Annotated in this window: 49 protein-coding genes and 1 other RNA gene (1 of these 50 running past the window's edge); 33 read left to right on the top strand and 17 right to left on the bottom strand. The window is 62.3% G+C overall.

Annotated features, from left to right (window positions below):
• Positions 1 to 248, bottom strand: the 5' portion of a protein-coding gene (locus NCR40_RS10105; protein WP_244825961.1) for a GIY-YIG nuclease family protein. The gene continues 82 nt to the left of window position 1, outside the view; only the first 248 of its 330 coding nucleotides appear in the window; its start codon is at positions 246 to 248; its stop codon lies off the left edge, out of view.
• Positions 249 to 377: 129 nt separating this feature from the next.
• Here NCR40_RS10105 and NCR40_RS10100 point away from each other — a divergent pair, with 129 nt between their 5' ends.
• Positions 378 to 1,526 (top strand): GNAT family N-acetyltransferase, encoded by a 1,149-nt coding sequence (locus NCR40_RS10100; RefSeq protein ID WP_250509372.1) that lies wholly within the window; start codon positions 378 to 380, stop codon positions 1,524 to 1,526.
• Positions 1,527 to 1,568: 42 nt separating this feature from the next.
• Positions 1,569 to 3,623, top strand: a complete 2,055-nt coding sequence (locus NCR40_RS10095; RefSeq protein WP_250509371.1) for an NAD(+) synthase — start codon at positions 1,569 to 1,571, stop codon at positions 3,621 to 3,623.
• A 63-nt stretch (positions 3,624 to 3,686) separates the two neighbouring features.
• Here the strand turns inward: NCR40_RS10095 and NCR40_RS10090 are convergent, their stop codons facing one another.
• Entirely contained in the window at positions 3,687 to 4,739 is a 1,053-nt protein-coding gene (locus NCR40_RS10090) for a Gfo/Idh/MocA family protein (RefSeq protein WP_250509370.1), read from the bottom strand.
• A 282-nt stretch (positions 4,740 to 5,021) separates the two neighbouring features.
• On the opposite strand from NCR40_RS10090, the gene glnK reads away from it, so the two are divergent.
• The 3 genes from glnK to NCR40_RS10075 all read left to right on the top strand — a co-directional run bounded on the left by glnK (position 5,022) and on the right by NCR40_RS10075 (position 8,882).
• Positions 5,022 to 5,360: a P-II family nitrogen regulator gene (glnK, locus tag NCR40_RS10085; RefSeq protein WP_086969848.1), complete on the top strand. Its 339-nt coding sequence runs from the start codon at positions 5,022 to 5,024 to the stop codon at positions 5,358 to 5,360.
• 211 nt (positions 5,361 to 5,571) lie between these two features.
• Positions 5,572 to 7,329: a cation:proton antiporter gene (locus NCR40_RS10080; protein ID WP_250465342.1), complete on the top strand. Its 1,758-nt coding sequence runs from the start codon at positions 5,572 to 5,574 to the stop codon at positions 7,327 to 7,329.
• Between the two features lie 131 nt (positions 7,330 to 7,460).
• Complete coding sequence (locus tag NCR40_RS10075) at positions 7,461 to 8,882, top strand: gamma-glutamyl-gamma-aminobutyrate hydrolase family protein (RefSeq protein ID WP_250509369.1); 1,422 nt, start codon at positions 7,461 to 7,463, stop codon at positions 8,880 to 8,882.
• A gap of 207 nt (positions 8,883 to 9,089) precedes the next feature.
• Here NCR40_RS10075 and NCR40_RS10070 read toward each other — a convergent pair whose 3' ends face one another.
• The 3 genes from NCR40_RS10070 to NCR40_RS10060 all read right to left on the bottom strand — a co-directional run bounded on the left by NCR40_RS10070 (position 9,090) and on the right by NCR40_RS10060 (position 11,507).
• The gene (locus tag NCR40_RS10070) at positions 9,090 to 9,800 is read right to left on the bottom strand and encodes a DUF2968 domain-containing protein (protein ID WP_250509368.1); all 711 of its coding nucleotides are present in this window, start codon (positions 9,798 to 9,800) and stop codon (positions 9,090 to 9,092) included.
• A 32-nt stretch (positions 9,801 to 9,832) separates the two neighbouring features.
• Positions 9,833 to 10,777 carry a hypothetical protein gene (locus tag NCR40_RS10065; protein WP_250509367.1) on the bottom strand — a complete coding sequence of 315 codons (945 nt, stop codon included), beginning with the start codon at positions 10,775 to 10,777 and terminating at the stop codon, positions 9,833 to 9,835.
• A gap of 199 nt (positions 10,778 to 10,976) precedes the next feature.
• The gene (locus NCR40_RS10060; RefSeq protein WP_284507744.1) at positions 10,977 to 11,507 is read right to left on the bottom strand and encodes a GNAT family N-acetyltransferase; all 531 of its coding nucleotides are present in this window, start codon (positions 11,505 to 11,507) and stop codon (positions 10,977 to 10,979) included.
• A 201-nt stretch (positions 11,508 to 11,708) separates the two neighbouring features.
• Between NCR40_RS10060 and NCR40_RS10055 the strand changes: the two genes are divergently transcribed.
• On the top strand, positions 11,709 to 13,004 hold the full coding sequence (locus NCR40_RS10055) for an MFS transporter (RefSeq protein WP_244825947.1): 1,296 nt from the start codon (positions 11,709 to 11,711) through the stop codon (positions 13,002 to 13,004).
• Between the two features lie 75 nt (positions 13,005 to 13,079).
• On the opposite strand, the gene NCR40_RS10050 is transcribed toward NCR40_RS10055, so the two are convergent.
• Positions 13,080 to 14,930: a tetratricopeptide repeat protein gene (locus NCR40_RS10050; RefSeq protein WP_250509365.1), complete on the bottom strand. Its 1,851-nt coding sequence runs from the start codon at positions 14,928 to 14,930 to the stop codon at positions 13,080 to 13,082.
• Positions 14,931 to 15,059: 129 nt separating this feature from the next.
• Here NCR40_RS10050 and NCR40_RS10045 point away from each other — a divergent pair, with 129 nt between their 5' ends.
• From NCR40_RS10045 to NCR40_RS10035, 3 genes are all read left to right on the top strand, one after another.
• Positions 15,060 to 15,407: an ArsR/SmtB family transcription factor gene (locus NCR40_RS10045; RefSeq protein ID WP_250509364.1), complete on the top strand. Its 348-nt coding sequence runs from the start codon at positions 15,060 to 15,062 to the stop codon at positions 15,405 to 15,407.
• Between the two features lie 23 nt (positions 15,408 to 15,430).
• Positions 15,431 to 16,480, top strand: coding sequence for a cation diffusion facilitator family transporter (locus NCR40_RS10040; protein WP_250509363.1), 1,050 nt, complete (start codon positions 15,431 to 15,433; stop codon positions 16,478 to 16,480).
• 97 nt (positions 16,481 to 16,577) lie between these two features.
• On the top strand, positions 16,578 to 18,296 hold the full coding sequence (locus NCR40_RS10035; protein WP_250509362.1) for an FAD-dependent monooxygenase: 1,719 nt from the start codon (positions 16,578 to 16,580) through the stop codon (positions 18,294 to 18,296).
• A 63-nt stretch (positions 18,297 to 18,359) separates the two neighbouring features.
• On the opposite strand, the gene NCR40_RS10030 is transcribed toward NCR40_RS10035, so the two are convergent.
• The 4 genes from NCR40_RS10030 to NCR40_RS10015 are packed head-to-tail and all read right to left on the bottom strand — an operon-like array spanning position 18,360 to position 23,602.
• Positions 18,360 to 18,602, bottom strand: a complete 243-nt coding sequence (locus NCR40_RS10030) for a formate dehydrogenase subunit delta (protein ID WP_244825940.1) — start codon at positions 18,600 to 18,602, stop codon at positions 18,360 to 18,362.
• A gap of 3 nt (positions 18,603 to 18,605) precedes the next feature.
• Positions 18,606 to 21,533 (bottom strand): formate dehydrogenase subunit alpha, encoded by a 2,928-nt coding sequence (gene fdhF / locus NCR40_RS10025; protein WP_250509361.1) that lies wholly within the window; start codon positions 21,531 to 21,533, stop codon positions 18,606 to 18,608.
• Positions 21,534 to 21,551: 18 nt separating this feature from the next.
• The gene (locus NCR40_RS10020) at positions 21,552 to 23,108 is read right to left on the bottom strand and encodes a formate dehydrogenase beta subunit (RefSeq protein ID WP_250509360.1); all 1,557 of its coding nucleotides are present in this window, start codon (positions 23,106 to 23,108) and stop codon (positions 21,552 to 21,554) included.
• Positions 23,105 to 23,602 (bottom strand): NAD(P)H-dependent oxidoreductase subunit E, encoded by a 498-nt coding sequence (locus tag NCR40_RS10015; RefSeq protein WP_250465330.1) that lies wholly within the window; start codon positions 23,600 to 23,602, stop codon positions 23,105 to 23,107. The genes NCR40_RS10020 and NCR40_RS10015 overlap by 4 nt, the downstream gene beginning before the upstream one ends.
• A gap of 127 nt (positions 23,603 to 23,729) precedes the next feature.
• Between NCR40_RS10015 and NCR40_RS10010 the strand changes: the two genes are divergently transcribed.
• The 3 genes from NCR40_RS10010 to NCR40_RS10000 all read left to right on the top strand — a co-directional run bounded on the left by NCR40_RS10010 (position 23,730) and on the right by NCR40_RS10000 (position 26,691).
• Positions 23,730 to 24,800 carry a substrate-binding domain-containing protein gene (locus tag NCR40_RS10010; RefSeq protein ID WP_250509442.1) on the top strand — a complete coding sequence of 357 codons (1,071 nt, stop codon included), beginning with the start codon at positions 23,730 to 23,732 and terminating at the stop codon, positions 24,798 to 24,800.
• 148 nt (positions 24,801 to 24,948) lie between these two features.
• A complete protein-coding gene (locus NCR40_RS10005; RefSeq protein WP_244825932.1) occupies positions 24,949 to 25,218 on the top strand; it encodes a hypothetical protein in 270 nt (89 codons plus the stop codon).
• A 396-nt stretch (positions 25,219 to 25,614) separates the two neighbouring features.
• Positions 25,615 to 26,691, top strand: a complete 1,077-nt coding sequence (locus NCR40_RS10000) for a glycosyltransferase family 4 protein (protein ID WP_244825931.1) — start codon at positions 25,615 to 25,617, stop codon at positions 26,689 to 26,691.
• 78 nt (positions 26,692 to 26,769) lie between these two features.
• Here NCR40_RS10000 and NCR40_RS09995 read toward each other — a convergent pair whose 3' ends face one another.
• From NCR40_RS09995 to ompA, 5 genes are all read right to left on the bottom strand, one after another.
• Complete coding sequence (locus NCR40_RS09995) at positions 26,770 to 29,175, bottom strand: FG-GAP repeat domain-containing protein (protein WP_250509359.1); 2,406 nt, start codon at positions 29,173 to 29,175, stop codon at positions 26,770 to 26,772.
• A gap of 412 nt (positions 29,176 to 29,587) precedes the next feature.
• Positions 29,588 to 29,945, bottom strand: a transfer-messenger RNA (tmRNA) gene (gene ssrA, locus NCR40_RS09990).
• A gap of 55 nt (positions 29,946 to 30,000) precedes the next feature.
• The gene (gene gph, locus NCR40_RS09985) at positions 30,001 to 30,759 is read right to left on the bottom strand and encodes a phosphoglycolate phosphatase (RefSeq protein ID WP_250509358.1); all 759 of its coding nucleotides are present in this window, start codon (positions 30,757 to 30,759) and stop codon (positions 30,001 to 30,003) included.
• 4 nt (positions 30,760 to 30,763) lie between these two features.
• The gene (gene ubiG, locus NCR40_RS09980; protein ID WP_244825928.1) at positions 30,764 to 31,462 is read right to left on the bottom strand and encodes a bifunctional 2-polyprenyl-6-hydroxyphenol methylase/3-demethylubiquinol 3-O-methyltransferase UbiG; all 699 of its coding nucleotides are present in this window, start codon (positions 31,460 to 31,462) and stop codon (positions 30,764 to 30,766) included.
• 256 nt (positions 31,463 to 31,718) lie between these two features.
• Positions 31,719 to 32,375, bottom strand: a complete 657-nt coding sequence (gene ompA, locus NCR40_RS09975) for an outer membrane protein OmpA (protein ID WP_244825927.1) — start codon at positions 32,373 to 32,375, stop codon at positions 31,719 to 31,721.
• A 684-nt stretch (positions 32,376 to 33,059) separates the two neighbouring features.
• On the opposite strand from ompA, the gene gyrA reads away from it, so the two are divergent.
• From gyrA to cysM, 16 genes are all read left to right on the top strand, one after another.
• The gene (gene gyrA, locus NCR40_RS09970) at positions 33,060 to 35,723 is read left to right on the top strand and encodes a DNA gyrase subunit A (RefSeq protein WP_244825926.1); all 2,664 of its coding nucleotides are present in this window, start codon (positions 33,060 to 33,062) and stop codon (positions 35,721 to 35,723) included.
• 170 nt (positions 35,724 to 35,893) lie between these two features.
• Positions 35,894 to 36,508, top strand: coding sequence for a DUF2059 domain-containing protein (locus tag NCR40_RS09965; RefSeq protein ID WP_250509441.1), 615 nt, complete (start codon positions 35,894 to 35,896; stop codon positions 36,506 to 36,508).
• A 175-nt stretch (positions 36,509 to 36,683) separates the two neighbouring features.
• Entirely contained in the window at positions 36,684 to 37,766 is a 1,083-nt protein-coding gene (gene serC / locus NCR40_RS09960) for a 3-phosphoserine/phosphohydroxythreonine transaminase (RefSeq protein WP_250509357.1), read from the top strand.
• A 40-nt stretch (positions 37,767 to 37,806) separates the two neighbouring features.
• The gene (pheA, locus tag NCR40_RS09955) at positions 37,807 to 38,889 is read left to right on the top strand and encodes a prephenate dehydratase (RefSeq protein WP_244825924.1); all 1,083 of its coding nucleotides are present in this window, start codon (positions 37,807 to 37,809) and stop codon (positions 38,887 to 38,889) included.
• A gap of 82 nt (positions 38,890 to 38,971) precedes the next feature.
• Positions 38,972 to 39,898: a prephenate dehydrogenase gene (locus NCR40_RS09950; protein WP_250509356.1), complete on the top strand. Its 927-nt coding sequence runs from the start codon at positions 38,972 to 38,974 to the stop codon at positions 39,896 to 39,898.
• A gap of 9 nt (positions 39,899 to 39,907) precedes the next feature.
• Positions 39,908 to 41,212 (top strand): 3-phosphoshikimate 1-carboxyvinyltransferase, encoded by a 1,305-nt coding sequence (gene aroA, locus NCR40_RS09945; RefSeq protein WP_250509355.1) that lies wholly within the window; start codon positions 39,908 to 39,910, stop codon positions 41,210 to 41,212.
• 103 nt (positions 41,213 to 41,315) lie between these two features.
• The gene (gene cmk / locus NCR40_RS09940; RefSeq protein ID WP_244825918.1) at positions 41,316 to 41,996 is read left to right on the top strand and encodes a (d)CMP kinase; all 681 of its coding nucleotides are present in this window, start codon (positions 41,316 to 41,318) and stop codon (positions 41,994 to 41,996) included.
• 165 nt (positions 41,997 to 42,161) lie between these two features.
• On the top strand, positions 42,162 to 43,895 hold the full coding sequence (gene rpsA / locus NCR40_RS09935; protein WP_244825917.1) for a 30S ribosomal protein S1: 1,734 nt from the start codon (positions 42,162 to 42,164) through the stop codon (positions 43,893 to 43,895).
• A 22-nt stretch (positions 43,896 to 43,917) separates the two neighbouring features.
• Positions 43,918 to 44,247 carry an integration host factor subunit beta gene (locus NCR40_RS09930; RefSeq protein ID WP_244825916.1) on the top strand — a complete coding sequence of 110 codons (330 nt, stop codon included), beginning with the start codon at positions 43,918 to 43,920 and terminating at the stop codon, positions 44,245 to 44,247.
• 358 nt (positions 44,248 to 44,605) lie between these two features.
• On the top strand, positions 44,606 to 44,899 hold the full coding sequence (locus NCR40_RS09925) for a LapA family protein (RefSeq protein ID WP_244825914.1): 294 nt from the start codon (positions 44,606 to 44,608) through the stop codon (positions 44,897 to 44,899).
• An 82-nt stretch (positions 44,900 to 44,981) separates the two neighbouring features.
• Complete coding sequence (gene lapB / locus NCR40_RS09920; RefSeq protein ID WP_244825912.1) at positions 44,982 to 46,157, top strand: lipopolysaccharide assembly protein LapB; 1,176 nt, start codon at positions 44,982 to 44,984, stop codon at positions 46,155 to 46,157.
• 69 nt (positions 46,158 to 46,226) lie between these two features.
• A complete protein-coding gene (locus NCR40_RS09915; protein ID WP_250509354.1) occupies positions 46,227 to 47,630 on the top strand; it encodes a UDP-glucose dehydrogenase family protein in 1,404 nt (467 codons plus the stop codon).
• Positions 47,596 to 48,573, top strand: a complete 978-nt coding sequence (gene rfaE1, locus NCR40_RS09910; protein ID WP_244825909.1) for a D-glycero-beta-D-manno-heptose-7-phosphate kinase — start codon at positions 47,596 to 47,598, stop codon at positions 48,571 to 48,573. Before NCR40_RS09915 ends, rfaE1 begins: the two co-directional genes overlap by 35 nt.
• Positions 48,574 to 48,601: 28 nt before the next feature.
• The gene (gene rfaD, locus NCR40_RS09905) at positions 48,602 to 49,594 is read left to right on the top strand and encodes an ADP-glyceromanno-heptose 6-epimerase (RefSeq protein ID WP_250465318.1); all 993 of its coding nucleotides are present in this window, start codon (positions 48,602 to 48,604) and stop codon (positions 49,592 to 49,594) included.
• A 75-nt stretch (positions 49,595 to 49,669) separates the two neighbouring features.
• Entirely contained in the window at positions 49,670 to 50,023 is a 354-nt protein-coding gene (locus tag NCR40_RS09900; RefSeq protein ID WP_244825907.1) for a ComEA family DNA-binding protein, read from the top strand.
• A 242-nt stretch (positions 50,024 to 50,265) separates the two neighbouring features.
• Positions 50,266 to 51,168, top strand: a complete 903-nt coding sequence (gene cysM / locus NCR40_RS09895; RefSeq protein ID WP_250509353.1) for a cysteine synthase CysM — start codon at positions 50,266 to 50,268, stop codon at positions 51,166 to 51,168.
• A gap of 67 nt (positions 51,169 to 51,235) precedes the next feature.
• On the opposite strand, the gene mltB is transcribed toward cysM, so the two are convergent.
• Positions 51,236 to 52,384 (bottom strand): lytic murein transglycosylase B, encoded by a 1,149-nt coding sequence (gene mltB, locus NCR40_RS09890; protein WP_244825905.1) that lies wholly within the window; start codon positions 52,382 to 52,384, stop codon positions 51,236 to 51,238.
• Positions 52,385 to 52,691: 307 nt separating this feature from the next.
• Here mltB and NCR40_RS09885 point away from each other — a divergent pair, with 307 nt between their 5' ends.
• Positions 52,692 to 53,615: a histone deacetylase family protein gene (locus NCR40_RS09885; RefSeq protein WP_250509352.1), complete on the top strand. Its 924-nt coding sequence runs from the start codon at positions 52,692 to 52,694 to the stop codon at positions 53,613 to 53,615.
• Between the two features lie 4 nt (positions 53,616 to 53,619).
• Here the strand turns inward: NCR40_RS09885 and NCR40_RS09880 are convergent, their stop codons facing one another.
• The gene (locus tag NCR40_RS09880; protein ID WP_250509351.1) at positions 53,620 to 54,498 is read right to left on the bottom strand and encodes an alpha/beta hydrolase; all 879 of its coding nucleotides are present in this window, start codon (positions 54,496 to 54,498) and stop codon (positions 53,620 to 53,622) included.
• Positions 54,499 to 54,730: 232 nt separating this feature from the next.
• Between NCR40_RS09880 and NCR40_RS09875 the strand changes: the two genes are divergently transcribed.
• The 4 genes from NCR40_RS09875 to NCR40_RS09860 form a co-directional block, all read left to right on the top strand.
• Positions 54,731 to 55,765 carry a methionine ABC transporter ATP-binding protein gene (locus NCR40_RS09875; RefSeq protein WP_250465313.1) on the top strand — a complete coding sequence of 345 codons (1,035 nt, stop codon included), beginning with the start codon at positions 54,731 to 54,733 and terminating at the stop codon, positions 55,763 to 55,765.
• On the top strand, positions 55,755 to 56,408 hold the full coding sequence (locus NCR40_RS09870; RefSeq protein ID WP_250509350.1) for a methionine ABC transporter permease: 654 nt from the start codon (positions 55,755 to 55,757) through the stop codon (positions 56,406 to 56,408). Before NCR40_RS09875 ends, NCR40_RS09870 begins: the two co-directional genes overlap by 11 nt.
• Before the next feature lie 34 nt (positions 56,409 to 56,442).
• The gene (locus NCR40_RS09865; RefSeq protein WP_250465312.1) at positions 56,443 to 57,237 is read left to right on the top strand and encodes a MetQ/NlpA family ABC transporter substrate-binding protein; all 795 of its coding nucleotides are present in this window, start codon (positions 56,443 to 56,445) and stop codon (positions 57,235 to 57,237) included.
• Positions 57,238 to 57,471: 234 nt separating this feature from the next.
• A partial coding sequence (locus NCR40_RS09860; RefSeq protein ID WP_502800977.1) for an electron transfer flavoprotein subunit beta/FixA family protein occupies positions 57,472 to 57,671 on the top strand: 200 nt, incomplete at its 3' end.

Below are 57,671 nucleotides of genomic sequence, written 5' to 3'. Positions count from 1 at the left end.
GTGCGCTCGCCCGCGATCAACGCGCGCTTTTGCCGCGCGGTGAGCTGCTTCACCCAATATTCGGCGCGCAACGCCTCCGATCTTCCCTGCAGTTCGAACGACGCCACGACGCGCAGCGGCTTGCGCGCGCGGGTATAGCGCGCGCCCTTGCCGGCGGCATGCGCGACGAAGCGCGCTTCTACATCCGTGGCGATGCCCGTGTACAGGCTGCCATCGGCGCATTCGATGAGATAGAGGAACCAGGGCATGGCCGGGATTATCGCCGAATCGGCGCAACCTTCGAGAGCGGCCACGCCCGACTAAACGACGAATTAAAACTTGCGCGAGAATAGCCCTTCATGCCCGCAAGGGCAAAACTCATCATTCGAGGTCTTCCGTTGAATCGCGAAGTCGAAATCCAGGTAGTCGACACGCTAGAGGACATTTCGCCCGAGGAGTGGAACCGCCTCGCGGGCGCGAATCCCTTCGTCAGTCACGGCTTCCTGTCGGCGTTGCAGGACACGCATTGCGCGGTCAAGCGCACCGGCTGGCGGGCGCATCACCTCATTCTAAAGCGCAACGGCGTCTTCGCCGGCGCCATGCCGCTTTATCTCAAGTCGCACTCGCGCGGCGAATATGTCTTCGACCACGCCTGGGCCGATGCCTTCGAACGCCACGGCGTGCGCTATTACCCCAAGGCGCTCTCGGCCGTGCCGTTCTCGCCGGTGACGGGTCCGCGTCTCATCGCGGCCGAACACGCGGATCGCGTGCTGCTCGCGCGCGGTGCGATCGAGCTTACGCGGCAACTCGACATCTCGTCGCTGCACGTGCTGTTTCCGCATGCACAGGACATCGAGGCGCTGAAGGACGCGGGCTACATGTTGAGAGAAGGCGTGCAGTTTCATTGGGAGAATCTGCCGGGCGCGGGCTACGAGAATTTCGACGCGTTTCTCGCCACCATGAGCCACGACAAGCGCAAGAAGGTGAAGCAGGATCGCCGCCGCGTGACCGAAGCGGGCGTGACTTACAAGTGGCTGCGCGGCCGTCAGATCGACAAAAGCGCGCTCGATTTCTTCTATGGCTGCTACGAGAACACGTACAAGGAGCACTGGAACGCGCCGTATCTGACGCGCGAGTTCTTCGGTCAAATTCACGCCGATGCGCCCGACAACATGCTGCTCGTCATCGCCGAAGCGGACGGCGAGCGGCTCGCCTGCGCGCTCAACATGATCGGCGGCGACACCATGTATGGCCGCTACTGGGGCACGCGCGAGTTCGTTTCGGGGCTGCATTTCGAAACCTGCTACATGCAGGGCATCGCGTATTGCATCGAGCACGGGCTGGCGCGCTTCGAAGGCGGCGCGCAGGGCGTGCACAAGATGTCGCGCGGCATGTTGCCCACGCCGACATGGTCCGCGCACTGGATCGCCGACCAGCGCTTTGCTCATGCGATCAGCGAGTTTCTCGATGAAGAAACCGCCGCGATGACGCAGCATATCGAGGAACTCGAAGCGCATACGCCATTCAGGAAGATGGCGACGGATTGAAGCGTGCGGCATGATGACGAGTATCCAAAGGATACGCAAACAATGAAAACCGAATTCCTGAACCTCTACAGCCATGGTTTCGCGCGGGTTGCCGTCGCGGTGCCGGAATGCAAGGTGGCCGATCCATCGTTCAATGCCGGAGAGACCATCGCGCTCGCCCGGCAGGCCGCGCAAAACGGCGCCGTGCTGGTCGCGTTTCCCGAGCTGGGGTTGTCCGCTTATTCGTGCGAAGACCTGTTCCATCAGGACGCGTTGCTCGTCGCGTGCGAGCGCGCGCTGGCCGCGCTGGTCGAAGAATCCCGCTCGCTCGATATCGTCATGGTGGTTGGCTTGCCGTTGCGCGTCGATCACGCGTTGTACAACTGCGCGGCCGTGGTGTCGTCCGGGCGCGTGCAGGGCGTGGTTCCCAAGAGCTTCCTGCCGAATTACGCGGAGTTTTACGAAGCGCGCCAGTTCAGTGCCGCCGATTGCGCGTTGGTCGACGAGATCCATCTGCTCGGCGCGGAGGTTCCCTTCGGTTCATCGCTGCTGTTCGATATTCCGTCGATTCCGTATTTCCGCTTCCACGTGGAAATCTGCGAGGACGTCTGGGTGCCCATTCCGCCATCGTCGTTCGCCGCGCTCGCGGGTGCGACGGTGCTCATCAATCTGTCGGCATCGAATATCGTCGTCGGGAAATCGTCGTACCGGCATCAACTGGTCGGGCAGCAATCGGCGCGATGCATCGCGGCGTATCTCTATTCGTCGGCGGGCAAGGGCGAATCCACCACGGACCTCGCGTGGGACGGGCAGGCGCTCATCTACGAGAACGGCGAGCAGCTCGCCGAGTCGGAGCGCTTCAGCGACGCATCGCACGTCATTTTCGGCGATGTCGATGTCGAGCGGCTGTCGCGCGAACGCATGCATCAGACGACCTTCGCTCAGTCGGCGCGCAGACATCAGGAAGAGGCGCGCAAGTTCCGTATCGTGCGATGTGAAGTGGCCGTGCCTGCGGCGTCCGTGTTGCCCTTGCAACGTGCGGTGCCGCGCTTCCCTTACGTGCCGATCGACGCGAGCAGACGCGACGAGCGCTGCATGGAGGTCTACAACATTCAGGTTCAGGCGCTGGTGCAACGGCTCGCTTCGAGCAATATTTCGAAGGTCGTGATCGGCGTCTCCGGCGGGCTCGATTCGACTCATGCCTTGCTCGTCTGCGCCAAGGCCATGGACCGGCTCGGCCTGCCGCGCACCAACATTCTCGGCGTGACCATGCCCGGTTTTGCGACCAGCGAGCGCACGCTCACCCAGGCGCGCCGGCTGATGGACGTGGTTGGTTGTTCGGCATCCGAAGTGGATATCCGGCCGAGCTGCATCCAGATGCTGAAGGACCTCGGTCATCCGTATTCGACGGGCGAGGAACAGTACGACATCACCTTCGAGAACGTGCAGGCGGGCGAGCGCACGAACCATCTGTTCAGGCTCGCGAACTACAGCAATGGCATTGTGATCGGCACGGGCGACTTGAGCGAACTGGCGCTCGGCTGGTGCACCTACGGCGTCGGCGATCACATGTCGCACTACGGCGTGAACGCCAGCGTGCCGAAGACGCTCATCACGCATCTCGTGCGATGGGTGGCCGAGACGGCGCAGATCGGCAACGACGGCGCCGATGTGCTCAACGATATTCTCGCCACCGAGATCAGCCCCGAGCTCATTCCGGGCAAGGTGAAAGGCGCGCTCGAACAGAAAACCGAGAGCGTGATCGGGCCGTACGAGCTTCAGGACTTCAACCTTTACTACATTCTTCGCTTCGGTTTCCGGCCGTCGAAGGTGGCATTTCTTTCATCGACGGCGTGGGGCGACAAGGACGCGGGCGCGTGGCCTGCCGATGTCGACCTCGTTCATCACGAATACGACCTCACGCAGATCAAGAAGAACCTGCGCATCTTCCTGTATCGCTTCTTCAAGCTGAGTCAGTTCAAGCGGTCGTGTATTCCGAATGCGCCGAAGGTGGGAACGGGCGGTTCGCTCTCGCCGCGTGGAGATTGGCGCGCGCCGAGCGATTCGGAAGCTACGGTCTGGCTCGATGATCTGGAGAATATTCCGGACGCGTCGTGACGTTCGTTGCACGCAGAAAGGGCGTCGTATGCGCGATGAATGCACACGACGCCTTCGAAACCTTCAATCCCGTGGCAACTCGATCACCGCGCCCGACTTCGCCGCGGCCACGATAGCTTCCGTCACGCGCAGGTTCCTGAGCCCGTCGCGGGCCGATACCAGCGGCGCCGCCTCGCCGCGCGTAACCGCGCCGAAGTGCTCCATCTGATGCTTGATGGGGTCGTCCCGCACCATGCCGACGACACCCGCTTCGAACGGCTTCCACCACGAACGGTCTTCATCGCGCGGATAGGTTTTCAGACGCATGGTCGGAATGGCGAGGCTGCCGTTGGTTCCCGCGACGAGATAGCAATCCTCGTCGGCGTAACTCGCGTAAGCCTTGTTCTCTTCGGAGGTCTGCTCCCAACTGCGCGCGCTCGCCGCCGAATCCGAAAGCAGGAACGTGCCGAGCGCGCCGCTTTCGAAGCGCAGATTGATCGCGACCGTATCCTCGACGGCAAAGCCGCGCGCCGCATGCGATAGAAACGCCTGCACCGCGACGATCTCGCCGCAAAGCATGCGCAGGTTGTGAACCTCGTGGATCATGTTGAGCAGGATCGGGCCGCCGCCAGGCTCGCGACGCCAGGGCGCATCCGTGAAGTAATGATCGGGCTTCAGAAACATCGCGCTGCCGGTCACGGCGACAAGGCGCCCCAGCACGCCGGATTCGATCACCTCACGGGCCTTCGCCATGATCGGACTATGCGCGCGATGATGGCCGATGAGAATCGGCACGCCCGCTTCATCCGCTGAGCGCACGAGCGCTTCGGCTTCGGCGACGGTCGGCGCAATCGGCTTTTCGAGCAGCGTCGGTACGCGCGCGTCGAGGCATTGCAGTGCTTGCGGCACATGCAGCTGATTCGGCGTTGCGAGCACCACGCCGTCCGGTTTGTCCTGTGCGAAGAGCTCGTCGAGCGTCGCGTAGATCGGCACGTCCGCCCGTTCCGCGATGGCGCGCGCAGCCGGCGACGGATCGACAATGGCCGACAGCATGCACGTCGCGCTGTTCTCCAGGACGCCGATATGCGCCTGTCCGATATATCCGGCTCCGGCCACGGCGATTCGAGTTCGGGTCATGCTGTGCCTCCTCCTTGGTTTTCGTTCGACGTTGCTCGCGTTCCGCAGCGCCGTCGGGTCGATCCACATCATAAAATCAACCGGCGCGCCTGCAATGCGGACTTGCGATATCGCCGACGTATCGGCCACGACGCAGCCCTTCGCGTTGAATGCACCAAAAACGCCTGAAAAACAGCCGCATAAGCGCTGAATCGATAACCGGCAGCCTGCTAGAATCAAAAGCATCTGTCCTTCGCGGACACGACCCATTCCGAAGATTCTTGAACTCAAGCGAGGCACGCCATGAAACGTATCACCGCCATCATCAAACCGTTCAAGCTCGATGAAGTCCGTGAGGCGCTCGCCGAAGTAGGCCTGACCGGGCTGACGGTTACTGAAGTCAAAGGCTTCGGCCGTCAGAAAGGACATACCGAGCTCTATCGTGGTGCAGAGTACGTCGTCGATTTTCTGCCGAAGGTGAAGATCGAAGTAGTCGTCGCCAACGATCAAACCGATCAGGTCATCGACGCGATCATCGGTGCGGCGCGCACCGGCAAGATCGGCGACGGAAAAATCTTCGTGGCCGAAGTCGAGCGCGTCATTCGCATTCGTACCGGCGAGGAAAACGAAGCGGCGGTCTGAGCGCTTCGAGGTTTTCTCTGTTCCATCGAGCCCGCGTTTCTCACGCGGGCTCGTCTTTTTCCGCATCGCATGCACCAGCACGATGCGCGTCGCTCGTCCGCTTGACTCCTGCTTGATCTCCAATCCGCCTGACTGAGTGCCGAACTCGGCGCGATTTCGTTGCCGTGCGGTAACATCGAATCCCGTTTACCAATTTGTAAGGATTTTTTGGATGCATCACGCGATCGGCTTCATTCAGGATCTCGCGGTAATCATGGCCATCGCGGGCGTCGTGACGGTGTTGTTTCATCGCATGCGTCAGCCGGTCGTGCTCGGGTATATCGTTGCGGGCGTCATCATCGGGCCATATACGCCGCCGTTTCAGCTGATTCACGACGAAGCCACCATCCAGACGCTCGGCGAACTAGGCGTGGTCTTCCTGATGTTCTCGCTCGGCCTCGAATTCAGTCTGCGCAAACTCTTCAAGGTAGGCGCGACGGCGTTCGTCGCGGCGCTGTCCGAGATCGTGCTGATGATCTGGATCGGATACGAGATAGGCCGCTGGTTCGGCTGGAATTCGATGGATTCGCTCTTTCTCGGCGCGGTGCTGGCGATTTCGTCGACGACGATTATCGTGAAAGCGCTGTCCGAACTCAAGATGAAAGGCGAGCCGTTCGCGCAACTCGTGTTCGGCATCTTGATTGTCGAGGACATTCTCGCCATCGCAATGCTCGTGCTGCTTTCCGGCATCGCGCAGACAGGTTCCGTCACAGCGGGCGTCGCGGCCATCACGCTCGGCAAGTTGCTGCTTTTCATGACCGTGTCGCTCGTGGTCGGCATTCTCATCGTGCCGCGCGCGCTGGATTACGTGGCGCGCGCGAAAAGCGACGAGATGCTGCTCGTCACCGTGCTCGGCTTCTGCTTCGGCTTTTGTCTGCTGGTCGTGAAGCTCGATTACAGCATCGCGCTCGGCGCCTTTCTGATCGGCGCGATCATGGCGGAGTCGAAGAATCTCGCGCGCATCGAGCATCTCATCGCGCCGGTACGCGACATGTTTTCGGCCATCTTCTTCGTGACCATCGGCTTGCTGCTGAATCCGTCCGTGCTCGTCGATTACGCGTGGCCGATCGCGGTCATCACCGTGGCGGTCGTGTTCGGCAAGATCGTATCGTGCGGACTCGGCACTTTTCTCGCCGGTAAGGACGGGCGCACGGCGATGCGCGTCGGCATGAGCGTCGCGCAGATCGGCGAGTTCTCGTTCATCATCGCGTCGCTCGGGTTGTCGCTCAAGGTGACAAGCGCGTTTCTCTATCCGATCGCGGTCGCCGTCTCCGCGCTCACCACGCTCTTCACGCCGTATCTGATTCGCGCCGCCGATCCCATCACCATGCGTCTTGCCCGCGCGATGCCCGCGCCGCTCGCCAACACCTTCGGCCTCTACTCGCAATGGCTCGCGAGTCTCACGCCCGCGACCGGCGGCCCGACGCTCTTTTCGATGACCCGGCGCATCGTTCTGCAGATCGCGGTGAACCTGGCGCTCGTGGCTGCGATTTTTCTGGGCGCGTCGTATTCGGCGCCGTTCGCTTCCGGCTACCTCGCGCGCTGGCTCGAATCGGACAATGCGCAGCGCGTCGTGTTGTGGAGCGCGGCCTTGTTGATCGCGCTGCCGTTTCTGGTGGCGGTGTATCGCAAGCTGGATTCGCTTGCGCTCCTGCTCGCCGAAGTCAGCGTGCAACCCGCGAAGGCCGGACGCTTCACGAGCGCGATTCGTTCGGCCATCTCGGGGCTGATTCCCATCGTCGCCATGTTCGGCGTCTTTCTGCTCGTGGCCGCGCTTTCGGGCGGCATCTTGCCGCCTTTCGGATTGATGGTGGCCGTGCTCGTCTGCGCGGCGTTGCTCTTGACGGTACTCTGGCGCTGGTGCGTGAAGATTCACGCGACCATGCAGATCGCGTTGCGCGAAACCTTCGAGGAGCCGCGCGATCACTGAAGGAATCATCCATTCATTACGATTGCCGCGATAATGTGAGTAAATGTGTGCTGGTTTGCCCCGTCTGTTCGAGAGGCGGATAATCGAAACGTGTTGATTCTTTCCCTGGCGTTCGCGCGCCGGACAACGGAATGAGCGAAAACAAAACCTCGAACGACTCAGGCTCCATCGCAAACGGCGCGGCGCCCGACGCCCGCCGAAGTGGGGCGGATGCATCGGCGGCGGGCGTGGCGCGAGATGGCGCACCTCACGCACCGCAAGCACCTCAGGCACCTCAAATTTCAACCACGCCGGGTTCGGACCCGAGCGCGACCGAGCGGGCATCGACGGATGCGCCTTCGAGCGCTTCGACCGTTGAGCCCGTCGATAAGGCTGCGGCGCGACGGGCCGAGGCACTCGAAGCAAACGCCAAGGTCGCGCCGGAACCGGTCGTGCGCGCGAAGCCTCTCGATGCAAAAGCGAACTTGGCCGAGAGTCTCGAAGCCGCGACCGAGGCGCAAGCGGGCAGCGATATCGAAAGCATCATCGCGGGCACGGAAGCCGAACCCGAACCTCAACCGGTGAAGGCCAGCGTTCTGCCGCCCGAGTTCACCGCCGCGCCGGATTTCGGCACGCTCAATCCGCCGCCCTTGCCGCCGCCCGGTCAGCAGACAGCGGGCGCGACGCAAGCGCCGCCTGCATATCTCAAGCAATCGGATTCGGCGTGGTCCGTGTTCGGGCGCGTGATCGCCGCGCGTGCGCGACAAATCTTCGACCGGGCAGGGCAGCGCATCACGCAACGCACGTTGAGGATCGGCGTGTCGGCGCGCATTTTTCATCCGGAGCCGGGCGCTAAGGGTTTGCGTGGCAAGACGCTGCAATATCTGGAGGAATCCATCGCGCATTGGGTCATGTCGCGCGATGTGCTCGTGTTCATGATTCCGACGGTCGGCACGCAAGGCATGCTGCATCCAAGCAATATCCGCCTGCGCGACTATGCGAAGAATCTCGACGGGCTGCTGCTTCAGGGTGGCGCGGACGTGTCGCCGCAATCTTACGAGGAGGTCGTGACGCGCCCCGAATGGCCGGGCGATCGCGTGCGCGACATGTATGAGCTGGAACTGCTGCACGAATTCATCGAGTCAGGCAAGCCGGTGCTCGGCGTGTGTCGCGGCTGTCAGCTCATCAACGTGGCATTCGGCGGCACGCTCTACGGCGATATCGCCACCGAAGTGCCGACTGCGGGCATCCACGTGAACGAGCACTACGATCAGCATCGGCACTCGCTGCGTTTTCCCGATGGCTCGACGCTCGCCAACATGTTTCCGAATCAGCGCGATGCAATCGTCAACTCGATTCACCATCAAGCGGTGAAGTCGCTTGGGCGGGATCTCAACGTCGAGGCGGTCTCGGCGCAGGATGGGATCATCGAAGCGGTGCGGTATCGCAAGGCGCCGTTCGTGGTGGGCGTGCAGTGGCACCCGGAGTTTCATCGCGCGGGCGGATCGGAATTGCTCGATTGCACGCCGCTGCTCGATACGTTTTTGCGCGTGGCGCGGGAGACGCGGTTCTAGGATATTGGTTTGGACATGCGTTGGCATCGAGGCCCGCTTCGTAATGAGCGGGCCTTTTTGTTTTGCATGATTGGGGTTGAAGCGCGGATTTGGGTGATAGTCGTCGACGAGCCGGCTTTGGTTCTAAGCGAAACCGAGAATGCACGTCAGGATGATGTACCGCGACCGTGAAATCCGCTCACGCGCGCAAACTCACCGAATCAAAAGTCACCGCGCCGAACCCACCGGAGCCAGCCCGGCTTCGCTCGCACGCTGCAACTGATCGACCTGCATCTGCAATGCGCGCAGCTTGCGTTCCGATTCGAGCTTGTCGCTCTGCAGCGCCGCCGATTCCGCCTGCAATTGCTGCTGACGTTCCGACACCTGCGTGTCCTGCTGCTGCGCGAGCGCGAGATCGGCGGATAACCGGTTCGCGCGATTCGCCGACACGGCGATCACGCGGTCGAGCAGCGCTTTTTGCGCCTGCAACTGCACACGGCGAATCTCGCCATCGGCAAGATCATGTGTCTTGCGCGCGAACTGCGCGTAGACCGATTCGGCGCGATTCTCCTCCTGCGTCTTCACGACGCGCCACGAATGCGAGTCCTGCGACAACGCCACGTAATAGAGCATCTCTTGCGGCAGAAAATAGAGCCTCGCGCCGTAGCTGCCATTGCGCGTAACGCGCAGCTCGGTCAGTCGGCCCGCCTGCACCATGTCCTGCAGTTCGGCGAGGTTGCTCGCGGAGGGCGACGCGCCATCGCTCTGAAGATCGGAGAGGTCTTCAGGCGGTAGCGCCGGTGCGCTGTTTGTTCGATCGGCTTTTGAAGCCGGAGCCGGGCTCGTGACAGCCGATGCATCGGCGAAAGAAGCTAGCAATCCGGAGAGGAACAAAGCGAGGACAAGTACTGCGTGACGAATGAAACGTAAGTGCATCATGTTGGCTTCATGCCGATAAGTTAAGCGATTCATCACCGGGCCTGATTGGCCGATGCATTGTCGGGACGTGAAGCGACATTGCTGTCGAGCGTGGGCGAATGCTGGAGCATGGAGTAGAGGGCGGCGACGTTCAGCGGCTCAGTGGTGCGCAGCGCCGCAGTGAGTTGCGTGGGCTTCGTGCTCGCGCCGCGATGTGTCGATGCCGCGTATCGAATAACCGGTTTCGTGGCTGCCCGCTTCGCGCGATGTGCGCCCGCGTTCACGTATCGAGGAGTTCGTGTGTGGGACGCTTCGGCATGTACGGAAACTGGCGCTGGTTTTGTCTCACGCGCATGCGCGGGCCGACTTGCCGTGAGAACGCGCGCCGCGACAGGCTGCGTTGGGTCGACCGGGCGCGGGTCCGCCGGTTGACTTACCGTGGGCACGCGCGTCGCATCCGCCGCTCTGTCGCGCGACACCGCTTGTCCAATCTGCATCTGTTCTGCTTCATCAACCGGGGGCTTCGACCCGCTTCGTTCCAGCCACTGTTCATGCGCGAACAGCACCCAGACGAACAACGCCGAAACCGCGATGGCAATAGCGGATTTTTCAAAGCTGCCGATGCGGTAAGGCCGCTTGCGTAACGGCGATGGACTGCGCAGATCGATACGCATGGGCTTTCTTTCCGCAGCCGCATCGACCGGTGCGGCAGGCTCTTTCATACGCGACGTAGAAGGACGCGTGGCGCCCTTGGCGAGCTTTCCCCAGATACTCGTCGCTTGATACGGAGAACGCGCATGCAACGAGTCCGACGAGTCGGACATGCGCGAGTACTTGGTATTGAACCGTGCGCCGTAGAGCGGAATCTCGGAGCGCGACGTACTCGGCCGAGCGCGCGCGGGCGACCACTCGCGGCCGAATTTCAGCGATGGATCGGCGAGCGGGCGCACCGTTGGCAGGCGTAGATTGCCTTCCACGACGATCAGAGGCTCGTTCATGAGTGTTCCAGGTGGATGCGCCGATGCGCGCACGATTGGAACGTGCGGGCATCGGCCCGAGGTCAGCTAGATTGACTCGCGATCATACGAAACAGCACTGAACTAAACGACCAGACTTATCCTAATGATTCGATCTTAAAAGGAATGCTTATTGACAGAAGGCCGCTTCTATGTCGGAAGCATTGCTTGCGAGCCGCATTTAATCCAGAGAGAGCGTGTAGCGCAACGCGAACAGATCGAGGCCCGCCATGTTGTCGGCTTGACGCGAAGTGAGCCTCCATCCGCGCGACTCGTAAAAGCCGATAGCCGCCGCGTTGTCTTCCAGCACGTAAAGATGCAGTTCGCGCGCGCCACGTGTGCGCGCCCAGCGTGCGGCTTCGGCGAGCATCGCGGTCCCGGCGCCAAGGCCTTTGTGCCCCGGCAGCGCATGCAGATTGTCGACGAGCACGCTGCCCGTGTCGTCCGGTTCGACGAGACATACGAAACCCACCGGCTCACCCGCATGTTCGGCGATCAGCACACAACCCGCGCCGGCCTCGATTTCCCGCATACGGGTTTGCCAGTGCGCGGCGCGCTCGGCGTGAATGTCCCGATCGAGATAGACATCTGGCACGATGCCGCGATAGGTGGCCACCCAACTGCGCGTGTGCATCGACACGATCAGAGCGGTGTCGGCCGGCGTTGCGGTCCTGAAAACGATAGCTAAATTTGTAGGCTTGGAGATAGGCATATGTAAGCTATTGTTAATCTTGTTTTGAGTGATGTTGACCGAAGTTGCGTGCAGAGAAACGTCCGCAGGCGTTAAGATTGAGGCACTCGTGAATTTACAAAAGAATTACGGGTAAACCCTAATCAAGCGAAAACCCTTCGCCACCGGCCAGAAGCGGTTCGCGAACCGCGATGCGTCGTTCAGCCTGATTCGAGAAAGTCCATGTCCACGACTCACGTTGCACCCGCCAATGAATCGAAGTTCAAGACGGTTTTCCGCGTCGTCAGCGGCAACTTCCTTGAAATGTACGACTTCATGGTTTATGGCTATTACGCCTCCGCCATCGCCAAAACCTACTTCCCGAGCGGCAACGAGTTCGCCTCGTTGATGCTCGCGCTGTCCGTATTCGGCGCAGGCTTCCTCATGCGTCCGGTCGGGGCGATCGTACTCGGCGCGTACATCGACCATCACGGGCGGCGCAAGGGCCTCATCCTCACGCTGATGCTGATGGCTATCGGCACCGCTTGCGTCGCGCTCGTGCCGGGCTACGCCACCATCGGCGCGATTGCACCGATCATCGTGCTTCTCGGGCGGCTTCTGCAGGGCTTCTCGGCGGGCGTCGAGCTCGGCGGCGTGTCGGTGTATCTGTCCGAGATCGCGACCAAGGGCAACAAGGGCTTCTATTGTTCATGGCAGTCGGGCAGCCAGCAAGTGGCCGTCGTGTTCGCCGCGCTCATCGGCGTGGTCATGAACCAGTTGCTGCCCGCCGATCAAATGACCGCGTGGGGCTGGCGCGTGCCGTTTTTGATCGGCTGCCTGATCGTGCCGTTCCTCTTCATCATCCGCCGTTCGCTGCGTGAGACGGACGAGTTCCTGGCGCGCAAGCATCGTCCCGGCATGGCCGAGATCGCGCGCTCGATCGCAACAAGCTGGCCGATCGTGCTCGCGGGCATGGGCATGGTCATCATGACGACCGTGTCGTTTTACATGATCACCGCCTACACGCCGACCTTCGGCAAGGAAGTGCTGAAGCTGTCTTCCATCGATGCACTCGTCGTCACCGTATGCGTCGGGCTCTCCAACCTCGTCTGGCTGCCTGTCATGGGCGCGTTGTCGGACCGCATCGGGCGTCGTCCGGTGTTGCTGTTCTTCACCATTCTGACCATTCTCACGTCGTATCCGGCCGTGCAATGGCTCGTCGCCGATCCATCGTTCGGGCGGCTCCTGATCGTCGAACTGTGGTTGTCGTTCCTCTACGGTAGCTACAACGGCGCGATGGTCGTGGCGCTCACGGAAGTCATGCCGGTCGACGTGCGCACCACCGGCTTCTCGATGGCCTACAGTCTCGCGACGACCATCGGCGGCTTTACGCCTGCCATCTCGACCTATCTGATTCACTCGACCGGCAACAAGGCCGCGCCGGGCTTGTGGATGGGTCTCGCGGCCATCTGCGGTCTGATCGCCACGCTCGTGCTGTATCGCTCGCCGGAAGCACGCAATCAGTACAAGACAGCCTGACGTCCGTAGCTGGCTGAAATAAAAATCCCTCGTCGCGGCGAGGGATTTTTTTTGCATCGACGAAACCTGCGGGCATCACTCGCGCAGTGCCGCCACGACCTTTTCGACCACGCCGTGCCAGTCGCCGGGCACGTGCTGCCGCACGAGCCGCGCGCGCGGATACCACACGCATGTCGCGCCGCTGATACCCCAGCGCCAGTCGGCCGCGAACGGCAGCATGACGATGACCGGTTTGCCGAGTGCGCCGGCCAGATGCGCGATCGAGGTATCGATCGACACCACGGCGTCGAGTCGGTCGACGATGGCGGCGGTATCCGCGAAATTCTCCAGCTTGCCCTCGAAGCGATGCGCCGACTTTGCGTTCGGATGCTTTTGCAATGTGTCGCGCTCGTGCTCGGTGAGAAACGGCTGCAGCACGACCCAGTCGATGCCTTCGAGCGCCAACAGCGGCGCGAGCGCTTCGACCGGCATGGAGCGCGTTTCGCCCGGCTGCAGCCGTCCCGACCACGCGATGCCGATCTTGCGCTTCGCCTGTCCGCCGATCGACCCGCGCCACTTCCGGCGATAGTTGGCCGGAATCACGAGATAGGGCGTGCGCGCCGGGATCGCCTCGGGCGTCGTCATGCCGAGCGCGAGCGGCAGGCTGAGGAGCGGACAGAATGCATCGGCGACGATGCGCACGCCTTCCGTCCTGCCGACGAGCTCGATGCGCGCCGCGTGTGCCGCCGGCGCGATCAGCGGCACCAGCGACGCTTGTACTTCGAGCACGAGCTTGCCGACGCGCTTGGCCGCAAACGCCACGAGGCGCACGAATTGCAGGGTGTCGCCGAACCCTTGTTCGGAGCGCACGAGCAGGGTCTGCTGCGGCAGCGGCTCGCCGTTCCAGCGCGGCAGCGGCGGGGCGTCGTCGGCGCCCGGCGTCTTGAGCCGCCATTCGTAAGCGGGCAGGCCGCGCTCGTAATCGCCGAGCGCGAGTAGCGCGAGACCACGGTTCAGATGCGCGGCGGGCATGTGCGGGTCGAGCCGCAACGCCTGATCGAATGCGCGGATCGCCGCGGCGGGCGATGCGAGCGCGAGCTGCGAATTACCGAGACACAGCCACGCCACGCCGTACTTCGGGTCCAGCCCGACCGCGCGCTCATAGCTCACGACCGCTTCGTGGTGGCGATTGAGCTTGGCAAGCACGTGGCCAAGTCCGAAGTGCGCCGGGGCAAAGCGCGGCTGCAAGCTGAGCGTCTTGTGCAGCGCGGGAAGCGCTTCTTCGGGGTGCCCGGTCTTGTCGAGCAGATTGCCCAGGTTGAAATGCGCGGCGACATAATTCGGCTCCGCGTCGATGGCCGCGCGAAAATGCGCGACCGCGCCGACCGAGTCGCCGAGTGCGTTGAGCGCCATGCCGAGATTGTTGTGCGCGCCCGCGTGGCGCGGCCGTAAATCGAGCGCGCGGCGAAACGCGCGCGCGGCATCCGCATGACGATCAAGCGACGCCAGCGCGTTGCCGAAGTTGTTCCACGCGGCGGCGTCTCGTGGCTGCAGACGCAGCGCTTTCTCGAAGGCATCGGCGGCGTCTTCATGGCGGCCGACCGCCGTGTACGCGTTGCCGAGGTTGTACTGCGCGAGTGGAAAGCCCGGTTCGAGCGTGAGCGCGTTACGAAAACGCTCGATAGCGTCGTCGATACGGCCGAGCGCCTTGAGCGCGTTGCCCAGGTTGAGTTGCAGACCGGCATCGGTCGGACGCAGGTCTACCGCGCGGCGCACGAGAGAAGCCGCTTCCTCGTGCTGGCCTTGTTGATGGCGCAGCACGCCAAGGTAGTGGAGCGCGTCGACGTGAAGGGGTTCGGCGGCGAGCGCGGCCTGATAGTCGCGCTCCGCCTCGGTCAGGCGGCCGTCACGATGGGCCGCGAAGCCGCGGGCAAATACGGTGTCCATGACGGGAAGTTTGTGCAAAACACACGTATTTTCCCACACTGGCCCGAGCGATTTCCGCCTGTACGGTTGACATGTCGCGTCGATGGTCCTTAACATGTGAACACCTATTCATATGTTGACGATCAAGTCGTGGCTTCGACTCCACTGAATCCTGCTGGCGGCATCACTTCGGATGACCGCGTCGTACCGCTTGCCGACCTGTTTCGCTTGCTTGGCGACCCGACGCGCTTGCGCATCGTGCTCGCGTGTGTCGCTGAAAGGCGCGCGGTGGGCGCGATCGCGGAGGGGCTCGGGTTGTCGGGTTCGCTCGTGAGCCATCACTTGCGGCTCCTGCGCGCGGCGCGGATCGTGCAGGCCGAGCGGCAGGGCAAGCAGGTCTTTTACGTGGCGGCGGATCGCCATATCAGCGGGATGCTCGGCGAATTGCTGGAACACATTGCCGAGCCGCAGCCGCAGGACGCGACGGATATCGACTGATCGAACGAATCACGGGCACCACGATGAACAAGCAAATGCAGCACGACCACGAAGACCACGATCACGCGGGACATGACCACGCCGGTCATGAGCATGCCGGCGACGACCACGCCGGTCACGACCACAAAGGTCACGACCACAAAGGTCACGACCACGGCGCGGGAGGACATCATCACCATCACGCGCCGCAGGCCGGACAAGGGCGCACGTTCGCGTTGGCAGTCGGCCTGAACGTGCTGATCGTGATCGTGCAGGCCGTCTACGGCTTTCTCGCGCATTCCACCGCTCTGCTCGCCGACGCCGGTCACAATCTCTCCGACGTGCTCGGTCTCTTGCTTGCGTGGGGCGCGGTATGGCTCGGCACGCGCCGGCCGAGCGCGCGCTATACCTTCGGCCTCGGAAGTTCGTCGATACTCGCCTCGCTTGCCAATGCCGCGCTTCTGCTTTTCGCGTGCGGCGCGATCGTGCTCGAAGCCGTCCAGCGTCTGTTGAATCCGGCGCCCGTCGCGGGACTCGACGTGTTCATCGTCGCGACGCTCGGCATGGTCGTCAACGGCTTCTCGGCGTGGCTCTTCATGCGCGGCAGCAAGGAGGACCTCAACGTGCGTGGCGCCTTCCTGCACATGGCCGCCGATGCCGCGATCTCCGCCGCCGTCGCCGTGAGCGGCCTCGTCATCCTCTTCACGGGCATGAGCTGGCTCGATCCGGTGATGAGCATCGTCGTGGTCGCGGTGATCGTCTACGGCACGTGGGGCCTCGGGCGCGACGCGATGCGCCTTGCCATGGCAGCCGTGCCGCCGAGCGTGGATCTGGCGCGTATCGAAGGCTATCTGACGCGCTTGCCCGGCGTGCGTAACGTGCACGACCTGCACGTGTGGGCGCTGTCCACCACGGAGAACGCGCTCACCGTGCATCTCGTGATGCCGCAAGGCCATCCCGGCGATGCCTTCGTGCAGGGCGTCGTGACCACCTTGCGAAGCGACTACTCGATGCATCATTCGACCTTGCAAGTGGAACTCGGCATGAGCTGCCACGAGTGCGTACTGCAGCAGGAACGCGCGCACGCGCATTGAAGGCACGGCCGCGCGTGTGCGCCGAGGTCGGCGCCCAGGTCCACCGAGGCGCGGCCACGGCGTACACTCGACAACGTGACGTTTCAGGGAGGACCGCATGTTTGCGCCAAAGCTGAATCCGAACGACAAGCTGGATGTCGCGCCCGTTCTGATCGTCGGTGCCGGTCCCACGGGACTCGCCGCCGCCATGAGCCTTTCGCGTGCGCATATCCCCGTGCGGCTCATCGACCGCGCGCACGAGCGCTCGCCGTATTCACGCGCCATCGGCATTCAGGCGCGCACGCTCGAACTGCTGGAACAGCATCGCGTCGTCGAGCCGTTTCTCGAACTCGGGCACCGCTCGCGGGTGGCGAACCTCTATTCGAACGGTCAGCGCCTCGCGCGGCTCGACTTCGATCCGCTGCAGACGCGCTATCCCTATCTGCTGTTTCTCGATCAATCCGAAACCGAACGCCTGCTTGCCGGGCATCTCGAAAGCCAGGGCGTGACGATCGAGCGCGGCGTCGAACTCGTCGATTTCAATCAGGGCGCGGCGGGCGTGCAAGCCACCTTGCGACACGCCAATGGCCGCGATGAGATCCTGCGCCCGTCCTACATGATCGCTGCCGATGGCGCGCATAGCTTCGTGAGGCATCGCCTGGAAATCGGCTTCGACGGCAAGACGTTCGACCAGACCTTTCTGCTCGCCGACCTGCAGGCCGATTCCGACTGGCCCGACGACGAACTCCATATCTTTGCGTCGGGCGAAGGCCTCGCCGCGCTCTTTCCGATGAGCGATGGCCGCGCGCGTCTCATCGCCGACTTGCCCGCGCCCGTCGACGACAAGGAGAAGGCAGGGCCCACCATCGAGGAATGTCGTGCGATCGTCGAGCGGCGCGTGCATCATCGCGTCACGCTGTCGGATCTCACGTGGTCGGCGTACTTTCATGTCAATAGCCGCATGGTGGATCGTCTGCGCGTGGAGCGCATTTTCCTTGCGGGCGACGCCGCTCACGTTCATAGCCCCGCAGGCGCGCAAGGCATGAACACGGGCATTCAGGAAGCGTTCAATCTCGGCTGGAAACTCGCGCGCATGCTCGCGGGCGGTGCACCCGAACGCCTGCTCGACAGCTATCACGCGGAACGGCATCCGATCGAGCGCGACGTGCTGCGTCAGTCGAACATGCTGTTGCAGATGGCGGGCGCGGAACACGGCCCGATGAAGCTCATGCGCGATCACGTCATGCCGATGCTCGCCGCTATCGGCCCGTTGCGCGATGCCATGCGGCGCACGGTGAGCGAGCTTTCGATCAACTATCGCAAGAGCCCGCTCACGCTGGAGCGTCTGCTCGATGGCGGTCCGCGCGCCGGCGAACGCGCGCCCGATGCACGCGTGCATGTCGTCGATGGCCCGCTCGGCCGCTTGCCGGGCGTCGGCTGTCTCTACGACCTGCACGATCCGGGCTGCTTCTCGCTGTTCCTGCTGCTGAACCCGTCGGGCGAGGACGACATCGCGCTGGCGCCGGCGACCATCACCGTGGCGCACGCGATGCGCGATCCCGATCTCGACGGCCTCGTGCGCTCCATCGAAGCGCTCATGCCGAATGCCGTGCGCGTATGGCGTATCACCGATACGCAAGGCGAAGGTGCGACTTCGCTCACCGACAATTACGGGCGCACGCGTCCCGCGTTCTATCTCGTGCGGCCGGATGGTTATATCGCGGCGCGCGGGCGGACGCCTTCGGACGTCCACTCGTTGCTGCGCCACTGCGAGACGTGGTTCAGCGCACAGGGCGCGGATAACAACGAGCCACCCGCGCACGAGTATCGCGAGTAAAACGAAAAACGCCCTGCCGCTCGTGAAAGCGGGCAGGGCGTCGGTACGACGCCATCGCTTAGGTTAAGCCGCCACTTTCGGCTGAAGATCGTCCTTATGCGCGGTCAATGCCTCGCGCAGAATTGGCAGCATCGACGCGCTCGCCTCCGGATTGTCGAGTGCGGCAAGAATCGCGAGCCGCATGCGCGGTTCCCAGAAGCGGCGTATGTGATCCGCCACGCCATCGACGGCCTCGGGGCGATCCGGCATCGAATCGAAAAACTCGCCGATGCGGTTCGCCATGTCGATCAGGTTATCCACGTCCATGCGTCATTTCCCCGTAGTCGCCGCGACATCGCGCATGTTGAGCAGTTCGAGCTGCTGCGTGTTGAAGCGCGAATATTCCTTTTGCCATTGCGACGGTTGTTCCACCGGCATGACCTGCACCGCCGTGACCTTGTATTCAGGACAGTTGGTGGCCCAGTCCGACGAGTCCGTGGTGATCACGTTCGCGCCGGATTCCGGGAAGTGGAAGGTCGTGTAGACGACGCCCGGCTGCATGCGCTCGGTGATCTTCGCGCGCAGCACGGTTTGTCCCGCACGCGATTCGATACCAACCCAGTCGCCCGTCTTGATGCCGCGATCTTCCGCATCGACCGGATGAATCTCCAGACGGTCCTCGTCGTGCCACTGCGAATTCTCGGTGCGACGCGTCTGCGCGCCGACGTTGTACTGCGACAGAATGCGCCCGGTCGTCAGCAGCAACGGATATTTGCGCGTGACCTTCTCCGGCGTCGCCACGAACTTGGTGATGACGAAGCGTCCCTTGCCGCGCACGAATTCGTCGATATGCATGGTCGGCGTGCCTTCCGGCGCACGCTCGTTGCACGGCCACTGAATGCTGCCGAGCTCGTCGAGCTTCTCGTAGGACACGCCGTGAAACGTGGGCGTGAGTCGCGCGATCTCGTCCATGATCTCGGACGGATGCGTGTAGTTCATCTCGTAGCCAAGTGCGCGCGCGAGCTTGATGGTCACTTCCCAGTCGCCCAGACCAGGCAGCGGCGGCATGACCTTGCGCACGCGCGAGATGCGGCGTTCGGCGTTGGTGAAGGTGCCGTCCTTTTCGAGGAACGTCGAGCCTGGCAGCAGAACGTGCGCGTACTTCGCCGTTTCGTTCAGGAAGATGTCCTGCACGACGATGCATTCCATCGCCGAGAGCGCGTCGGCGACGTGCTGCGTGTTCGGGTCCGACTGGACGATATCCTCGCCCTGACAATAAAGGCCCATGAAGGTGCCGTGCGCGGCGGCATCGAACATGTTCGGAATGCGCAGACCCGGTTCCGGCTGCAGCTTCACATCCCAGGCTTCCTCGAAGAGGGCGCGCGTCGCGGCATCGCTGATATGCCGATAGCCCGGCAACTCGTGCGGGAACGAGCCCATGTCGCACGAACCCTGCACGTTGTTCTGTCCGCGCAACGGATTCACGCCGACGCCTTCGCGGCCCACGTTGCCCGTAACCATCGCCAGGTTGGCGATGCCCATGACCGTGGTCGAGCCTTGCGCGTGTTCGGTCACGCCGAGACCGTAGTAGATCGCGCCGTTGCCGCAGTTCGCGTAGGCGCGCGCGGCTTCGCGCACGAGTTTCGCGGGCACGCCCGTGACGGCCTCCATCGCTTCGGGCGAGTTCTCTTCGAGCGAGACGAAATCGCGCCATTGCTGAAACGCGCGCGTTTCGCAGCGTGCGGCGACGAAGGGTTCATCGACCAGTCCTTCGGTCACGATGGTATGTGCGAGCGAGTTGACCATCGCGACGTTGGTGCCCGGCCGCAATTGCAGATGATGCGATGCCTTCACGTGCGGCGTATCGACGATATCGATGCGGCGCGGGTCGATCACGATCAGTTGCGCGCCTTCACGCACGCGCCGCTTCAGCCGCGAGCCGAAGACCGGATGGCCGTCCGTGGGATTCGCGCCGATCACGACGATGACATCGGATTTCTCGACCGACGCGAACGTCTGCGTACCCGCCGATTCGCCGAGCGTGGACTTGAGGCCGTAGCCGGTCGGCGAATGGCAGACGCGCGCGCAGGTATCGACGTTGTTGTTGCCGAACGCCGCGCGCACGAGCTTCTGCACGAGATAGGTTTCCTCGTTGGTACAGCGCGACGAGGTGATACCGCCGATGGAATCGCGCCCGTACTTGTCCTGAATGCGGCGGAATTCGCTTGCCGCGTAGTTGATCGCTTCGTCCCACGACACTTCGCGCCACGGGTCGGTGATCTTCGCGCGGATCATCGGCTTCTTGATGCGATCCTTGTGCGTGGCATAACCCCACGCGAAGCGGCCCTTCACGCACGCGTGGCCTTCGTTGGCCTGGCCGTTCTTGTTCGGCGTCATGCGCACGACGGTGTTGCCTTTCATCTCGGCCTTGAGCGAGCAGCCGACGCCGCAATACGCACACGTCGTGATGGCCGAATGCTCCGCCTGACCGAGCATGATGACGGTCTTTTCCTGCAAGGTCGCGGTCGGGCACGCGGCGACGCATGCGCCGCACGACACGCACTCCGACTCCATGAACGGCACGTTTTCGCTTGCCGCCACGCGCGATTCGAAACCACGCCCGGCGATGGTCAGCGCGAACGTCCCTTGCGTTTCCTCGCACGCGCGCACGCAGCGATTGCAGACGATGCACTTCGACGGATCGTAAGTGAAGTACGGATTCGATTCGTCCTTCTTGTCCTTCAGATGGTTCGCGCCTTCGTAGCCGTAACGCACTTCGCGCAAGCCGACCACGCCCGCCATGTCCTGCAGTTCGCAATCGCCGTTGGCGGGACAGGTGAGGCAATCGAGCGGGTGATCGGAAATGTAGAGTTCCATCACGTTGCGGCGCAGCGACTGCAGCCGGTCGGTCTGCGTGCGGACCTTCATGCCCGCTTCCACGGGCGTCGTGCACGAAGCCGGATAGCCGCGCTTGCCCTCGATCTCGACGAGACACAGGCGGCACGAACCCCACGGTTCGAGCGAATCCGTGGCGCAGAGCTTGGGCACGTTGATGCCCGCTTCGATGGACGCGCGCATCACCGACGTTCCCGCCGGCACCGTGACCGCCTGGCCATCGATTTCCAGCGTCACGTCGATATCCGCGTGACGCAGCGGCGTGCCGTAATCGGTTTCGTCGAACGGGTCGCGGCGCTGAACCGAGGCCGCGCTCTTGCATGCGCAATTGCCCGAGCCGCAGCCGTTGATGGTGTTGGACATGTTCTTGTCTCCCTTGCTTTAGGCCGCTTTTCGGGCGGGCGTGCGGGGCAGCCCGAAATCTTCGGGAAAGTGATCGAGCGCGGACAGCACCGGGAACGGCGTCATGCCGCCCATTGCGCAGAGCGAGCCGGCGACCATGGTGTCGCACAGTTCGCGCAGCAGCGTGATCTGTTTCACCGACGTATCGCCGTCGCGAATCTTGCCGATGACCTCTTCACCGCGCGTCGAGCCGATGCGGCACGGCGTGCACTTGCCGCACGATTCGAGCGCGCAGAAGTGCATCGCGTATTGCGCCAGTTCGGCGAGGTTCGAGGTGTCGTCGTGGATCACGAGACCGCCGTGGCCGACCACTGCGCCGACCTTTGCGTATTCCTCGTAGTCGAGCGGAATATCCCACTGGCTTTCCGGCAGATACGTGCCGAGCGGACCGCCCACCTGCACCGCGCGCGCCGGACGGCCGCTCGCCGTGCCGCCGCCGTATTCATGTATCAGTTCGCGCAGGCTCACACCGAACGCGAGTTCGACGAGTCCGCCTTGCTTGACGTTGCCCGCGAGCTGGAAGGGTAGCGTGCCGCGCGAGCGTCCCATGCCGAAGTCGCGATAAAACGCCGCGCCTTTCGCAAAGATGATCGGCACGGTGGCGAGCGTGATGACGTTGTTGATGACAGTTGGCCTGCCGTACAAACCGACGAGCGCGGGCACCGGCGGCTTCGCGCGCACGATGCCGCGCTTGCCTTCGAGCGATTCGAGCAACGCCGTTTCCTCGCCGCAGACATACGCGCCCGCGCCTTTCGCCACGTACAGGTCGAACGCATGCGAGGTGCCGAGCACGCTCGCGCCTAGCCAGCCGGCATCGCGCGCGCGCTCGATCGCCCGATTCAGGGTGGCGATGGCATGCGGATACTCGCTGCGCACGTAGATGTAGCCCTTGGTCGCGCCCGTCGCCACGCCCGCGATGATCATGCCTTCGATCAGCATGAACGGATCGCTCTCCATGACGAGGCGGTCGGAGAAGGTGCCGGAGTCGCCTTCATCCGCATTGCAGACGATGTACTTCTGGTCCGCATACGCGCCGCGCACGGTCTTCCATTTGATGCCGGCGGGGAATGCCGCGCCGCCGCGTCCGCGCAGGCCGGAATCGACGAGCGCTTCGCACACCGCGTCGCCGTTCATGTCGAGCACTTGGCGCAGGCCCGCGAGTCCGCCGAGCGCGGTGTAATCGTCGATAGAAAGCGGGTCCGTGATACCGATGCGCGCGAACGTCAGCCGCTGCTGCTTCTTGAGGTACGGAATGTCGTCCACCAGGCCGACGTTCTTCGCGTGGACGCCGCCTTCGTGGAAAGAGGCATCGAAGAGGGCGGCGATATCGTCTTCATCGACATTCGAATAACCGATGCGCCCTTGCGGCGTTTCCACTTCGACGAGCGGTTCGAGATAGAAGAGGCCGCGCGAACCGTTGCGCACGATCTGCACGTCGATGCCGCGCTTGTCCGCTTCGCTTTCGATGGCCTTCGCGATGCCGTCCGCGCCCAATGCGAGCGCGGCGGAATCGCAGGGAACGTAGATGCGCGTCATGCCGTCACCTCTGTCTTCTGGCTTTGTTCGCTCGCTGCCTTGTATAGACGGTCGAACTTCTGCGGCGTGACGCGCGCGTGAATCTCGCCGTTGATCATCATCGACGGCGACAGCGCGCATTGGCCGAGGCAATACACCGATTCGAGCTCGGTGCCTTCGGCATGACCGCTGTCGAAACGGCATCCGGTATGCCCTTCGATGTGATCCTTCAGCGCTTCGGTGCCCATGCTGCGGCACGCTTCCGCGCGGCACAACTGCACGGTCACGCGCGCGGGCGGCGCGCTTCGAAAGTGATGGTAGTACGTGATCGTGCCGTGAACCTCCGCACGCGACAGCGACAGGACGCGCGCCAGCGGCGCGACGATTTCCTCCGGCACGAAGCCGGTTTCGTCCTGGATGGCATGCAGGATGGTCATCAAGGTGGCGTCGTGCACGGCATGGCGGCGCACGAGGTCTTCAGCGGCAGCGGCGGACAACGGCTGCGTGTGTGTCATGGGGCTCCTCCAACGCTCGGTATATGTTTTATTAGTGCATATTTCGATCATATAATCGTAAGCACCGAGCAGGTAGAAGAACAATAGGCGTCGTGATATATCTTGGCAATAGGAAGGGGCAATGCATATGGTCGATGTCGAATGCCGCGCCGAACTCATCCTCCGCGACGCCGATGGCCGGGAGACCAGCCTGAGCGCGGTTGTGCCGCTTTTGAAGCTCGTCTCTCAGACTGGCAGCATCGCGAATGCCGCGAGCGCTAAGGGTTTGTCCTATCGGCATGCGTGGGGTTTGTTGCGCGAAATCGAGGCGCGGCTGGGCGGCGCGCTGATCCAAAAATCGCGCGGACGCGGGTCGGTCTTGTCGGAACTTGGCGAGTCCGTGTTGCGTGCGCAGCGCGTTTGCGGCGACCGGCTCGAAACGCCGTTGCAGTCCGTCGCAAGCGATGTCGCCAATGAACTCAATCGCAAACTCGCCAGTGGTCTCGCGCAAGTGCGCATTCATGCATCGCACGGCTACGCGGTCGCGACGCTCGTGCACGCGCTCGGCGAACAGCGCGTGCCGGTGGACATCAAATACCGCGAAAGTTACGAAGCCGTGAGTGCGCTGGCTCGCGGCGAGTGCGAACTGGCGGGCTTTCATCTGCCGATCGGCCCGTTTCGCGCGACGTGTGCGGAGAGCTATCGTCCTTATCTCGATGCGGGCAAGCATCAACTCATTCGGCTCACGCGGCGCACGCAGGGCCTCTTCGTGCCGAAGGGCAACCCAAAGCGCGTGACGGGACTGCGCGATCTCGCGCGCAGCGACGTGCGCTTCGTGAATCGTCAGCCGGGCTCGGGCACGCGCATGCTGCTCGATTTGTCCTTGCGCGGCGTCGGTGTCGATCCCGATCAGATCAACGGTTACGCGACCACCGAACTCACGCATTCGGCCATCGCCGCGTTCGTCGCAAGCGGCATGGCCGACTTGGGCTTTGGCGTGCAGCCCGCCGCGCAGCACTTCGCGCTCGACTTCATTCCGATCATCGACGAGGACTACTTCTTCGCATGCGAACGCGCGCGGCTCAACGAGGCGCGGCTTGCCACCGTATTGCGCGTGCTACGCAGCGACGCGTTCAACGACAGCGTGGCGCATCTGGAAGGTTACGACCCGGCGCGTTGCGGCTCGCTCGTCGATATCGAAGAAGGCTTGCGCGGTTGAGACACGCGCCGACGCGCGCGGGAGAAACGAACGGTAAGAAGATGCCGGCCCGGAAGAAACTGCTGGCGGCGGTGAATTGGGTTAACCTAACGCTTTGCTGTCGACTCAACCCTGTTCCAGACGCGGCTGTCCCGCGCGAAATTCCGCCATGAAACTTACGTTGCTCGCTTCCACCACCGCTGCGCTCGTCGCCGGTGCGTTCTATCTGATTCCCGTTGCGTTTGCCCAGAATTCGCCTGGCGTGCCGGGCGGCGTGCTGCAAGACCAATTCCGCCTCAACGAGCATCCGCAAATGCAGTTTGCGGCTTCCGCGCCAACCGATAAGTATCAAAAGGGCAGCTCGCCCATGCGCCGTCGCGGCGACCTCGGCGACCCGGACGGCTGCAATCTGAAGTGCCCGAAGGACGGCACCAACTGATCGCCATTTCACTTTTGCGACCGCATTGCCGAATGCCGGACAGCGTGTGCGGTTGCAGCAAAATCTTCCTCTTACTTCGTGCCGAAACCGCTTTGCACTGACGCGACGCGGCAGGACGTGTGCGCGCAGTCACACGTGCACTTTCAACGTCTTACGCATCGACTGAAAAACGCTATGTGATGGCGGGCGTTTGGTATGACCTCCGGAGTACCTTATGACGGCGTGCTCCCGTGTGCTGTTTTGCGTGGGCAAGGCTCATTAGTCATAAAACACAAAAAACAGGAAGTGCGCTGGCCGCCGGATGATGCGAACCGGCGGGCGGCGACGGGGACCACGATACTTTGGGCAAAGCGTGTGGCCACTGAGCGCACTTCGGATCAGCCGAGGGACTGCAAAATGCGTATTCTCCAGGTCATACTGGCGCCCCGACTATCCGGGGCCGAAGTGCTTGCCAAAGGCGTCGCGATCGGGCATCAGCGATCGGGCCACGACGTCTGCATCGCATCGCTGATGCCGGAACACGACGACTTCAAACACATCAGCGCGGAACTCGGTTCGCACGGCGTGATCTGCCTTTTCCCGACGAAAAACCCTGGCAAGCTCGGACGCTTGCTGTTCTTGCATCGCGCGATCCGTCAGTTCAAGCCCGACATCATCTTCGCGCACGCCACCATTCCCGCGCTCTACGTTCGCGCCTTGCCGACGCGGGTGCCGATCGTCTGGGTCATGCACTCCGGCGCGAACGATTTCGCGAACCGGGCGCTTTTGCGCGCCGAGCGATTGCTGTCGAGCCGGGCGAAGGCGGTGATTGGCGTGTCGCAGAAGAATATCGACAACTACGTGCAGGAAATCGGGCTGCATCCTTCGATGATCGTCGTGCCCAACGGCGTCGATGTCTCCCGTTTCGCCGACGACGCGCAACCGTCCATTCCCGTGGCCGCCAAGCAGATCGTGCAGGTGGGCCGCTACATTCCCGAGAAGAATCAGTTGCAGACGGTCGAAGCGTTCGCGCGCGTCGCGCGCGCCGAGCCGGATGCGCGACTGCTGCTGTGCGGTGTCATCGAAAATCTCGACTATCACAAGGCGGTCGTCGATCTAGTCGCGAAGCTCGGTCTTGGCGATCGCGTGAAGATCGAAGGGCCGCAGATGAACGTGGCGCAGATTCTGAAGGCGTCGAGCGTGTTTGCGATGCCCTCGAGCTTCGAGGCGCATAGCATCGGCTTTCTGGAGGCGCTGGCGTCGGGCATTCCGGTGGTCGCGAGCGCGATTGCATCGTTCGCCTTCGCGGGTGGTTTTCCCGGCGTGCAATTACTCGATACCGCCGACAGCGACGCCTACGGCCACGCCTTGCTCGATGCGCTCAATCAGCCGCGCGCGACGCGCCCGCTCAACGGCCTGACCCTGCAGAGCACGGCGGACAAGTATCTGGCGATCGCGCGGGACGTTCTGAACTTGCGCGTGGGCCTTAGTTGAGCGTCGGCTTGTTGAACAAGTACGCGCCGCATCGGTTGCCCGGTCGGCGCGTTTGATTTGGTGACGACGAACGCGCTTTCACTGCCCCCAGTAAGCCAGCGTCTTGAGCCACAGCGACTCGGAAAACAGCCCTGGCAATTCGCCCCAAATTTTCACCGGCCCGAGCTTGAACGCCGTATCGAATTCGTAGCCGTAGAGACTCGGCGCGCCGCCCGTGTAATAGAACTCGCCGAGCAACGCGTTCGCGCGCTTGAACAGCACCAGCGTGGCGTGATCGTCGTGTTCGGTGACGCGCGCGATTGCGGGCATTGAATCCGCGTAGGACGTATCGGCGAGCGTCGTCGTCTCGATGGCCGGGCCGAACGCCTTGCCGCCTTTCATCGTGAAGACGCGCGTGCTCGCGCTGTCCCCACGCGGTTCGAGCACGGCCAGATCGTCGATGCCGTCGCCATCGATATCGCCCGCCACGACCTTGGCGAACGGCGCGCGCAACTGCGCATAGACGTTCGTGCGATAGCTCGGCGCGAAGGCGCTTCCGTCACTCGCGAATTGCGAGAGCGCGAGCGCGCCGTCGATATTCTCGATCGCGAGAAGCCCCACGTGCTTCGATTGCGCGACGCGAGCCGGCATGAAACGCGCGCTCTGACTCAACTGGCTCGCCTTTAACCACAGCGCAGGCGCGTTCGCCGTCGCGCCGCCCGACGTCAGCACCCAGAGGTCGAGCCCCGCGTCCTTGCTTTTCTGCGCGATCATCACGTCGGCGCGGCCGTCGCCGTTGAAATCGCCTGCCACGTATTGCTGCGCGATTTCGGGCGTCCATGCCGCGCTCGTCTGAAACCACAAACGGGGCGCCTCGAAATGCGTGCCGGCGCTTTTTAAAAGCCAGAACGCGGTGCCGCCGTTGCGCGGCGTGATCGCCATCAGATCGGCGCGGCCGTCGCCATCGAAATCGCCCAACAGAAAGCGCGCGCTGTCGAAGCAAAGCGAATCGGCATTGCAGGTCGGCGCGGTGGCTTGCGGGTCGAACGGCACGGCGTTCAGAAACCACGGCGACGCCCGGTCGAAGCGCGACATCTCCGCCACCCATACGTTGAAGCCGGGCCCGTCCTTGCGCCGCTGCACATACACGGTGCTGTCGCGGCCTTCGCCACGAACGTCGCCGAAGAGGGCGCCTTCCTGCCGCGTGTCCGTCCACACCGTTTGCGATGACGGCGACCATCGATACTGCGCCGTCAGCATCGAACAGCGGCTTGCCGTCAGTAAGTCGTTTTTCTCGCCGAGACAGTGATCGAGCGGCGTGTACACGAAGCCGAAGTCCCACGGCGTCCAGTGCTGTACCGCGCTTTCCGGCTTGCAGCTTTCCTCGACAAGCCCGTTTTCCCGTTCCGCGATACACCCGCGCGTCGCCGCGCTCACGAAGAGCGCATCGTTTTTAGCGCCCGGCGCGGCGGGCAACTGTTGCCAGAACCAGTTTTGCGTCGCGGCGCCTGTGCATGCGGCGAGCGTCGGTGCCTTACCCGCACCGGCCGATGTCAGGCAGCGGCTCGAGTATTCGTTGACGAGCTGGAACGGGCGCAGCTGGAACTCCGGACCGGCGTCGTTCGCATGGGCCATGCTCCAGTAGCGGCGCGCGACCCAGTTGCCGTCCCACATGTACTCGCCGAAGACGTGACCGGCGTCGTTGCCATCGATCGCGAAATAGCTGCCGACGACATCGCGCTTTCGCAGCGTTTGCGCGGCGTCGAGATTCTTCGGCAAGCCGCCCGTCGGATAGGTGATGTGATAGCCGATCGGCACATCGCGCTTCAGGCTCTGCGCAACCACACGCGTGATGCGCGCCGCGAGAATGTGATCCGGATGCTCCATGAAGGCGACCGTATCCGGATTGAGCGTGTAGATTTCCGTAGCTTGCGAGAGGATCGCGCGCAACGTCGCGGAAAGGGCGGCGCGGTCGTAAGTGGTCGAACCGGTGCCGTCCGCTTGCAGCGGATAGGTATTGAGCGTCTGCCCGCGATCCCACAGCAAACCGAGCGGCACCTTGCCGCCGCGCACCCCGCCGCCGGGCAACCGCAATTCGAGCAGCTTCACGCGCGGCTGCTGCGCAAGCACGAGCTGATGCACGGGCTTCCCCGCGATCATCACTGTCGATTCTTGCCATTTGTCCGGCACGCCTGCCATGCGCGCATAGGCGAGCTTCGTGCCGGTCTCGCGAAGCACGACGTAATCGAACTTCGCACCGTTTGCGCCGCCGATCAGGTGAACCGTCGTCACGCACCAGCCGGCGTCGAGCTTGTCGCTGATGCCGGGATTCACGAAGAGGAGATCGTCGTCCAGGTGGGCGACTACCGTAATGAGAGTGCCCGCGTGGCAATCGGCGACGGGCGGGGCCGCGCGGGCGCCAGCCGGGAGGAGCGCGCCGCATAGCGCCCACATCAAAGAAAGAATCAGATTGCCGATCCACCGTCTCGCTATGCTTCTGCGCATGCTTTCCCCGTAAGCGCTTATCGACGCGCCGATCGTCGACAGAATAAAGCAGAAGATTGCCGTGCGAACGAGAAATCGGTCAGTGGCCGAGCGAACATGAATGGGGCTGACGCGTCCAATCTCGCGGCACAGAAGGGCATCGCCTTGCGCCGGGCTTACGTGCATCAAGATAACTGCCGTAAGGCAGCGTTTTAGGACCGCTCTGATTCGAACAGTACTGGCCGCCGACTATTCTCTCGTCCGTAGCCGAGGTTGTCTCTGCCAGAGCTACGTCTCTCAAGGATGTTTGCCCCGCCCCGCGCGGGGCTTTTTTTTGGCTACTGGTTTCGCGGATGCGCTTATTCGCGCGGGTTGGCGAGCCGTGGCAAGAAAAAACCCGCGGTGCTTTCGCATGCGCGGGTTTCAAATGGGGTGGTGGAGGCGGCGGGAATCGAACCCGCGTCCAGAAGCACTCTACGAACAGTTCTACATACTTAGTTCTATCTTTTGATTTAACCGTAGCAACGCGGACGAACACGCTTCGCTACAGCGATTCACTAAATTTTCGACTTTGGCGTCGTGACGCCGACAAAGCTTAACTGACGTATATGACCTCTCGTGGTATTGCTACCCTAACCCGTCAGTAAGTTAGTGAGAGGACGGCGGCCCTTAGGCTGCCAGTGCGAACGTTTCGTCGTTTGCAGTTACGTTTTTCCCATTGATTAACGAGGTGACGGGTCCTCGGTATGCCCTGACCGCTTCGCAACCCCTGTCGAAACCAGGTCGCCCCCAAGCAGAACGGGGATTATCCCATGAAAAGCCATGTGAGGCGAACCGCGGCCACTTTCAAGCGATATCGCGCAGCAATTGCTGCAGTTCTTCTGGCGTGTCCACTACGTGAGTCGCGTGCCAGCGGTGCGGCGGAATGTCGTCGCCGCAATAGCCATAGGCCGCCGCCACGGTGATCATGCCGGCTGCAAAGCCTGCCTGAACGTCGCGCAAGTCGTCGCCGACATAGACGATTCGCTCCGGCGCCACATCCAGTAATTCGGCCGCGTGCAGAAGCGGCGCGGGATGCGGCTTCGAATGCGCCGTCGTATCGCCACAAACGAGACAACCGGCCCGCTTATCCAGTCCGAGCAGGGCGACGAGCGGTTCGGCGAAGCGCGTCACCTTGTTTGTCACGATGCCCCAGCGCACGCCGCGTGCATCGAGCTGATCGAGCAACTCGGTGATGCCGGGAAACAGCGTCGTTTCGATACACAAATCCGCTTCGTAGTTGGCGAGAAACTCATCGCGCATCGCCGCGAAATCGGGATGCTCGGGGCTGATCTCGAACGCGCCGCCCAACAACCCGCGCGCACCCGCCGATGCGTAAGGCCGCAGGGTTTCGAGCGGGCGCATCTCAAGTCCGCGATCGTGCCGCATCTTGTTGACGGCCGCGACGAGATCGGGCGCAGTATCGGCGATGGTGCCGTCGAGATCGAACAGTACGGCCTGGCAGAGCCCGAGCGAATCGCCCTCGGCGGCGCGCTGGGGCAGCGGGGTGGGATCGTCGGGCAGGGGCGTCGTCTGGACAACACCGTTCTGGTCTTCTTGGATCATGGCGTCAGGCTTCCCGGCGGCAGGCCATCATGTAGTTGATGCTCGTGTCAGTAGACAGCCCGAAGTGGCGCGAGAACGGACGGTAGGTGATGCCTTTGATGTCGACCGGCAAGAGCGACGCCGTGCGCGCGAAGGTAGCGAGTTCGGACGGCTTGATGAAGCGCGCGTAGTCATGCGTGCCGCGTGGCAACATGCGCGCGATGTACTCCGCGCCGATCACGGCGAACATATACGCCTTCGCGTTGCGATTCAGCGTAGAGAAGAAGACCCAGCCGCCTGGCTTGACCAGCGCGGCGCACGCGGCAACGGTGCCCGCCGGATTCGGCACGTGCTCAAGCATTTCCATGCAGGTCACGACGTCGTAGGAAGCGGGTTCGCGCGCGGCCAGCGCTTCGGCTGCGATCTCCTCGTACGCCACCTCCACGCCGCTTTCCAGACTATGCAGATCCGCGACGCCAAGCGCACTCGACGACAAGTCGATGCCCTTGACCTTCGCGCCACGCGCCGCCATCGATTCCGACAAAATGCCGCCGCCGCAGCCGATGTCGAGCACTTGCTTGCTCATCAGATGCGCGTGCGCATCGATCCAGTCGAGCCGCACCGGGTTCAATTCGTGAAGCGGTTTGAACTCGGCGTTCGGGTCCCACCAGCGATGCGCAAGCTCGCTAAATTTCTGCAGTTCGTGGGGATCGACGTTGGTCATATTCTCAATTGCCCTTCCAAGTCGTGAATCGTTAAGGATCGAGTATATAGGCGCGGGAAAAGGGCGGCAAAAAGCTGAAGTGACGCGTCGCCGACAACTTCGCTCGTTCCGTGCCATAGCCTTCGAGGCCGCCTGCGCCGGGGCCACGGTTATTGCGCTTTATTCGATGCGCGCATCTCACGGAGATTCACGAAAATCGCAGGCATAAAAAAACCCCCGCCGAAGCGGGGGTTCGATCCTGCGGCAATCAGCGCAATTACTGCGGCTGACGCGTCGTGCCGACAACTTCGACTTCCACGCGACGATCCGGTGCGAGGCAGGCGATGAGTTGCTTGCGGTTCTTCTGGTTGCAGCCCGTGGTGACCGGGTTGCGCTTGCCCTTGCCTTCCGTATAGATACGGTTGGCTTCGATGCCCTTGCTGACCAGGTAAGCCTTGACAGCTTGCGCACGGCGCAGCGACAGACGGTCGTTGTACTTGTCCGAACCAATGCGGTCGGTGTAGCCGGTAGCGACCACGACTTCCAGGTTCAGCGCGCCGATCTTCGATGCGAGATCGTCAAGCGCGGTCTTGCCAGCCGGCTTCAGAACTGCCTTGTCGAAGTCGAACAGAGCGTCAGCTTGATAGGTGACCTTCTGGCTTTGGATAACCGGGGGCGGCGGAGCGACCGGTGCGGGCGGCGTCGGCGCGACTGCGACCAGAGCGCCATCGCACTTTGCGTTGGCCGTGGCCGGGGTCCAGAATGCGTCGCGCCAGCAGAGTTCGTTCGTGCCGTTCATCCACACATACTCGCCCGTGCCGTTCACCCAGTTGTCGTTCACGGCTTGTCGCGAGGCCGGCACCGATTGCGCCGAGGCCGATGCAGCCATAACTGCGGTAGCTGCAATGAACGCGAGCTTTGAAAGTTTATTCATATTTCTCCTCTCGAAATTGAGATTACCGCAGGTTTACTGCGAGCCTGTAGACAAAGACAAGTCATACATTGCTCGGAGTATAACATTCCCTACGGAACAAAACGCGGCTGTGTAGACTTCGAGCAGTGTCTAACTTTGTGCGTTGGCATTTTGCCATATCGTTCCCTTGCAACGATAAAAATATCCCCGCACCCTCTGCGCCCGCAACCTTATGTGGTGCATGCGCAACAAGAAAGGGACAGGAGCCGGTCTTGGCCGCGGAAGGCGCGAAACGTGCGCACTTTATGTGCCCGCGAGCCAATATCTGCGTATCTTTATCGTCGGGTTTGTACTGCTTTGGCAAAACGACGAGGCGGCATCATAGCCCGCCTAAGTGACGAAATCAGTGAAACGTTCCCTGGTTTTTGTAAGTAATTGGAACAAGTGCATCTATCCCTCGTTCCTCAAGGTCGGGAACGGCGGTTGAGCGTCCCATACACTATGTATACGCCGAGCCTCCGGACGCGGATGTCGCGCATGTTAGAATCTTTGGATGCGCTGCGTTCGCAGCGCCGCAGCGTATGGCTTACGCGCCTGGCCGGCGCGGGTCGCGCGGCCGGCGGGCGAGGGCGAAACTCGAGGTAACGTTTTCGAATCGTCGGATCGCGCTGCTGTGTCGCTGCTGCACAGTTCAAGACACGGATAATGGATCAATTCGCCAAAGAGACTCTGCCAATCTCCCTAGAGGAGGAAATGCGCCGCTCATATCTCGATTACGCGATGAGCGTGATCGTCGGGCGAGCGCTTCCCGATGTCCGCGATGGACTGAAGCCCGTACACCGTCGCGCGCTCTATTCCATGCACGAGCTGAACAACGACTGGAATCGCGCGTATAAAAAGTCGGCGCGTATCGTCGGCGACGTGATCGGTAAGTACCATCCGCACGGCGACGCATCGGTGTACGAGACGATCGTTCGCATGGCGCAGCCGTTTTCGCTGCGCTACATGCTGGTGGACGGCCAGGGCAACTTCGGTTCGGTCGACGGCGACAACGCCGCCGCCATGCGTTACACCGAAATCCGCATGGCGAAGATCGGTCACGAACTGCTGGCCGACATCGACAAGGAAACCGTCGACTTTGGCCCGAACTACGACGGCAGCGAAAGCGAACCGCTCGTACTTCCGGCGCGCATCCCGAATCTGCTGATCAACGGCTCGGCCGGTATCGCGGTCGGCATGGCGACGAACATTCCGCCGCATAATCTGCGCGAAATCGTCGACGCCTGTCTGCATCTGCTCAACACGCCTGAGGCGACGGTCGACGAACTCATCGAGATCGTGCCGGCGCCGGATTTCCCGACGGCCGGCATCATCTACGGCGTCGCGGGCGTGCGCGACGGTTATCGCACTGGGCGCGGTCGCGTCGTCATGCGTGCGACCACGCACTTCGAAGAGATCGACCGCGGCCAGCGCATGGCCATCATCGTCGACGAGATTCCGTATCAGGTGAACAAGCGCACGCTGCTCGAGCGCATCGCCGAACTCGTCAACGAGAAAAAGATCGAGGGCATCTCCGACATTCGCGACGAGTCCGACAAGAGCGGCATGCGTGTCGTGATCGAACTCAAGCGCGGAGAAGTGCCGGAAGTCATTCTGAACAATCTGTATAAGCAGACGCAGCTTCAGGACACTTTCGGCATGAATCTGGTCGCGCTCGTCGACGGCCAGCCCAAGCTGCTGAACCTGAAGGAAATGCTGGAATGCTTCCTGTCGCATCGGCGGGAAGTGCTCACGCGGCGCACGGTCTACGAACTGCGCAAGGCGCGCGATCGCGGACACGTGCTCGAAGGCCTCGCGGTGGCGCTTGCGAATATCGACGAATTCATCGCGATCATCAAGGCCGCGCCAACCCCGCCTGTGGCGAAGCAAGAGTTGATGAACCGTCCGTGGGATTCTTCGCTCGTGCGCGAAATGCTCACGCGCACCGAGACCGAGGCGACGGGCGGGCGTATTGCGTATCGTCCGGAAGGACTGAATCCGGCCTACGGGCTGCAGGAAGATGGGCTCTACAAGCTGTCGGACGTCCAGGCGCAGGAAATTCTGCAGATGCGCCTGCAACGCCTGACGGGTCTCGAACAAGACAAGATCGTCGCCGAGTATCGTGACGTGATGGCGCAGATCGCCGACTTGCTCGACATCCTCGCGCGGCCGGAGCGTATCCGTCAGATCATCGTCGAAGAACTGGGCCAGGTACGCGCCGAGTTCGGTGACGAGCGTCGTTCGCGTATCGAGTTGAATGCAACCGAGCTGAACACCGAAGACCTGATCACGCCGCAGGAAATGGTCGTGACCATGTCGCATACCGGCTACGTGAAGTCGCAGCCGCTTTCCGAGTATCGCGCGCAAAAGCGTGGCGGGCGTGGCAAGCAGGCCACGCAAATGAAGGAAGACGACTGGATCGACACGCTTTTCATCGCGAACACGCACGATCACATGCTGTGCTTCTCGAACCGCGGTCGCGTGTACTGGATCAAGGTCTACGAAGTGCCGCAAGGCTCGCGCAATTCGCGCGGCCGGCCAATCGTCAACATGTTCCCGCTGCAGGAAGGCGAGAAGATCAACGTCGTGCTGCCTATCAAGGACTTCTCGGCCGACAAGTTCGTCTTCATGGCCACTTCGCTCGGCACCGTCAAGAAGACGCCGCTCGAAGCGTTCAGCCGTCCGCTCAAGAAGGGCATCATCGCGGTCGGTCTGGATGACGGCGACTTTCTCATCGGCGCGGCCATTACCGACGGCGCGCATGACGTCATGCTGTTCTCCGATTCAGGCAAGGCGGTACGTTTCGACGAGAACGACGTGCGCGCCATGGGCCGCGAAGCGCGCGGCGTGCGTGGCATGCAACTGGAAGACGGTCAGCAGGTCATCGCCATGCTCGTGGCCGGCGACGAAATCCAGTCGGTGCTCACCGCGACGGAAAACGGCTACGGCAAGCGCACGCCGATCAACGAATACACACGCCATGGCCGCGGCACGAAGGGCATGATCGCGATCCAGACTTCCGAGCGCAACGGCCGCGTGGTCGCCGCGACGCTCGTCGAGCCGGAAAGCGAGATCATGCTCATTACGACATCGGGCGTGCTCATCCGCACGCGCGTGTCCGAAATCCGCGAAATGGGGCGTGCAACTCAAGGTGTTACACTCATCAGCCTTGACGAGGGCACCAAGTTGTCGGGACTGCAGCATATCGCGGAGGCGGAAGCCGAAGTGGAAGCAGAAGCTGAAGCACTCGACGAGGGCGACACCGGCACGAACGGCTCCGCCGCCGCGCCGGGCGACTCAGAAAATGATGAAAACGGCGAAGACGCCTGATATTTTTTGTGACGCAAGCTTCTCGTATTCGCTTTTGAAAGCCTGAATTGGTTAAGCTGCGCGACTCGGGCCTGTTGTCGGCGCTGTGCTTCGTTATGTGCGAAGCCAGCGTCGAAAATCTGAAGGCTCGTCGCCGGTGCAGAACTGGATATTTTTTACAGGGAGTAATGATGCAAGGACGTTTCAAGCAGTGGATGTTGCTGGCCGCTTTCGTGCCGACTTTCGCGATGGCTCAGTCGCTTCAGAACCAGGCGCCGAACCAGGCGGCAGCTCCGGCACCGGCCGCAGCAGCCCCGGTTGATCCGGCCAAGCAAGCCGCGATCAAGGACCTGCTCGACGCGATCGACGCGCAGAAGCTGGTCGGCGCGATCGGCAACAGCGCGCAAATGCAGTCGAAGCAACTCGTCCCGGCAATCCTGTCGGACGCGCTGTCGGAAAACAAGTCGCTGAACGACAAGCAGAAGCAAGCTGCCGTTCCGACGCTGCAAAAGAACGCAGTGCCGAAGCTGGTTGACTCGGCAGGTCAGGTGTTCGCAACTGACAGCTTCCGTCAGGACGCAATGAGAGCTCAGTACGACGCATACGCGAAGTACTACACGACCGATGAAATCAAGGACCTGACCTCGTTCTACAAGAGCACGACGGGCCGCAAGTTCATTCAGGTTCAAGACCAAGTTGGTCGCGACGTGGTCAATGGTTTGATGCAGAAGTACATGCCGCAAGCCATCAAGGCAACGCGCACGCAAGCCGACCAGGAAGTGGCAAGCGTCAAGCCGGGCAAGTAAGCACGGTGGCATAGTCTGGAAGGCTCGCGCATTGGCGGGTTTTCAGGACAGTGCGATAATGGCTGTTTGCGCGCAAGCGCAAGCAGCCATTTCTTTTTTAGGCGCGGACAACGAGCTTTTCAGCTCATCGTTTCATGCTCCGCGTCTGTCGAACGAGACAAATCGGGATCTCCAGATGCGCGTGTTCAATTTCTCCGCCGGCCCGGCCGCCTTGCCAGAAGAAGTGTTGAAGCAAGCCGCCGATGAAATGCTCGATTGGCAAGGCAGCGGCATGAGCGTGATGGAGATGAGTCACCGCGGCGCGGAGTTCACGTCGATCCATGAAGCGGCGCTGACTGATCTGCGGGAATTGCTTAAGGTGCCGGCGTCGCATCGCATATTGTTTCTGCAGGGCGGTGGCATTGGCGAAAACGCCATCGTGCCGATGAACATGCTCGGTACGAAGAAGACCGCCGATTTCGTCGTCACCGGTTCATGGTCGACCAAGTCGCTCAAGGAAGCGCAGAAGTACTGCACGCCGCATCTCGCGGCGACTGGCAAGACCGAGCAGGGCTTCACGCGCGTGCCTGCGTTGAGCGAGTGGCAGCTTTCGGACGATCCCGCCTACGTGCATCTGTGCACGAACGAAACCATCGACGGCGTCGAGGCGTTCGAAATTCCCGATCTCGGCGACGTTCCGCTCGTGGCGGACGCGTCGTCGCACATTCTTTCGCGTCCCATGGACGTCGCCAAGTACGGCGTGCTCTTCGGCGGCGCGCAGAAAAACATCGGCATGGCGGGCGTGACGGTCGTGATCGTGCGCGAGGATCTGCTCGACCGCGCGCTGTCTATCTGCCCATCCGCATTTGAGTGGAAGATCGTCGCGGAGAACAATTCGATGTACAACACGCCGCCCACTTACGCGATTTACGTCGCTGGCCTCGTCTTCAAGTGGCTGAAGAAACAGGGCGGCCTGGAAGCCATGGAAGCGCGCAATCTCGAAAAGGCGACGTTGCTTTACGACACCATCGATTCCAGCGATTTCTACGTCAACAAGGTCGACCGGAACGCGCGCTCGCGCATGAACGTGCCGTTCTTCCTCGCCGACGAATCGCGCAATACCGATTTCCTGACCGGCGCCAAGGCGCGCGGTCTGTTGCAACTGAAGGGCCACAAGTCCGTCGGCGGCATGCGGGCATCGATCTACAACGCGGTGCCGGTCGAGGGCGTGAAAGCGCTCGTCGAGTACATGAAGGAATTCGAGCGGACCAGCGCGTAAGCCTCATCGCTCCTTTAACTGTCTCTGCCCCAAGCACCGCATGGACGACGATCTCAATTCAAGACTCAAACCGCTGCGTGAACGCATCGACGCGCTCGACGCGCAACTCATCGCGCTTTTGAATCAGCGCGCTTCCGTCGCGCTCGAAGTCGGCGAAGTGAAGAAGCATTTCAACGCGCCCGTGTTTCGGCCGGAGCGCGAACTGCAAGTCATCGCGCGTCTGCAGGAAATGAGCGACGGCCCGCTCGCCGACGCGCACATCGCCGCGATCTGGCGCGAGATCATGGCCGCGAGCCGCGCGCTCGAACAGACTATCCGTTCAGCGTTCCTGGGCCCGGTCGGCACGTATAGCGAACAGGCGATGTTCGAATACTTCGGTCATTCGATCGAGGGCCTCGCGTGTCCGTCCATCGACGAAGTGTTTCGCTCGGTCGAAGCGGGCGCCGCGCAATATGGCGTCGTGCCGGTCGAGAATTCGGCGGAAGGCGCGGTGTCGCGCACGCTGGACTTGCTGCTGGAAACGTCGCTCTTGATTGGCGGCGAACTCGCGCTGCCGATTCACCACAATCTTTTGACCGCGTCCGGCACGCTCGAAGGCGTGAAGCGCGTCTATGCGCATCCGCAAGCGCTCGCGCAGTGCCAGCACTGGCTGACCGCGAACGCGCCGCAGCTCGAACGGCAGGCGGTTTCGAGCAACGCGGAAGCGGCGCGTATCGCGGTGGGCGACCCGGCCGTCGCGGCCATCGCTGGCGACCGCGCGGCCACGCATTACGGCTTGGGCGTCGTTTATTCGCAGATTCAGGACGACCCGCACAACCGCACGCGCTTCGTGATCATCGGTCGCGAACCGACGGGGCCGAGCGGTCACGATCAAACTTCGCTCATCGTGACGGTGACCAATGAATCGGGCGCAATGTTCAAGCTCCTGGAGCCGCTCGCAAAGCACGGCGTTTCCATGACGCGCTTCGAATCGCGGCCCGCGCGCGCCGGCACGTGGGAGTATTACTTCTATATCGATATCGAAGGGCATCGCGACGATGCGTTCGTCGCCGCCGCGCTCGATGAACTCGGGCGCAAGGCCGCGTTTCTGAAGATTCTCGGGTCCTATCCGCGCGCGCGTTGACCCGAGTTTTCGCGGGCCGCCGCTCGATTCGGGCAGCGGCCGATTTTTCCAGCGTCGAACGGCGCGCACTTATCGATGTTCCGTGGACGCATTCTCTTTCAATAAACTGGTTATTTTCGGCGTCGGCCTGATCGGCGGATCGCTTGCGCGCGCGTTGCGCGAGCGCGCGGGAATCGAAGGCCGCGTGGTCGGCGTCGGACGCTCGCTGCGCTCGGTCGAACGCGCGCTCGAACTCGGCGTGATCGACGAAGCCGTCGCGCTCGACCACGACGCGGCGCTTGCGCGCGCGTTGCACGGCGCGGATCTCGTCTTGATCGCGGCGCCCGTCGCGCAGACCGAACCGCTGCTCGCGCGCATCGCGCCCTTGCTCGAAGCGCGGACCATCGTCACGGACGCAGGCAGCACCAAGAGCGACGTCGTCGCGGCGGCGCGCGCGGCGCTCGGCGTAAAGCTCGCGCAGTTCGTGCCCGGGCATCCGATCGCCGGGCGCGAATCGAGCGGCGTCGATGCCGCCTTGCCCGACCTTTACGTGGATCGCAACGTCGTGCTTTGTCCGCTCGCCGAAAACGCGCCGGCCGATGTCGACCGCATCGCCGCGATGTGGCGCGCGACCGGCGCGGCGGTGCATCGCATGAGCGAGACGCAGCATGATCGCGTGTTTGCGTCGGTGAGCCATCTGCCGCACGTGCTCTCGTTCGCGCTTGTCGAGCAGATTTTGGAAGCGCCCGACGCCGAGCTGAAGTTTTCTTTCGCCGCGGGCGGATTTCGCGATTTCACGCGCATCGCGGCATCGAGTCCGGAAATGTGGCGCGACATCTGTGTGGCGAATCGCGCCGCGCTGCTCGCCGAACTCGACGATTACGCCGCCGTGCTCGCACGGTTTCGCGCGGCCATCGATGCGTCGGACGGCGCGGCGCTCGAAGCGGCGTTCGCGCGTTCGCGTGTCGCCAGAAAAGAATGGCAGGAACGCGGCAGCATCAAGACGTCCGGCGATCCCGCCGCGAAATAAGGAAAGACCATGGAACATCTCGATCTCGGACCCTTCTCCCGCGCGTCCGGCACGGTGCGGCTGCCCGGCTCGAAGAGCATCTCGAACCGCGTGCTTTTGCTCGCCGCGCTCGCGAGCGGCGAAACGCAGATCACGAATCTGCTCGATTCCGACGACACACGCGTGATGCTCGCCGCGCTGCAAACGCTCGGCGTTACGCTTCTAAACGACGGCGAACGCGTCATCGTGAACGGCACGGGCGGCGCGTTTCCGTCGAAGAAGGCGGAGCTGTTTCTCGGCAACGCGGGCACGGCGGTGCGGCCGCTCACGGCGGCGCTCGCGGTCAACGGCGGCGAATATCGCGTGCATGGCGTGCCGCGCATGCACGAACGGCCAATCGGCGATCTGGTCGATGGCTTGCGTCAGATCGGCGCGAAAATCGACTACGAGCTCAACGACGGCTTCCCGCCGCTCAAGATTCATGCGGCGAAAATCGCCATCGACCAACCCATCCGCGTACGCGGCGATGTATCGAGTCAGTTTCTGACCGCGCTTTTGATGAGCCTTCCGGTGATCGAGGGGCGTGACGCGCCGGTGACCATCGAAGTCGAAGGCGAGCTGATTTCGAAGCCGTACATCGACATCACCATCCGGCTGATGGAGCGTTTCGGCGTGCAGGTCGAGCGCGACGGCTGGGCGCGCTTTACCGTGCCGGCCGGCGCGGGCTACCGGTCGCCAGGCGCGATCATGGTCGAAGGCGATGCATCGTCCGCGTCGTATTTCCTGGCGGCGGGCGCGATCGGCGGCGGTCCGGTGCGCGTGGAAGGCGTGGGCCGGGCGAGCATCCAGGGCGATGTCGGTTTCGCCGACGCGCTCAATCGCATGGGCGCGAACGTGATGATGGGCGAAGACTGGATCGAAGTGCGCGGCGTCGAGTCCGACGACGGCAAACTCGCGCCCATCGACATGGACTTCAACCTGATTCCCGACGCGGCGATGACCATTGCCGTCGCCGCGCTCTTCGCCAACGGCACGACCACGCTGCGCAATATCGCTAGCTGGCGCGTGAAGGAAACGGACCGCATCGCCGCGATGGCAACCGAGTTGCGCAAGGTCGGCGCGACGGTGGAAGAGGGCGCGGATTATCTCGTCGTCACGCCACCCGCCGAACTCACGCCGAACGCCGCGATCGATACTTACGACGATCACCGCATGGCCATGTGTTTTTCGCTCGTGAGTCTGGGCGGCGTGCCGGTGCGCATCAACGATCCGAAGTGCGTGAACAAGACGTTCCCCGATTATTTCGATCGCTTTGCGACGCTCGCCCACGCCTGAAAGAGACGCTCAAGACTCAAACGCCAACGAACGCCGCAACATGAAACGCGACCATTTCGACTTCAACGAAAGCAGTAATAACGGGCCAGAAAGGCCGAGAGCAATGAAACCGACCCGTCCATTCGACCCTACACCAGTAATCACCATCGACGGGCCGACCGCTTCGGGCAAGGGCACGGTCGCGGCGCTCGTCGCGGCCACGCTCGGCTTCCACCTGCTCGACAGCGGCGCGCTTTATCGGCTAACGGCCTTGGCAAGCCTGAGCTACGACATCGACACGGACGACGCAGCCGCGCTCGCAAAGCTCATCGGCGCGCTTCACATCACCTTCCGCGAGGGCTGTGCGCAGCTCGACGGCGTGGATGTATCGAGCGAGATTCGCGCCGAGGAAGTCGGCAACCGCGCGTCGGCGATAGCCGTGCATCCGCAAGTGCGGCAGGCGCTCGTTGCGCGGCAGCGGGCGTTTCGCAAGCGTCCGGGCTTGGTCGCCGATGGCCGCGACATGGGCACCGTCATCTTTCCCGATGCGACGTTGAAAGTGTTTCTGACCGCAAGCGTCGAAGCACGCGCGGCGCGCCGGCATAAGCAATTGATGCAAAAAGGTTTTTCTGCTAATATGGATGACTTGCTGCGAGATTTGCGTGAGCGCGACGCCCGGGACTCCAACCGGGCCACCGCACCGCTCAAAGCCGCGGCGGACGCGAAGACGCTGGACACCTCCGGTTTGTCGGTCGATCAGACGGTGGAACAAATCATCGGTTGGTACAGCGCGGTTCGTGTATAGCGGTTCGTTTCTAGCGAGTTGTGAAGAACAGTAGTCAGCTGTAGACGCAAGGTGCTCTTCCATGTGGCGGAGCGTGTTTTAACCCCTTAACCCCGCATCGCCTCGCGCACTTACCCGGCCATATTCCGGCTCTTCGGAAACTTCAAAGGCCATCGCGCAAAAGCCGTGCAAATATCGATTTTTATGTCCGACCTGCAAACCTCTACCCCGAATACCGAATCTTTCGCGGCTCTGTTCGAAGAGTCGCTGACCAAGCAGGACATGCGCGCCGGCGAAGTGATCTCCGCCGAAGTCGTGCGCGTCGACCACAACTTCGTGGTCGTCAACGCTGGTCTCAAGTCCGAAGCCTACATTCCGCTCGAAGAATTCCTGAACGACGCGGGCGAGGTGGAAGTGCAGGCGGGCGACTTCGTTTCCGTCGCAATCGACGCGCTGGAGAACGGCTATGGCGACACCATCCTGTCGCGCGACAAGGCGAAGCGTCTGGCTTCGTGGCTGTCGCTGGAAAAGGCCCTTGACAACAACGAACTCGTGACCGGCACGATCACGGGCAAGGTCAAGGGCGGCATGACCGTGATGGTCAACGGCATCCGCGCATTCCTGCCGGGTTCGCTGGTCGACACGCGTCCGGTCAAGGACACGACGCCGTACGAAGGCAAGACGCTCGAATTCCGCGTCATCAAGCTCGACCGCAAGCGTAACAACGTCGTGCTGTCGCGCCGCGCTGTTATCGAAGCGACGCAAGGCGAAGAGCGCGCGAAGCTGCTCGAAACGCTGAAGGAAGGCGCGATCGTGGAAGGCGTGGTCAAGAACATCACCGACTACGGCGCGTTCGTTGACCTCGGCGGTATCGACGGCCTGCTGCACATCACCGACATCGCATGGCGTCGTGTGCGTCACCCGAGCGAAGTTCTGTCGGTTGGCCAGGAAGTTACCGCCAAGATCCTCAAGTTCGACCAAGAGAAGAACCGCGTTTCGCTCGGCATCAAGCAACTGGGTGACGATCCGTGGGAAGGCATCTCGCGCCGTTACCCGTCGGGCACGCGCCTGTTCGGCAAGGTCACCAACATCACCGACTACGGCGCATTCGTCGAAGTGGAATCGGGCATCGAAGGCCTGGTTCACGTGTCGGAAATGGACTGGACGAACAAGAACGTTGCACCGTCGAAGGTCGTGCAGCTGGGCGACGAAGTCGAAGTCATGGTTCTGGAAATCGACGAAGACCGCCGCCGTATCTCGCTCGGCATGAAGCAATGCAAGCCGAATCCGTGGGATGACTTCAGCCGCAACTTCAAGAAGGGCGACAAGATCAGCGGCGCCATCAAGTCGATCACCGACTTCGGCGTGTTCATCGGTCTGCCGGGCGGCATCGACGGCCTGGTTCACCTCTCCGACTTGTCATGGAGCGAAACCGGCGAAGAAGCCGTGCGCAAGTACAAGAAGGGCGACGAAGTCGAAGCCGTGGTTCTGGGCATCGACGTGGACAAGGAACGCATTTCGCTCGGCATCAAGCAGCTCGAAGGCGATCCGTTCAACAACTTCGTCGCGATCAACGACAAGGGCGCTATCGTCGACGGTACGGTGAAGTCGGTGGACGCGAAGGGTGCGGTTATCACCCTGACGGCGGACGTCGAAGGTTACCTGCGTGCTTCGGAAATCGCGCAAGATCGCGTGGAAGATGCTCGCAACGTGCTGAAGGAAGGCGACAAGGTCAACGCGATGATCATCAACATCGATCGCAAATCGCGTGGCATCAACCTGTCGATCAAGGCGAAGGATTCGGCCGAACAGCAGGAAGCCATTCGTGGTCTGCAGACTTCGGACTCGAACGCCGCCGCCACCGGCACGACCAACCTCGGCGCGCTGCTCAAGGCCAAGCTTGACGGCCAGAACAGCTAAGCCTTAACGGTACTGCTGCAGTATGACCAAATCGGAATTGGTCGCCCAGTTGGCGTCGCGATTTCCGCAACTTGTCCTCAAGGATGCGGATTTCGCGGTGAAGACGATGCTCGATGCGATGTCGGAGGCTTTGGCCAACGGTCATCGTATCGAGATTCGCGGCTTCGGCAGCTTCGGGCTCAATCGCCGTCCGTCGCGCGTCGGGCGCAATCCAAAGTCGGGTGAGAAAGTGCTGGTACCGGAGAAATTCGTGCCGCACTTCAAGCCGGGCAAGGAGTTGCGTGAACGCGTGGATGGTCGTGCGGGTGAGCCGCTGAAGGAGTCGAATGACGACGATGCGGACGATCTCTGATCGGCGCCCATCGTCCCCGTGATCAACTTGATCTCAGGTTCGCGGCGTCCGGCCACGAGGCAATCGACCAGAAAAGCACCCTGCGGGGTGCTTTTTTTATTGCCGGCCGAACTTGCGCGGCCTTAAAGCGGCACGTTACGGGTGCGGCATTTGCTCGGCCATCGCCTGCTGATCAATTTCAACGATTGGTGATAGCCCTTTCGCGCCCGATGCGTTCCAATTGAGGGTCGGCGCGCCGCAGGTGCTGGCGCGCGAAGGCATCCATTACAATACCGGTCACTTTGACCTGGTTATCATCTGCGCGGGCTTGGCATCATGCCAACCACTGACACGCGCGACCGCTCCTGGAAAACCGTACATGAAATTCATCGTCTGGCTGATCCGTGTCCTCGTATTCGTGCTTCTGCTCGTGCTGGCGCTCGCGAATCGCGACCCCGTCACGCTGAATGCGCCCGGAGGATTTCAATGGCAAGCGCCGTTGATCCTGATCGGCCTTGCATTCTTCCTCGTGGGCTTGCTGGCAGGACTGGTTTCGGCTGTGCCGAAGATGCTGCGTTTGCGCATGGAAAACGGGCGCCTCAAGCGCGAGTTGCGTGTCGCACGCGAGACGCCGGTGGTGAAGGAAGAGCCGCCCATGCCGCCACTCATCTAAAGAAATCATTCGCAACTGTCCCGGCGAGCGCCGTGAGGGTTGTTAAAAAGCAGACACCTAACCGACTCTTCGACAAAAGCGCATGGATCTAGACTTCTGGTGGCTGCTCGTCATTCCCGTTGCCTTCGCTCTCGGCTGGATGGCGTCCCGCTATGACCTGAAAACGCTGCTATCCGAAAATGCGAACCTGCCGCGCTCGTATTTTCGCGGCCTGAATTTCCTGCTCAACGAGCAACACGACAAGGCGATCGACGCGTTCATCGAGGTGGCCAAGCTCGATCCCGAAACCATCGAACTGCACTTTGCGCTCGGCAACCTTTTTCGGCGGCGCGGTGAAACCGATCGCGCGATCCGCGTGCATCAGAACCTCTTGAGCCGTGCCGATCTTCCCGTGGCCGAGCGCGATCACGCGCTCTATGAACTCGGTCAGGACTTTCTGAAGGCTGGGCTGCTCGATCGCGCCGAGGAAACTTTCCGCTCGCTCGAAGCCGGCGAATACTCGCTCGGCGCGCAACGTGCGCTTCTGACCATCTACGAAATCGAAAAAGATTGGCCGAAGTCGATCGCGACCGCCGAGCGCATCGAAAAGATGGGCGCGCCGTCGCTGCATATGGAGATCGCGCATTTCCACTGCGAGCTTGCGCAGGAGGCTTTGCAGCGCAAGAATCCGGAAGGCGCGCGCGACGAGTTGAAGCTCGCGCTGGCGTCGAATCCGGATAACGTGCGCGCAACCATTCTCTCGGGCGATGTCGAAGCCGCCGCCGGCAATGTCGAAACGGCGATCGAAAGCTGGAAGCGCGTGGAGGCGCAGAACGAAGCGTATCTGCCGCTCGTCGCCGAGAAGCTGATGAAGGCGTACAGCACGCTTGGCCGCAAGGAAGAGGGCGTCGATTTGTTGATCGATTACGCGAGCCGTTATCCATCGAACGATTTGCTCGATGTCGCGTACAAGCACGTCCAGGAGTTGCGCGGACTCGACGCGGCGCACGCGCTTGCGAGGAAGCAAATGGAAAGCGCGCCGAACCTCGCGGGCATGACGCGTCTGCTCGAAGCGCAGGAAGCGACCGCCGAGGAGCCGCGCCGCGGCGAGCTCGAACTCATGCGCACGCTCGTCAAACAGCGCACGAAGAATCTGCCGCGCTACACATGTCAGACCTGCGGCTTCCGCGCGCGTCTATTCTATTGGCAATGCCCCGGCTGCAGCGGCTGGGAAACCTACGCGCCGCGCCGCGTGGAGCCGATCACCAGTTCCGCCTGAGGGCGGACGCGCTCGAGAGCGCGAGGCGTCGTCTCCGCCACCGGCATTTCAGGAATCAGTTAAAAGCGTATGAAAATCACCATCGTCGGCACGGGTTACGTCGGTCTGGTTACCGGCGCGTGTCTCGCCGAAATCGGCAATGACGTGTTTTGCGTGGATGTCGATCCGCGCAAGATCGATATTCTCAACAACGGCGGCGTGCCGATTCACGAGCCGGGCTTGCAGGAAATGCTCCGGCGCACGCGCGCGGCGGGTCGTATTCAGTTCTCCACCGATGTGCAGGCAAGCGTCGAGCATGGCGAGATCCAGTTCATCGCGGTCGGCACGCCGCCCGACGAGGATGGCTCCGCCGACTTGCAGTACGTGCTCGCGGCGGCGCGCAATATCGGCCGCTATTCGAACGGCTTCAAGGTGATCGTCGATAAATCCACGGTGCCAGTCGGCACGGCGCTGCAGGTCAGCAACGTGGTCGAAGCCGAACTAAAGGCGCGCGGACTGGAAGGTTCGGACGAACACGGCTTCTCGGTCGTGTCGAATCCGGAGTTCCTCAAGGAAGGCGCCGCCGTGGACGACTTCATGCGGCCGGATCGCATCGTGATCGGTATCGACGACGACGAGAACGGCAAGCTTGCGCGCGAGAAGATGAAGCGGCTCTACGCGCCGTTCAACCGGAATCACGAGCGCACGCTTTACATGGACGTGCATTCCGCCGAGTTCACCAAGTACGCGGCCAACGCCATGCTGGCCACGCGCATCTCGTTCATGAACGACCTGTCGAATCTCGCGGACATGGTCGGCGCGGATATCGAAGCGGTGCGACGCGGGATCGGTTCGGACCCGCGCATCGGCTATCACTTTTTGTATGCGGGCTGCGGCTACGGCGGCTCGTGTTTCCCGAAGGATGTGCAGGCGCTCGTTCAGACCGCGCGTGAGAACGGCCATAGGCTGCGCATTCTCGAAGCGGTCGAGGAAGTCAACGACGCGCAAAAGGAAGTGCTCGTCAACAAGATCGTCAGGCGCATGGGCGAGGATCTGCGCGGGCGCACGTTCGCCGTGTGGGGGCTCGCGTTCAAGCCCAATACCGACGACATGCGCGAGGCGTCGAGCCGGCGCATCGTCGAGGCGCTGCTCTCGCGCGGCGCGACCGTGCGCGCTTACGATCCCGTCGCATTGCAGGAAGCCGAACGCGTACTCGCGCTCGATCTGGCCGAGCGGCCCGACGACATCAAGCGTCTGCACTTCGTGCGCTCGCAGCAGGAAGCGCTGACGGATGCGGATGCGCTCGTCATCGTGACCGAATGGAAGGAGTTCAAGAGCCCGGACTTCGCGCATCTGAAGAGCGCGTTGAAAATGCCGGTGATCTTCGACGGCCGCAATCTGTATGAACCGGAAGCGATGTCCGAGATGGGCATCGATTACTACGCAATAGGACGTCCTCATGTCGCTCTCGACAGTAACGGCAAGCGCAGCTGATTCCGCCGACATTCCGGTGGTGCCGCGCGCGCGCATTTCGGCGGCGCGCGTGCTCGTAGTGGGCGACGTGATGCTCGACCGCTACTGGTTCGGCGACGTGAATCGCATCTCGCCGGAAGCGCCCGTGCCTGTCGTGCACGTGCAGCGCAAGGAAGACCGCTTGGGCGGCGCGGCCAACGTCGCGCGCAATGCGGCGGCGCTCGGCGCGCAGGCTGGCCTCTTGTGTGTGGTCGGGCATGACGAACCGGGCGAGCGCATCGTCGAATTGCTGGGCGAGAGCCGGGTCGCGGGCCATCTCGAACGCGATCCCGAACTGCTGACGACCATCAAGCTGCGCGTGCTGTCGCGGCAGCAACAACTGCTGCGTGTCGATTTCGAAAACACGCCGAATCACGAAGTGCTGGCCGCGTGCCTCGCGCGCTTCGCGGAACTGCTGCCGCAGCACGACGTCATCCTCATGTCGGACTATGCGAAGGGCGGGCTCACGCACGTCACGCAGATGATCAGCGAAGCGCGGCAAGCAGGCAAGCCGGTGCTGGTCGACCCCAAAGGCGACGACTGGGACCGCTATCGCGGCGCGACACTCATCACGCCGAATCGCGCGGAGTTGCGCGAGGTGATCGGGCAGTGGAAGTCGGAAGAAGATTTGCACGAGCGCGTGAGCAAGCTGCGCGCGGAACTCGACCTGAGCGCGCTCTTGCTCACGCGTTCGGAAGAGGGCATGACACTCTTCACCGAGAACCAGGTGCTGCACACTTCGGCCGAAGCACGCGAAGTGTATGATGTCTCGGGCGCGGGCGACACCGTCATCGCGACCGTCGCGACCATGCTCGGCGCGGGTGTGCCGCTCGTCGATTCCGTGGCTTATGCGAACCGCGCGGCGGGTATCGTGGTTGGCAAGCTCGGCACCGCGACCGTCGATTACAACGAACTCTTCGCCTGACTCTTCGGGCAACTCGGGCAACGCCATCATGACTTTCATCGTTACCGGAGCGGCTGGCTTCATCGGCAGCAATATCGTCAAGGCGCTCAACGAGCGCGGCGAGCATCGCGTGATCGCGGTGGACAACCTCACGCGTGCCGACAAGTTCAAGAATCTCGTCGATTGCGAGATAGACGATTACCTCGACAAGACCGAATTCGTCGAGCGCTTCAGGCGCGGCGACTTCGGTCAGGTGCGCGCGGTGTTCCATGAAGGCGCCTGTTCGGACACGATGGAAACCGACGGCCGCTACATGATGGAGAACAACTTCCGTTACAGCCGCGACGTGATGGATATCTGTCTCGCACAGGGCGCGCAGTTTCTCTACGCGTCCTCGGCTGCGACCTATGGCGGTTCGAGCCGCTTCGTCGAAGAGCGCGAATACGAAAAGCCGCTCAACGTCTACGGTTATTCGAAGCTGCTGTTCGACCAGATCGTGCGTCAGGTGTTGCCGAAGGCGGGTAGCCAGATCGTCGGCTTTCGCTACTTCAACGTCTACGGTCAGCGCGAAACGCATAAGGGGCGCATGGCGTCCGTGGCGTTCCACAATTTCAATCAGTTCCGCTCGGAAGGCAAGGTCAAGCTCTTCGGCGAATACAACGGTTATGCCGCAGGCGAGCAGACGCGCGATTTCGTCTCCGTCGAAGACGTGGTCAAGGTGAATCTGTACTTTCTCGATCATCCGGAGAAGTCGGGCATCTTCAATCTCGGCACGGGCCGCGCGCAGCCGTTCAACGACATCGCCTCGACGGTCGTCAACTCGTTGCGCGCACTGAATGGCGAGGCCGCGCTCTCGCTGGCGGAGCTCGTGCAGCGCGGCTTGATCGAATACGTACCGTTCCCGGATGCGCTGCGCGGCAAGTATCAATGCTTCACGCAGGCGGACCAGTCGCATCTGCGCGCGGCCGGTTACGACGCGCCGTTTCTGACGGTGCAAGAGGGTGTCGATCGCTACGTGCGTTGGCTATTCGGCCAGCTATAAAGGCAATCGAAGTCTCTCTACACTGGGTCTCGCGGTCGGCACTGTTCGCCGGCCGGTTCTTCTGGAGACTCAGTCATGTTCAAGCAAGCATTCTCAACGATCGTCGCGCTCGCGCTCACCTTTTCCATCGGTTCCGCGCTCGCGGCGGTCGATGTCAACACCGCCAACGCCGACGCCCTGCGCGGGATCAAGGGCATCGGCCCGGCCAAGGCGAAAGCCATCCTCGATGAACGTCAGGCGCACGGCCCCTTCAAGGACGCGTCCGATCTCGGCTCGCGCGTGAAGGGCATGGGCGGCAAGACCGTATCGCGCCTGGAGGCCGAAGGACTGAGCATCGGCGCGGCGCCGAAAGCGGCAGCGCCCAATTCCGTGAACGCGACGCCGGTCTCGGCATCGACGGCGGCGAAGCCCGTGGTCGTCAAGAAATAGCCGGCGGCTCTTTCCTCGCATCAAAAAAGCTCCTTCAGCCTCGGATGGTTTGGGCTCCCCGCGGTCTGTCTCGTCGCGGGGTTTTTGCATGAACGCCGATGCGCCCGGCATTCCATCCGTGCAAGAGGGGTGAAGAACATGGAAAGGATCGCTGGGCTACAATCGACGGATTCCCATACCAAATCCCCACGAAGATCGCACGCGGTGTGACCTTTTCGGCGGGATATGAATCCGGTCCGCTTATGGCTTACATGACTATCGAAGACACGATCGGCAACACGCCGCTCGTGCAACTCGTCCGCGTCGTGGACGAGGAAATCCGCAGCCGCAACAACGTCGTTCTCGGCAAGCTGGAAGGCAATAACCCGGCGGGATCGGTGAAAGACCGTCCGGCACTGTCGATGATCAGGAAAGCTGAGGAACGCGGCCGCATCAAGCCGGGCGACACGCTGATCGAATCGACGAGCGGCAACACCGGTATCGCGCTTGCCATGGCTGCGGCAGTGCGCGGCTACAAGATGGTGCTGATCATGCCGGAGGACTTGTCCATCGAGCGCCGGCAGAGCATGGGCGCGTATGGCGCGCAGATCATCCTCACGCCGGTCACGGGCGGCATGGAATACGCGCGCGATTTGGCCGACCAGATGCAGCGCGATGGCCGCGGCATCATCCTCGATCAGTTCGCCAATCCGGACAATCCGCTCGCGCACTACGAAACCACCGGGCCGGAACTGTGGAAGCAGACGGAAGGACGCATCACGCACTTCGTCTCGTCGATGGGCACCACGGGCACGATCATGGGCGTGTCGCAGTTTCTGAAAGAGAAGAACGAGCAGATCGAGATCGTCGGTGCGCAGCCGGAGGAAGGCTCGCGCATTCCGGGCATCCGCAAATGGCCGGAAGCTTATCTGCCGAAAATTTTCGATCGTAGCCGCGTGGATCGCGTCGAGAACGTGAGTCAGGCAGCGTCGGAAGCGATGGCGCGCCGGCTGGCATCGGTCGAAGGCATCTTCGCGGGCATTTCGTCGGGCGGCGCGTGCGAAGTCGCGCTGCGCGTGGCGCGTCAGGTCGAGAACGCGACCATCGTGTTCGTGGTGTGCGATCGCGGCGACCGCTATTTGTCTACAGGCGTGTTTCCCGCGTGAGTCCTTCCGCGGCCGCAATGAAAAAACCCCGGCGCGCCGGGGTTTTTGCTTGGTGCCAAAGAAGCCCTTACTGCGCGCCTGTTGCCATGCGCGCCTTCACGGCCTCGCCAAGCTGATACACCGCGAGCGCATAAAAGAAGCTGCGGTTATAGCGCGTCAATGCATAGAAGTTCCTGAGCCCGAGCGTGTATTCGGTGGCGCGGCCCGGCGTGGGCAAATCGACGACCGTAAGCGGCGTGCCGGCTTCGGCATCGACATTAAGGCCCGGCTGGTCGATTATCATGCCCGCTTTCGTCAGTTGCGCGAGCGACCAGCGCGGCTCCGGCTGACCGTTCGCGGCGGCTTCCGCGATACCCTGACTGCCGACATCGCCCGCGATTTTCCATACCACCGGGCGCCCGGGTTCCCAACCGTTCTGCTTCAGATAATTCGCGACACTGCCGATGGCATCCGCCGGACTCGTGCGCAGATCGATACGGCTGTTGCCGTCGTAATCCACCGCGTATTGCACGATGCTGCTTGGAAGAAACTGCGGAATGCCGATCGCGCCCGTGTACGAGCCGAGCACGGTGGTCGGGTCGATTTGCGCGTCGCGCGTCCAGACCAGCAGGTCTTCGAGATTCTTGCGGAAGGTCGCCTGACGGTCCACGCGATTCGGCACATTGGGGTAGTCGAACGTGAGCGTGGTCAGCGCGTCGAGCGCGCGGAAGTTGCCCATGTATTTGCCGTAGATCGTCTCCACGCCGATGATCCCGACGATCACTTCCGGCGGCACACCGAACTGCTCGGAGGCGCGCTGCAGCGTCGCCTGATTCGCGCGCCAGAATTTCACGCCCGCGTTGATGCGCACCGGCTCGATGAAGCGCGCCTGATACGCGCGCCAGTTCTTCGCGGACGGCGTGGGCGAAGGCAGCACTAGCTTGACTGCCGTTGCCGAATAACTGACGTGATTGAAGAGGTCGTGCAGCGCGGCGGAGTCGAAATCGTAGCGCGCGACCATGTCGTTGATGAACGCATCGACATTCGGGTTGTTCGCGTAGCGCTGCGGAACGATCTCTTCCTCGAAATCCTGTCCTTGCGGCGTTGCGGTTTGCGGTTGCTGCGACTGCGCCCACGCGCTGTTGCCGCCAAACGTGGCGATCGCGCAAACGAACGAGGCGAGAAGGGCGCGCTTGAGCGAGACAGGAGAGACGAACGGGGCGAACTGAAAAGTCATAGTCTGCGTGGTTGTGCGATAAGGGGCGTAGCCGGATGTTCGAACGGTCAGACGCCTGCTGAACGGTGCAACGATCCGCAACGTTTCTCAACGGAACGCAGCGGCCGGCGACATGCCGTGCACGCATGCAAGGCTGCCTTCGGCTCGGGGCAGTATAACCGACGCATGGTGCCCGGACTGCCGTGGAGAGCGAGAAGGCGGCCGTTTCGAACGGTGTGGTAACTTAACGTCAAATGCGCGGTGCGGGATACGCGTATGACGAAAAAACACGAGACGAGAGCCGACCCCGACGGCACTGCGAGACATCATGGCCACCGGCTTTTACTCCCACCCCGACTGCCTCAAGCATGACAACGGCGAGTGGCATCCCGAATGCGCGGCGCGTTTGCAGGCGATTGAAGATCAACTGATCGCAAGCCGCATCGACATGCTCGTCGAGCGCGAGGAAGCACCGCTCGCCGGGGAAGCCGACCTAGCGCGCGTGCACACGCAGTCGCATATCGATTACATCAAGAGCCGCACACCCGAGCATGGCAGAAGCGAACTCGACCCGGATACGTCGATGTGTCCGCAGTCGTATCGCGCGGCCTTGCGTGCGGCGGGCGCGGCGATCGCGGCGACCGATGCCGTCATCGGAGGCCGATACGAAAACGCGTTTTGCAGTGTGCGTCCGCCGGGTCATCATGCCGAGCCCGCGCGCGCGATGGGCTTTTGTCTCTTCAATAACGTGGCCATCGCGGCGCGGCACGCGCTCGAAGTGCACGGTCTGCAGCGCGTCGCCGTGATCGATTTCGACGTGCATCACGGCAACGGCACCGAAGCTGCGTTCACGGGCGACTCGCGCGTCATGATGTGCAGCTTCTTCCAGCATCCGTTCTATCCGTTCACAGGCGCGGACAATCACGCGTCGAACATGGTCAACGTGCCGCTGCCCGCGCGCACCAAGGGCATGGCAGTACGCGAAGTGGTCGACCTGATGTGGCTGCCGCGCCTCGAGGAATTCAAGCCGCAGATGCTGTTCGTCTCGGCGGGCTTCGATGCGCACCGCGAAGACGATCTTGGCAACATGGGACTCGTCGAGGACGATTACGCGTGGATCACCGAAAAGATTCGCGCGGTGGCCGAGCGTTATGCACAAGGGCGCATCGTCAGTTGTCTCGAAGGCGGCTACAACCTCTCGGCGCTCGGGCGCAGCGTCGTCGCGCATCTGCGAGCGCTGGCCGAAATCTAGCCTGTCACGGATGCGTGCGCGCATAGTCGGCGCGCACGAGCGTCCAGTCGATGAGCGCGCGAATCACGCGATCGCGGTCCAGGTCGTTGAGCGTCTCGTGATAGCTGCCGTCGACCATTTCGAGCGTGCTGTCGGTCGAGCCCGCATTGGCTTCGAATTCACGGCTGCCGGCCGGATCGCAGATGACATCCGCCGTGCCATGAAACACCAGAAGCGGCAACTTGATGAGATCGCGCTTTGCCGCGATGCGCTCCATCGCCGCGAGAATCTGCGCGCCCGTGCGAGCCGGGACCGGACCGTGATGCACGAGCGGATCGCGCCGGTTCGCCTCGACGACGCCGGGCGCGCGCGAGAGCAGCGCGGGATCGATCGAGAACGCGGGCCAGCGCGGAATCAGCGTGCCGACGATGCGGTTGAGCGTCGTCTTCCAACGCGGCGTGCCGCTGCCAGTGCGCAATGCCGGGCTCGACAAAATCAATCCAGCCAGCTTCTTCTCGCTCCCGCGTTCGGCGGCATGGAGCGCGGCAATCGCGCCGCCCATGCTGTGGCCCATCAGAAAGAGCGGCGTGTCTGCGGGCGGTGTCGTGGCGCAGGCTTCGAGAAGAACTTGGGCATCGAGCAGATAGTCGGTGAAGACGCGCACCCACGCACGCTCGCCCGACGACTTGCCGTGACCCCGCAGATCGATTGCGAACAGTTCGATGCCCGCCGCGTTGAGCGCGAGCGCCAGCGCGTCGTATCGGCCGGCGTGTTCGGCAAGGCCATGCACGAGCGCGATGCGCGCTGTCGGCTCCAGTGGAGGCTTCGGCTGCCAGCGGTGCAGGAAGAGTTCGACGCCCTGGCGTGTGGTGACGGTGCTGGTGGAGTAGACGTTGGTTGGCATGCGGTGAGCTTCGAAGTGATCGGCTGCGGCCAGGCATCAAGCAAATTCGATTCAGTAATTAAATCATCGAAATTCATTATTAAACAGAATGTTGATGCTCCGGTAAAATCCTGCGGCTGAACAGCAACGAAGTTAGAACGAGCGGCGGCTGGCTGCGCGGACGCTACAGTGTCCGCGAAAGCCTCCCGCCGTTTGTATTTTCCGGACCACGCATGAATCACGTCCTGGTCGAATGATCGAAATCCGCAATCTCTCACAGCGTTTCGCGAGCCCACGAGGCTGGGTCGAAGCGCTACACAACGTCAATCTGACGATTCCCGCCGGCGAAGTGTTCGGCATCATCGGGCGCAGCGGCGCGGGTAAGAGCACGCTGGTGCGCACCATCAACCTGCTGACGCGACCGAGCGAAGGCAGCGTCGTGGTCGATGGCCGCGATCTCATGACGCTCGGCAAGCACGACTTGCGCGCCGCGCGCCGTGACATCGGCATGATCTTTCAGCATTTCAACCTGCTGTCGTCGCGCACGGTGTTCGACAACGTCGCGCTGCCGCTCGAACTCGCGGGCAACAAGCGCGCGGAGATCGAGGCCGTGGTGTTGCCGCTGCTCGAACTCGTCGGCCTCACCACGCACAAGGACAAATATCCCGCGCAAATCAGCGGCGGGCAGAAGCAGCGCGTAGGCATCGCGCGCGCGCTTGCGAGCAAGCCGAAAGTGCTGCTCTCCGATGAAGCCACCTCCGCGCTCGATCCCGAAACCACGCGTTCCATTCTCGACCTGCTGCGCAAAATCAATCGCGAGCTCGGGCTCACGATCGTGCTCATCACGCATCAGATGGACGTCATCAAGCAAGTGTGCGATCGCGTCGCCGTGCTCGATGCCGGGCGCGTGGTCGAAGAGGGCAAGGTGGTCGATGTCTTCATGCAACCGCATCACGAAGTCACGCGCGCGCTGATCGGCGATGTCATCGCGCACGAGTTGCCGCCCGCGCTCAAGGTGCGCGTGGCCGAGCGTCTCAAGACCGGCAGCGGCCATTTGCTGCGGCTCGCGTTCACGGGCTCGGGCGTCGATCAGCCGATTCTCTCCGAGACCATCCGCCGCTACGAGCTCGACTTCAATATCCTGCATGGCCAGATCGACGAGATTCAGGGCCAGGCGTTCGGCTCGCTCGCGGTGCTCGCGGGCGGTCAGCCGGTGAAGGTCGCCGAGGCGATTACTTATTTGCGCTCGCAAGGCGTCGTGGTGGAGGAGCTTTCCCATGTTGAGTGAAATGTTCGACATGTTCGTGCAGTCGTTCTGGGAGACGCTGATCATGGTCGGCATCTCCGGGCTGATCGGCGCGGCGCTTGGGCTTCCGCTCGGCGTGCTCCTGTATCTGACGGATCGCGACGGCGTGCTGCCCAATCTCGCCGTGAATCGAGTGCTCGGCGGCATCGTCAATGCCGTGCGCTCGACGCCGTTCATCATTCTGCTCGTCGCGGTCATTCCCTTTACGCGGCTCGTCGTGGGCTCGTCCATCGGTACGGCGGCGGCTGTCGTGCCGCTGACCCTCGCGGCCGCGCCGTTCATCGCGCGGCTCGTCGAAACCGCGTTGCGCGAGGTGGATCGCGGGCTCATCGAAGCCGCTCAGGCCATGGGCGCGACCACGCGGCAGATCGTCTTCAAGGTGCTGCTGCCGGAATCGTTGCCGGGCGTGGTGGCGGGGCTGACCATCACGTTCGTTTCGCTTGTCGGTTATTCGGCGATGGCCGGTGCAATCGGCGGCGGCGGGCTGGGCGACCTCGGCATCCGCTACGGTTATCAGCGCTTCTTGCCCGAAGTGATGCTCACGGTGGTCATCATCCTCATCGTGTTCGTGCAGCTCGTGCAGTCGTTCGGCGACTGGCTCGTGCGCCGTCTCAGTCACAAGTGAAGTTCGCATCAACCTCATAACGAAAGGTCAGTTCATGCAACGTCGATTCATTCTGAAGTTCGCCGCCGCGTTGTCCGCGGTCATGCTGGTCAGCGGCGTCGCGCATGCCGAAGACGCGATCAAGGTCGGTGTGACGGGCGGGCCGCACGCGCAGATCATGGATGTCGTGAAGCAGGTCGCGGCGAAGAACGGCCTGAAGATCACGGTCATCGAGTTCTCGGACTATGTGCAGCCGAACGCCGCGTTGTCCGCGGGCGACCTCGACGCGAACAGCTATCAGCACTTGCCGTATCTCGATGCACAGGTGAAGGATCGCGGCTACAAGCTCATCAAGGTTGCCGACACGGTGACGTTCCCCATGGGCATCTACTCGAAGAAGATCAAGTCGCTCGGCGAGTTGCAGAACGGCGCGCGCGTTGCGGTTCCGAACGATCCTACCAACGGCGGCCGCGCATTGCTGCTGCTGCAAAAGCAAGGCTTGCTCAAGCTGCGCGCCGATGCCGGATTGAAGGCGACGCCTATCGATATCGTCGAAAATCCGAAGAAGCTGAAGATCGTCGAACTCGATGCCGCGCAGATTCCGCGCTCGCTCGCTGACGTGGACGCCGCCGCGATCAACACGAACTTCGCGATGGAAGCGGGTCTCAAGCCGAACGCGGATGCCATCGCGATCGAAGATCCGCATGGTCCGTACGCCAACATCATCGCCATTCGCGCGGTGGACAAGGACAAGCCTTGGGTCGCGAAGCTGGTGGCCGCGTATCACTCGCCGGAAGTGAAGCAGTTCATCGCCGGCAAATACTCGGGCGCGGTGATTGCCGCCTGGTAATCCAGCGAAAAGCGGACTGCGGGTTTTTTGGGATAGTGAATAGAACGGTCGTTCGATATTATTCGGCGTATGCCGATCGTGCGTCGCCTCGCCCACCCGTTTCGGCGGGGGAAGCGCACACGCAGCGCTCGTATAATGTGAGGCTGGGTTGACTCAATCGATCGCCGAATCCGCAAGGAATCGGAAGAACAAGCTTCCTCCGCCAGCGCGGAGAGACCCTTTTGGAGCGTGTGGATGAAAATTCTGGTGCCAGTCAAGCGCGTGGTCGACTACAACGTGAAGGTCCGGGTGAAGTCGGACAACACGGGTGTCGATATCGCCAACGTGAAGATGTCCATGAACCCGTTCGATGAAATCGCCGTGGAAGAGGCGGTGCGTCTGAAGGAAGCGGGCGTGGCAACCGAAGTGATCGCCGTGTCGTGCGGCGTCACGCA

This window comes from Caballeronia sp. GACF4 (assembly GCF_023631025.1).
Taxonomy (GTDB): domain Bacteria; phylum Pseudomonadota; class Gammaproteobacteria; order Burkholderiales; family Burkholderiaceae; genus Caballeronia.
The sequence above is the reverse complement of the archived record's forward strand: the minus strand, read 5'-3'. Positions and strand labels throughout refer to the sequence as shown.

Coding starts and splice junctions, on each gene's coding strand:
- NCR40_RS10095 (WP_250509371.1), top strand. CDS start 1,569: ATGAAAACCGAATTCCTGAACCTCTACAGCCATGGTTTCGCGCGGGTT.
- NCR40_RS10090 (WP_250509370.1), bottom strand. CDS start 4,739: ATGACCCGAACTCGAATCGCCGTGGCCGGAGCCGGATATATCGGACAG.
- glnK (WP_086969848.1), top strand. CDS start 5,022: ATGAAACGTATCACCGCCATCATCAAACCGTTCAAGCTCGATGAAGTC.
- NCR40_RS10080 (WP_250465342.1), top strand. CDS start 5,572: ATGCATCACGCGATCGGCTTCATTCAGGATCTCGCGGTAATCATGGCC.
- NCR40_RS10075 (WP_250509369.1), top strand. CDS start 7,461: ATGAGCGAAAACAAAACCTCGAACGACTCAGGCTCCATCGCAAACGGC.
- NCR40_RS10070 (WP_250509368.1), bottom strand. CDS start 9,800: ATGATGCACTTACGTTTCATTCGTCACGCAGTACTTGTCCTCGCTTTG.
- NCR40_RS10065 (WP_250509367.1), bottom strand. CDS start 10,777: ATGAACGAGCCTCTGATCGTCGTGGAAGGCAATCTACGCCTGCCAACG.
- NCR40_RS10060 (WP_284507744.1), bottom strand. CDS start 11,507: ATGCCTATCTCCAAGCCTACAAATTTAGCTATCGTTTTCAGGACCGCA.
- NCR40_RS10055 (WP_244825947.1), top strand. CDS start 11,709: ATGTCCACGACTCACGTTGCACCCGCCAATGAATCGAAGTTCAAGACG.
- NCR40_RS10050 (WP_250509365.1), bottom strand. CDS start 14,930: ATGGACACCGTATTTGCCCGCGGCTTCGCGGCCCATCGTGACGGCCGC.
- NCR40_RS10040 (WP_250509363.1), top strand. CDS start 15,431: ATGAACAAGCAAATGCAGCACGACCACGAAGACCACGATCACGCGGGA.
- NCR40_RS10035 (WP_250509362.1), top strand. CDS start 16,578: ATGTTTGCGCCAAAGCTGAATCCGAACGACAAGCTGGATGTCGCGCCC.
- NCR40_RS10030 (WP_244825940.1), bottom strand. CDS start 18,602: ATGGACGTGGATAACCTGATCGACATGGCGAACCGCATCGGCGAGTTT.
- fdhF (WP_250509361.1), bottom strand. CDS start 21,533: ATGTCCAACACCATCAACGGCTGCGGCTCGGGCAATTGCGCATGCAAG.
- NCR40_RS10020 (WP_250509360.1), bottom strand. CDS start 23,108: ATGACGCGCATCTACGTTCCCTGCGATTCCGCCGCGCTCGCATTGGGC.
- NCR40_RS10015 (WP_250465330.1), bottom strand. CDS start 23,602: ATGACACACACGCAGCCGTTGTCCGCCGCTGCCGCTGAAGACCTCGTG.
- NCR40_RS10010 (WP_250509442.1), top strand. CDS start 23,730: ATGGTCGATGTCGAATGCCGCGCCGAACTCATCCTCCGCGACGCCGAT.
- NCR40_RS10005 (WP_244825932.1), top strand. CDS start 24,949: ATGAAACTTACGTTGCTCGCTTCCACCACCGCTGCGCTCGTCGCCGGT.
- NCR40_RS10000 (WP_244825931.1), top strand. CDS start 25,615: ATGCGTATTCTCCAGGTCATACTGGCGCCCCGACTATCCGGGGCCGAA.
- NCR40_RS09995 (WP_250509359.1), bottom strand. CDS start 29,175: ATGCGCAGAAGCATAGCGAGACGGTGGATCGGCAATCTGATTCTTTCT.
- gph (WP_250509358.1), bottom strand. CDS start 30,759: ATGATCCAAGAAGACCAGAACGGTGTTGTCCAGACGACGCCCCTGCCC.
- ubiG (WP_244825928.1), bottom strand. CDS start 31,462: ATGACCAACGTCGATCCCCACGAACTGCAGAAATTTAGCGAGCTTGCG.
- ompA (WP_244825927.1), bottom strand. CDS start 32,375: ATGAATAAACTTTCAAAGCTCGCGTTCATTGCAGCTACCGCAGTTATG.
- gyrA (WP_244825926.1), top strand. CDS start 33,060: ATGGATCAATTCGCCAAAGAGACTCTGCCAATCTCCCTAGAGGAGGAA.
- NCR40_RS09965 (WP_250509441.1), top strand. CDS start 35,894: ATGCAAGGACGTTTCAAGCAGTGGATGTTGCTGGCCGCTTTCGTGCCG.
- serC (WP_250509357.1), top strand. CDS start 36,684: ATGCGCGTGTTCAATTTCTCCGCCGGCCCGGCCGCCTTGCCAGAAGAA.
- pheA (WP_244825924.1), top strand. CDS start 37,807: ATGGACGACGATCTCAATTCAAGACTCAAACCGCTGCGTGAACGCATC.
- aroA (WP_250509355.1), top strand. CDS start 39,908: ATGGAACATCTCGATCTCGGACCCTTCTCCCGCGCGTCCGGCACGGTG.
- cmk (WP_244825918.1), top strand. CDS start 41,316: ATGAAACCGACCCGTCCATTCGACCCTACACCAGTAATCACCATCGAC.
- NCR40_RS09930 (WP_244825916.1), top strand. CDS start 43,918: ATGACCAAATCGGAATTGGTCGCCCAGTTGGCGTCGCGATTTCCGCAA.
- NCR40_RS09925 (WP_244825914.1), top strand. CDS start 44,606: ATGAAATTCATCGTCTGGCTGATCCGTGTCCTCGTATTCGTGCTTCTG.
- lapB (WP_244825912.1), top strand. CDS start 44,982: ATGGATCTAGACTTCTGGTGGCTGCTCGTCATTCCCGTTGCCTTCGCT.
- NCR40_RS09915 (WP_250509354.1), top strand. CDS start 46,227: ATGAAAATCACCATCGTCGGCACGGGTTACGTCGGTCTGGTTACCGGC.
- rfaE1 (WP_244825909.1), top strand. CDS start 47,596: ATGTCGCTCTCGACAGTAACGGCAAGCGCAGCTGATTCCGCCGACATT.
- rfaD (WP_250465318.1), top strand. CDS start 48,602: ATGACTTTCATCGTTACCGGAGCGGCTGGCTTCATCGGCAGCAATATC.
- NCR40_RS09900 (WP_244825907.1), top strand. CDS start 49,670: ATGTTCAAGCAAGCATTCTCAACGATCGTCGCGCTCGCGCTCACCTTT.
- cysM (WP_250509353.1), top strand. CDS start 50,266: ATGGCTTACATGACTATCGAAGACACGATCGGCAACACGCCGCTCGTG.
- mltB (WP_244825905.1), bottom strand. CDS start 52,384: ATGACTTTTCAGTTCGCCCCGTTCGTCTCTCCTGTCTCGCTCAAGCGC.
- NCR40_RS09885 (WP_250509352.1), top strand. CDS start 52,692: ATGGCCACCGGCTTTTACTCCCACCCCGACTGCCTCAAGCATGACAAC.
- NCR40_RS09880 (WP_250509351.1), bottom strand. CDS start 54,498: ATGCCAACCAACGTCTACTCCACCAGCACCGTCACCACACGCCAGGGC.
- NCR40_RS09875 (WP_250465313.1), top strand. CDS start 54,731: ATGATCGAAATCCGCAATCTCTCACAGCGTTTCGCGAGCCCACGAGGC.
- NCR40_RS09870 (WP_250509350.1), top strand. CDS start 55,755: ATGTTGAGTGAAATGTTCGACATGTTCGTGCAGTCGTTCTGGGAGACG.
- NCR40_RS09865 (WP_250465312.1), top strand. CDS start 56,443: ATGCAACGTCGATTCATTCTGAAGTTCGCCGCCGCGTTGTCCGCGGTC.